The following is a 57671-nucleotide window of genomic DNA, read 5'->3' on the forward strand; positions in this document are numbered from 1 at the left end:
AACCTCGACCTCCCCGATCCCCATCCTCCGCAACGAGGAGCTGCTCCTGCTCCGCGCCGAGGCGTACACTCTCGGGACGAACCAGGATTTGAATGCGGCCGTCGCCGATCTCGACGTGATCCGAATGGCGGCCGGCTTGGATCCGTACGGCGGGCCCGTCACGGAGACTGCCGTGTTCGACGAGTTGCTGTACAACCGCCGGTACTCGCTCTTTATCGAGGGGCACCGGTGGATCGACGTGCGGCGATTCGACCTCCTGGACACGCTCCCCCGCGACATGGTGAACCCCGACAACCCGACCCCCAGCACCATCTTTGCGCAGGTGCCCATCCCGCTCGACGAGACCCCAGAGAATTGACGAGCAGAAGGGAGGAGGTCATTGGATGACACAGAGGCTCCCTCTCCATAAACTTACCGGATGACAGCGCTGATTACGGACCCTAGATATGATTGTCTTCCCGATCGGGACTGGTCGGGAGATTTGAGACTTGCGTTGAGAGCCCCGTGGGCACACGACGGGGCTCTTTGCGTTAGGGGGACGGATTCGAATTCGTGCCGACTCTCAATCCGATCCTGTTGCGTTCTATGTCTGAGTCTTCCCCCATCCGCATCCAGTTCGTGTGCCTCGGCAACATCTGCCGGAGCCCCCTCGCCAAAGCCGTATTCCGCGACAAGGTGGAAAAGCACGGCCTCTCGGAGCACTTTGAAATTGTGTCGTCTGGCACAAGCAACTACCACATTGGCGATCCGGCCGATCGTCGGATGCGGAAAACCGCGAAGCGCAACGGGCACTCGCTCGACGATCATAGCGCCTCGCAGTTTCAGGCCGAGGACCTGGAGCAGTTCGATCACATCTTTGTGATGGACAAGAGCAACCTGAACGACGTGCTCCACCTCGACGAAAACGATGAGTACGGCGCGAAGGTGCGTCTCTTCCGTGAGTTCGACCCCGAGCCCGGCGATTATCAGGTGCCGGACCCGTACCACGGCGGACGAGAAGGCTTCGAAAACGTCTACGACATCGTGAACCGCACGTCGGATGCCATTCTGCACCGATTGGTGGAAGAGCACGGACTCGCAGACCATCTGGACGAGGTAGAGAACAAGGGCGCGGGTGAGCGGGAGTAGGACCAAACACATCCCCCAACACTCGTTCCTCCTCCACGCCTACCCCCCATTCGTCCACGCTCAAACAGATGATTCCTGATTCGCTGCGCGAGACCTTGGAAACCCATCTTGACGTGACGATTGATAGTGTCGCGGCAGTGGGAGGCGGCTGCATTGCCAATGCCTGCCGGGTCGAAACTGACGGTGCGCCCTTTTTTCTAAAATACGGCGACGAAGAGGTAGCGCGCACCTTCCCGGGTGAGGCGGCGGGCCTGGAGGCACTCGCGGCCGCCGACAGTCCACTGACCGTCCCGTCCATCCGTGAAACTGCCCCGCCCACGGACGACCGCCCCGGCTTTCTCGTGATGGAGTGGATCAATTCCGGACGCAGAGGCCGTCGGTTCTGGGAGCGGTTTGGGGAAGGACTGGCCGCACTACACCGTCACGCTGCCGAGGCGTACGGCTTCGACGATGACAACTTCATCGGCCAGTCGCCGCAACCGAACGAGTGGATGGACGAGTGGCCAGCCTTTTTCCGATCGCAGCGGCTGGAGCCGCAGGTGCAAATGGCCCGGGAGCGCGGCCGGTGGCAGTCCTCGTGGAATCGTCCGCTGGAGACCCTGTATCGGCGCCTGCCCGAGCTTCTGCCGGAAACCCCCGACGCCTCGGTCCTCCACGGCGATTTGTGGAAGGGCAACTTCATGGTGACGGCGGTGGGCGAGCCTGCGATTATCGATCCGGCCACGTACTATGGCCACCGAGAAGCGGACCTCGCCATGACGGAGCTCTTTGGGGGCTTCCAAGATCGCTTCTACGACGCCTACCGCTCGGCCTGGGCTCTGGACCCCGGCTACGAGACGCGTCGCGACATCTACAACCTGTACCACCTGCTCAACCATCTCAACCTCTTCGGCGCAGGCTACGCGAACTCTGTGCAGCGGACGCTCAACGCAGTGGTCTAGCGCCTTCGTGCTATTGGCCCTCCTTCCGTTTCCCTTTCTTCTCCATGGTCAATTAGCGGGAGCAGCAATAGCTCAATCTCGCCCAGGAGCTTTCGACCGGAAAATCGTCTCGAAATTGCCCTTGGATATGAGCGAGCCGGTCGTTACCCTATTATCAATCTTGATGGGAGCTTCGACAGATATTCCTGCGTGAGCAACGAGCCGCGCTTCGCCGACAGGCCGACGCTCCACGGTCCTTTCCACGATCGGGATCCTCCAAACTGACCGCCCCCGTTCGATGCGCTCCCTGCTTGCTCCCCTCCTCTTACTGGCCCTTCTGCTTCCGCTTTCGTCGCCTCGTGCCCAGGTAGTGTCGACGGCCAACGGACGGGTGGAAGGCACTCCCGTATCCGACGGGGTGCACGCCTTCAAAGGCATTCCCTATGCCAAGCCCCCGATCGGGGAGCGTCGCTGGCGCCCCCCCCAACCGGTCGAATCGTGGAGCGGGGTGCGCTCGGCCACCCGCTTCGGCCCCCGCTGCATGCAGACCCGTCCCTACGGCGATATGATTTTCCGAAGCGCGGGCATGAGTGAAGACTGCCTTTACCTGAACGTATGGACCCCGGCCGATGCCCCCACAGGATCGTTGCCGGTGCTGGTCTACTTTTACGGCGGCGGGTTCATCGCGGGCGACGGCTCGGAGCCTCGCTATGATGGAGCGAGCATGGCCCGGGAAGACATTGTCGTGGTGACGCTCAACTACCGTCTCGGCGTGTTCGGCTTCATGGCCCATCCAGCCCTTACTGCCGAGTCGCCAGAACAGGCCTCCGGCAACTACGGGCTGCTGGACCAGGCACAGGCCCTCCGCTGGGTGCAAAACAACATTGCGGCCTTCGGGGGCGACCCCGATCGGGTAACGATTGGAGGAGAATCGGCCGGATCAATGTCGGTGAGCGGCCACCTCGCATCGCCCCTGTCAACGGGACGATTTGCACGAGCCATCGGGGAAAGCGGGGCCCTGCTGGGCGCTCTTTCCCCCTCCTCACTCGCCGACGCGGAGGAAAAAGGCAGCCGATTTGCCGATCAGGTGGGGGCCGATTCCCTTGCCGAGTTGCGTGCCCTGTCGTCGTCACGACTATTAGAACATGCGGCCAAACCCACTGCGCCCCGGTTTGGCGTTACAGTGGACGGCCACTTTCTCTCAATGCCCCCCTCAGAAGTGTACGCCGAAAAAGAACAGGCACGCGTCCCCCTCCTCGTCGGATGGAATTCGAAGGAAAGCGACTACCGTGCCATCATTGGCAACGACCCGCCCACTCCCACAGTCTACAAATCGGCGGTCCGAGATTTGTACGGGGACCGGGCCGACCGGGCACTTGAGCTCTATGCGGCCAACACCTGGACCGAAGTCCTCCAGGCTGGGACCGACCTTGCCAGTGACCGGTTCATGGGGTACCCTACCTGGAAGTGGAGCGATCGTCATCGCCGGACCGGTCCCCCGGTGTACCGCTACTTCTACACCCACCCTCGCCCGCCAATGAAACCGGGCAAGGGAAATAACGTCCCGGGCCTCGCCGGCACAAATGAAAACGCCGGACGCATCACGCCGCCGCGCGGCGCCGTTCATGCTGCGGAAATTGAGTATGCCCTCGGCACCCTCGACACGAACGACATCTACGCCTGGACGCCGACGGACCGAACAGTGTCCAGGTACATGAAGAGCTACTTTGCCAACTTTATCAAGACCGGCGACCCAAATGGCGAGGCCCTTCCCGCCTGGCCGATGGCCGGTTCCGATGAGCAGGCAATGGTCATGCGGCTGAACGCAACGCCGGAGGCCGTGCCGGCTCGTCACCCCGACCGCTATCAGTTTCTGGATGCGGTCGCGTCGGAGTAATTGCCACCAGAGCCGCCGTACGCCGACGCCAAAAAAAGAAGCGGTTCGACTTTCTTTCGATTACTTGAAAGCGCTTGCACAAACCTCTAACCCTTATGTCTGATAACACACTCTCTCGACGTTCTTTTCTCAGCAAAACGGCCGCGGCCGGTGCAGCGGCGTTCACCGCCCCCCTGGTGGTTCCCCGTCACGTGTTGGGCGGCCCCGACCACCAGGCCCCCAGCGACACCCTGAACATTGCCGGCATTGGTGTCGGTGGGGTGGGCGAAAGCAACATTGACAACGTGGCGGAGACCGAGAACATTGTGGCCTTTGCCGACGCCGACCACGGCTATGCGTCCGAGGTCTTCGACAAGTATCCCGACGCCGCCACCTATTACGACTACCGGCGGATGTTCGATGAGATGGGGAATGAAATCGACGGCGTCATCATCGCCACGCCGGACCACACGCACGCCAAGATTACGGCCGACGCCATGAAGCGCGGCCTTCACGTCTACACCCAGAAGCCCCTGACGTGGTCGGTGGGCGAGGCGCGCTACCTGCGGCAGCTGGCCCAGGAAACTGACGTGGTCACACAAATGGGAAACCAGGGCCACTCCAGCGACGATGCGCGCCTGATCAACGAGTACGTGCGGAGCGGAGCGATCGGGGAGGTCGAGAAGGTGCACGTCTGGACCAACCGACCGATTTGGCCGCAGGGCATTGAGATGCCTGAGGAAGTGCAGCGTGTCCCCGACCAGTTGAACTGGGACCTCTTTCTCGGTCCGGCCCATGAGGAGCCGTACCACGAGGACTTCCATCCCTTCAGTTGGCGGGGCTGGGTAGACTGGGGAACCGGGGCCCTCGGCGACATGGGCGCCCACCTGGTGGACCACCCTTTCTGGGCGCTGGAGCTAGGTGCCCCGACCTCCGTCCAGACGCGTTCCACGGCCTTCAACGGCGAGAGCTGGCCCCAATCGACGATGACGCACTACAACTTCCCCGCTCGGGGCGACAACCCGCCGGTGAAGATGATCTGGTACGACGGGGGCCTCATGCCGGAGCGTCCCGACGTCATCCCCGAAGACGTATCGCTCAACCCGGCCGGCGGTGCGCTCCTCGTCGGCAGTGAGGGCTACCTCATGCACGAAACCTACGGCAGCAATCCTCAGATCTTTCCGGAGGAAAAAGCAGAGGAGCTGGACACACCGCCCCAAATGTTCGATCGCATTCAGGGAGAAAACCACGAGCTGAACTGGGCCCGCGCAATCAAGGGGCAGGAAGAGGCCACCTCCCACTTTGAGTATGCGACCCAGCTGACGGAAACGATGCTTCTGGGCGTCGTGTCTCTCCGTGCCGACAATAAAAAGATCCAGTGGGACGGAGATGCGGGACGGGTTACCAACGACGAAGCGGCCAATCAGTACCTGGCCCGGCAAAATCCGAGAGAGCCGTGGGCAATCCCCGAAGTGCAGAACGCCGTCGGGGCAACGGCACAGCAGTAACGCTGTCCGCATGCTCAGGACGGTCACCACGGAGGGGAACGCTTCCCTCTCCTCGGCACTGTCCACTCACGCAAGCACCGGTACAACGGGCCCCTCGACCGAGGCCAAACGGCATCGGACGGGGGGCCCGTTATACTGGACGGGAGGGACAATCTCGACAAAGCGTCGTCTCCAGGGCGTCCCGCGCCTCGCCCAGCCTCTCAATAGAGATCGGCCGGATCGGTCCAGCCCGCCCTCTCCAGCACCTCAACCGAGGGCGTCCACCGTTTCTTGAGCCGATACCCAGCCCCTACGAAACCGAATCCATCCGTCACGTTCGACATGGTGCCGGGTTCGACCAGCACCTCAGGATCGAATGCTCCCCCAGGAGGATTCCAGGCGTCGTTCACAACCTCGAGACGGAGAGTCATATTCCGCATGACGATTCCAACCGTCGGATTCCAGAGGTCGGCATTCACGAGCCGCTCTCGGAGCGTTCGGTAGTCTTCAGTCAAATCAATGGGCACCACCCACTCCCCGTCGGTCCGCTCTGGAATGCCACTGTACGACACGCGCAGGCGTGCTGTGGGGGATGCAGACCCCGCCACGTTGTCCTGCCGGTCATACTGTACGTAGTACTCCACCTCTACGTTGATGAGGCGCGGCACAGCCTGGGTAACGTGCACGGGCACAATCACGGGCAACGTCTCCGCCTGCGGCTCATGAAGGGCAAGCGCCGAATTTTCGGGCACCGGCACTTCCACCTGAGCGGTGCGCTCGCCCTCCCCCGCGACCTCCACCCGATAGGTGTGTTCGTACTCGATGGGCGTCCGGCTCCAGTACACGTGCGCATACCGCCCGTCGTCTTCCTGAATCAGCGAATCGTGCCAGGTCGCGCGCCGGCCGCGGGTCAGGTCGGTCGACGTCACCGTCACGGCCAGCGAGTCCGGAGCTGTGGGCTCCAATCGGTCTTCAATGGGATAGACGCGTACCCACTGTGTATCCGCTCGCGGCTGGAGCACGCCATAGAGAGAAAAGGCTTTGTCGGTGCCCACGATCGGATCCACCGTGGCTTCACAGCCGATGAGCAGGGCCATCCCGGCACACAAAAGTCCAAAGTAAACGGAGCGCATGAGGAACCTCCTCTATTTGTACCGGAGCGCAATCCCTAGGGAGGGCGTAAACGGAAGCTGATCGACCCGCTTGAGCGTGAAGGTGTCCAGGTAGAAAATATTGCGTCGGTGATACGCGTTCACCACAGAGGCCTGAACGGCGAGCTCCACGTCGGTTCCCAGTGCAATGCTCTGCTCGGCAGACACATCGAGACGGTGGTACGAAGGCAACACCCCTCCGAACGGCTCCCCGTAAATGATGCGACGAGTCCCGGGCACGTCCTTCACGTCCCGGACCTGGGTGACTGGCGCAAATCCATCGAAGCCCACAATCCGGCTGTACGGCCGTCCACTGGCAAACTGCCATCGCGCACTCGCCTCGAATCCTCCTACCTCAACATTCAGGAGTACGCTCAACTGATGGCGACGGTCGTGCGGGGGGCGAAAGCGGAGGTCCTCGGTTCCGTACCAAAGTTCGATCTCGTCCTGGCGCGCATCATACGTTGTATTGGCGTAGCCGTATCCCAAGTATCCATAAAGGGGCCCCCACTCTCCCTCAAGGCGCACGTCGGCCCCAAACGAACGGCCCTCGGCCGGCTGCAAGCGCGTGGTAAAGCGGGGGAAAGCCGTCCATTCCGCAATGAAGAGATCCGAGAGCCGCTTATAGTATCCTTCGAGCGAAAGCTCCAGTCCCCGAATCAGCCCCACGTGATACCCGATCACTCCGTGAACAGCCCGGGGCGTACGTCCCCTTCGCACATCGTCTCGCGGCAGCCCGCTGTGTTTGGGAATATTGGTCCACGCAGTGAACACACTCGCGGCGTCTCGTCGATCGCTCAGTCCTACCGCCTCCTGGTAGTACACCCCAGTCGCGGCACTCACCCGGTGCCGCCCCTTCTCCCAGCGCCCGCGCAGGCGCGGCGCCAGAAACGGGTTAAACCGACTCTTCAGAAACTGCAGTCGAAGCCCCGGCTCAACTCGAAATGCGCCGAGCATGATCGTCGGCTCTACGTACATCACGATGTGGTCGAGCGTCGTGCGCTCATCCCGAAAGGCATCCTGATACAACCCGTCGAGCTCGTGGGAGAACCGAGAAAAACTGCCCTCAAACCCAGCCTGAATCGACAGCTGCTCCCCCGGAAATCGAGCGTCGAAGGCCATGCGCGTGGTCCGAACCCGTGAACTGCGGATCGGTGCCCCAGACGGCCCCAACTCCGTTCGAAGGCCCGAGACCGACAGGTGCGCGTCCGTCACGACGGGGAGGGTGGACGGAACGGCGAGATATCGTGCTCCAATCCCCCAGTTATGCCATCGCACTTCCCCGAACGGTTGGGCCTGAATCGTCTCCTCCGGAAGCCTGCCGACGGCGGACGCAGACCGTATCGTTCCTCGATCATAGGTCCGAACGGCACTCAGCGACAGGCGACTATTATCGGCGAGATCGGCGTGCACCTTCCCGAACGCATCGCCAAACTGAAAGGGAAGCTCGTCCCCAATCAAGGGACCTGCCCACTGTTCCACCCGAGACTGCCGTACAGACACGAGCCCCGAGATCTGATCGGTTCCAAGTGGCCCCTCCAGACGGGCCTCTCCAATAAAAGGTGATACGCTGACCCGGCTCGCAAAGTGACGCTTGTTGCCCGTTCGGGTCGACACGTCAATCACCGACGAGAGGCGTCGTCCATATTTCGCGCCGAAGCCCCCTGCAAACAGGTCTGCATGATCGATGATATCCGACGGGAAGGCAGAGTAAAACCCGAGTAGATGGAAGGGCTGGTAAATCACCATGCCGTCCAGAAGCACCATGTTCTGCGACGGTTCCCCCCCGCGGATAAAGAGCTGCCCCCCTCGGTCGGCCAGCGTGACAACCCCCGGAAGCACCGTTAGGTACGACGACAGATCTCCACTGACGTCCGGCGTCGGGATCCGCTCCACCTCGACCGGATCAATCCGCTCATGTCCGGCCTCCACATCCGTCATATCACCCCGCTCCTCTTCAACGACGATCTCTTCCAGAGGAGATTCCCCGGCTCGAATCGACACGTTCACCGTCTGCTGCCGTCCGGACGCGAGCCTCAACGTATCGACATATGAGACGTACCCGACGAACGAAACCTGCAGTTCATAGCGCCCCGGGCGGATGCCCTTCAAGAGGTAGACCCCGTCCTCGTCGGTAGCCCCGCCGTACGACACCGTCGAGTCTGCAACGCGCTGGAGAAGAACGTTGGCCCCCGTAAGGGGCTGCCCATCACTGGAGTCCGTGACGAATCCGCTGATAGCCGCTCGGCCCTGGGCCTGCGCCATTCCATTCCCCCAAAACAGAAGAAGCGGAAGCAGGAGCCCCCACAAAAGACGAGCCGTTCGGGACCGGAAGACGACTGCGACGAACGCCATGGGACATTGGGTATCAGTTCCCGCAAGTGAGTGTGTACGCCCCAAAGGCAACAGACGAGGTGAAGGAATTCGTAGGATCGTGGAGAATCCCGTCTATTCGCCTTGCAACCGCACCGTTTCTCCCGTTCGTGCCGAGCGACGAGCAGCCTCCAAAATTTTGGTCACGATCATGTTGTTCTCGAGGGATGAAAGCCCCTTTGGCTCCACCTCTCCCCGAACCACGTTGCGCAGGTACGGCACCGCTGCTTCGTAAAACGACGGCTGCGCCTCAAGCGTCACGTCCCGCTCCTCGGCCTCTCCGATCCGCACACGCATCTGGGTCGGAGTATCGGCGTGAATGTAGCCGTTCCGTCCATAAATCGACATGTCCTTGCGACTGTAGGGCCAATTCCACGAGGCCTGGATCACCCCCTGGCCCCCGGGATAGGTCAACAGGATGGTCGCAATGTCGTCCACCTTCTGGTACACGGGATCCGACTTCACCTGCTGCGTGACAGCCGTTACCGTTTGGGGACGTCGTCCCTCCATGAGCCATGTGAGCAAGTTCGCTCCATAGCAGCCAAAGTCCATGAGGGCCCCGCCCCCATTCAGGGTCGGATCGGTCAGCCAGTTCAGAAAGGTCGGCCCCACCCCGATCTCTTTGGGCCCGCGGTGCCCATCGCGCACGACGATCTTTCGCAGGGTCCCAAGCTCGCCGTTCTCTCGGGCAAGAGCGTGGGCACGATGGGTGCTCGGATACCAGGTCGTTTCGTAGTTCACCAGTACGTGGACGTCATTCGCCTGCGCCGCCTGTTGGATCGCACGAGCGTGCTCCATTCCCACGGCCAGCGGCTTTTCGACCATCACGTGCACCCCTCGGCGGGCCGCTTCCTCTACGACGCGGCGGTGATCGAAGGTATTGGTAAACACCACCACGGCATCCGGACGTGCCTCCGCAAGCATCGTCGTGAGGCTGCCATACAGGCGTTCCGCACCAAGATCATACTGTTCAGCAACCTGCCGCCGCAACGCCGTATCCGATTCGGCAAGCCCAACCACCTGCACTCCCTCATAGGGTCTCGCCTGCAAAAACCCGTGGACGTGACCGTGCACCATGCCCACGACCCCCAAACGCAGGGTCTCCTTCGGAGCGTCCGTCCCCGGCTCCGAAAGCGGCTGGGCCGGAAGTGCGTAGCTTCCTCCTCCAAGCCCCACAAGCACAAGGAGTACGATCCGTATGAGTACTCGCATACCACTATCCCGTCGATGACTGTCATGCCGACGCCTCCCCCCTCTCTCCTTTTCAATTGCTTGCCCTTCATCAAACGGCGGCTCGGCCCTCGCCCTCAACGATACGAAGCGTCTGGTTGGCCTGGACCGCTGAGATTCGGTCCACCTCGCCGCTCGGCCAATGCACCGTCACCTGCTCGACCTGCGATTGTCCGCCGAGCCCAAAGGTCAACGCCAACTCGATCGATGAGAGATAGCTCGACCCCGTCCGAAGCACCCGTTCCTGCTGTTCCTCCCCGTACTCGATCCGCACCCGGGCTCCGATCCCATCCCGGTTGCTTTCCGTCCCCTGCAGTTGTACCCGGAGGTAATTCGGCCCATTTTCCTGATCCCGCACTCGGTTCTGCCAGAGGTGCGCCTCGCCCTCATTCTCCGTCACGAGAATGTCCAGGTCCCCATCCTTGTCGTAGTCGCCGTAGGCCGCCCCTCGGGCGACAAGAGAATCGGCAAGGGGCCCCTGCTCGACCGTCATCTCGTCAAACCGTCCCTTGCCGTTGTTCAAGAAGAGATGGGGACGCTGCTTGTAGTGCACCGCCCGGTCGATGCTTTCGATGTCCGGCTGGACGTGCCCGTTTGCGACAAAAAGATCCAGGGTGCCATTCAACTCCGCGTCAAACAAAAACAACCCAAACCCGAGCGTAAACTTGCCCGGACGACCGACCCCTGACCGCGCCGACCGGTCTCTAAAGAGCCCGTCGCGCTGATGACGGAAGACGCTGATCTTCTCCCGCGAGAAGTTGCCAACGAAGATGGTGGAACGCCCCGTACTGTCCACAATGCCGGCATCGGTTCCCATTCCGGCCCGTACCTGTCCCGACTGGCTGTAGGCTGTGCCGCTCACGCGCCCCCGCTCCGTAAATGTCCCATCTCCATTGTTCTCATAGAGCAGATTGCGCTCCATGTCGTTCGCCACGTACAGGTCCATCCACCCGTCCCGGTTGTAATCCAGCATCGTGACCCCCAGGGTTTTGCCCGGGGAGGACTGGAATCCGGCGCGCTCCGTCCACTCCGTGAATGTGCCGTCGCCGTCATTGTGGTAGAAGCGTCCGATGGCCCCCTCGTATTCTTCGGGGGTACAGTAGGCCTTTGTCTTTCCATCGACCGAACAGAACAGATCGTTTTCCCGGCTCCACTTCACATAATTCCCCACGTACAGATCGAGGTGACCGTCGTTGTCGGCATCAAAGAACGCGGCGGAGCTGCTCCACTCAGGAGGAGCCGTTAACCCTGCCTCTTTTCCAACCTCAGTGAACGTCCCGTCCCCTTCATTTCGGAAAAGCAGATTCCGATTCAGCGTCGTCAAGAGGAAGTCGCTATGGCCGTCGTTGTTATAGTCGGCGACAGTAACGCCGAAGCCGTATGCCTCGACCGCCCCCAGCCCTGCCTCCTCGCTCACGAGGGTAAACGATCCGTTCCCGTCGTTGCGATAAAGCCAGAGCGCATGTTCAAGGTCGACCTCACTCTTCGGCCAGACGCCCCCGCCGGCAAGGAGAATATCGAGCCGGCCATCCCCGTTGTAATCGATGAAGCCCCCCCCACTTCCCATCGTTTCCGGAAACCATTTTTCCCCAAATGCTCCGGTGCGGTGCTGGAAATCGTCGAGGTTGGCCTGCTCAGTTACGTCCGTAAACGAGACTGGGGCGTCCTCTTCCGCAGAGGGCGAAGACGAGGAGTGAGTACACCCCGTCATTACGATTCCCCCGAGAAGAAGCCCAAGACACAAAACGATGCCTCGCCTCCCTTCCGTCGTCGTTTGATCGAGCAACAACTGCACCACGGGCTACCTCATCTGGAATCAAAGTACTGCGCCTCTGCCACGCTCCCCCTCCAGGAGAGGGTCCCCAAAAGGAACCGCCCCTCATCCACCAATGCTCCGTCCGCACTGCCCCTCAAATAGCCACTGCGCTCTATGAGTCCCCGGCCTCAAGAGAGGACAAGTACTTCCGTGCCCTCGGATGATTCGGACGCTGCTGGAGGACGCGTTTCCACATCTTTCGGGCCTTTTCCGTTTCTCCGTTGCGGGCGTACACGACGCCAAGATTGAACCATCCATCCGTGAAGTCGGGATGGCGACGCAGGAGGGCCTGGTAGTGCGTCACAGCCGTCTTGTAGTTCCCGCGTGCAGCCGCTAGCTGGGCCAACTGGTCTCGAAGGGTCGGACTTGAGGGCCGGAGGTACAACGCGATGCTGTACGTCTCTTGCGCCTTCCCCAGCCGGCCGATGTCCCGGTACGCATCGGCCAACGTCTTCCACCGCTGTGGATTGCCGGGCTGGTCCTTCGCCACCGACTCTAGACGCTCAATCTCGCGCTGTCGCTTGTCGAGCGTATCGGCCTGGACCAAATACTGCTTCCCCTTCTCTTTCTGCCCGGTTCGCACGAGCGCCTGCCCGAGATTATAGTGGGCTTCCTGGTGCCACGGACGCTCCTCAATCACGGACCGGAGATGCGTAATTGCGTCCTCGTACCGCCCCAACTGGTAGAGGTGAGAGGCGACGACGTATTGATAATTCACGTTCTCGGGTTCAAGCTCCAGCGCCCGACGTGAATGCGTGAGCGCCGTCTCCACCTTTCCTTCTTCCTCAAACAGGCGCCCAAGCCGGGCGTGCGCCGCCGCCGTGGTGGAGTCTAACGACAAGGCCTGCTCGTATGCCCACTGCGCACTATCCGGCTTTCCGACCGCACTGTAGGCCTTCCCCACCTCCACGAGCGTAGAGGCCGACGAAAACTGTTCTTGCTCGTTCTGGAAGTACCGAAGAGCCTTCTCGAAATTCTGGCGGCGGTAGGCATTATTCCCAAGATTAAACCACGCGCCCTGATACTGCGGATTCAGCGACAAAACCTTCCGGTATTCCTTTGCCGCCTCGTCGAAGCGCTTGAGTTCAGAGAGAACGCGGCCCCGCTGAAAGTGCCCGTCGGCCAGTCGCGGCGCCCGGTGCACCACGCTGTCGGCAAGCGTAAGCGCATTGCGGAGGGCTCCTTGCTTCAAGGCCCGTTGCGACTGCACGAGCATAGAGACCGTCGTATCGTCGACGGCCTCCCGGGACATGGCATTCCCCGCCCCCCCCGACTCCGCTTCTCCTCCGGATCCACACCCCAACACGATCAGGGTACAAACCACGAGCGGAAGCACCATTCGCCAGGCCGCTCCGGGATGCCGTGTGTCCATCAATCGAGTCAACTCGCGCAGAAAGAAACCGTGATACAGCTACGTGCAAAGGCGTGCAAGCCGTCTGAGGACATTAAAACCCGACGTTGAGACCAATGCGGTTCACGCCGTTGAACACGTCGAAGGACGTGTACGAGTAGTCGGCCCCCAGGTCGAAGCCGGCAAAGGTCGTCTGCAGGCCGGCCCCTGCGTTGAAGCCTTCTTCGAGGCTGGACTTCGGTAGCGTATAGCCGCCTCGAATGGAGAAGGTTTCCATGAAGGTGTACTCTCCTCCAAAGTGCATCCGCTCGCTGAAGTCGCGGGGCGTAACGCCTTTGAGCATGATGTTGAGCGAGTGGTTATCGTTCGGATCAGACAGAAAGTCCGTCATCTCGAACATGTCCGCGGAAATGCCCACGGAGAGCTCCATTGGCAGCTCGAAGCTCTGACGCTCATACTGCACCTCGGGCGAGAAATTTCGCACGTTCATAGCGACCTGGATGCCTCGATAATCGGTATCATACTGAATCCCGAAGTCGTAGGCCCCGGTCCCGAGGTCGTTCTGCTTCGTGGTCCCGTCCGTCGACATGACGCTTGGGCCCAGGTTCTGCTTGGCGTATTTCACCTTCGCCCCCACCGAGATGCGATCCGTCACCGGATACGCATATCCAACCCCGAACGCCCAGGAGCTGGGGCTGAACGTGCCGGTCGACACATATCCCTGGTCGTTCCCGGCCCGGCGGGTGCCTTCAAGGTCGCCGTAGCTCACCTGCATGAAGGTGAACCCAATGACCCCGTACGTGCCCTCGAACGGACGGAGAGACACGCTCGCACTGTTATAGTCAATGTCTGCGATCCACTGCATGGTCGAGAACGCAGCGTGTCCATAATTCTCCATCTGGGCCATTCCCGCCGGATTGTAGAACATGGACGTCGACTGCAGCTGGAGGGTGGTTCCCGTCCCCCCCATGCCCGCCACCTTCGGACTCAGCGACTGGCTCAGGAACTTCATGCCGGTCTGCGCACGCTTGGTGTTGTCCTGAGCCGTGGCAGGAGCAGAAAGCCCAACCAATAGGGCACATGAAAGAACGATGGTCGTAACGATGCGCGATTTCATAATGTTCACCTCGGTTAATCGAGTGATCTCTACAATGTGGGCACTCGGTAGGCGCCCGCAGACGTTCGTTGGGCAAACCGTTTGCTCCTACCGAACAATGACGAATTTCTTCTTGGAAACCTGTCCGGTATCCAGATCCCGCACGACGGCGATGTACAACCCACTCGCCACCAGCTGGCGGTCTGCAGTGGTGTGATCCCAGTACTCGTCTCCACTGCCGTCATTGTGGCGGATGGTCTCAACCAGCTCTCCCATCTCCGTGTAGATCCGGATGACACAGTTGCCCGGAATCTCCAGGAATCCGAGCCGGTCCTGCTGGTCCCACCGCACTTCCTGGTCGGCCGCCACGTTGTAGGGATTCGGCACAATCTTGAAGTCTGCCACCGACTCGCCCGGTCCGCGCTTGAGTGAAGCCGGATCCCAGGTCTGCGTCTGGTAGCGGTTGCTCTTGAGCGGCTTGCCGGTCGGGGTCATCGCCGTCCCGTTATTATTCTCGCTTCCAACCGCCTGGATGTAGTAGTAATACTGGGCGCCTCGGACCACGTCCGAGTCACTGTACTCCCGCGTGCCACCGCCCACATCCGCGATCTTCTCGTACTGATATTCATTCTCGTACTGTCCCTCGACGCGTCCTCGGGCGCGGTAGATTTCAAATCCTCCGGGCGGGTTGGTCTCGCGCTCCCAACTCAGGCTAATCTGGTCGACCCCAGACTCCACACTGAACGTACTCGGCGGCTTCGGTGCCTGCGGAATCCCATAGTTCGTGATCGCGCCGTTGGCATCGCTCGACGCCTGGAAGTTTGCGATTGCGCGCTCAAAGGTCTGGAAAAGCGAGTCGCGACCGGTCATGACCCACGGGTTCTTGCCCATGCTTTCGTCCGGATCAATCGTCCCGTCGCCGTCCGCGTCGTATTCGATGTCCTCAAATGCGTCCGTCGTGCTCCGATCGCTCGGATTGCTCGCCGTTTGCTTGAAGCCCTGTCCGATCTTGACGCGCGCTTCCGGCGACAGGCCCGATACAGCCTCGGCGATCACGATGCGAACACTCTCTCCGGGCTCAAGGTCGTACGGCCCGTAGCTGAAGGCAGAGGTATACCCACCGGCCTTGCCGAGCTTCGGGTCCCCTTCACCCATCACAGTGGTAAAGTCTCCGTCCTGATCGGCCACGTCGGCGTGGTGGGGGAACATGTGCGATCCGGTGCCCGACGTGTAGTCGTCGGTGGCGCGTTCGGCCTGAGAGATAAAGCGATACTCCCGGTTCATCTGCTCATTGAACGCGCTGTTGCCGGACGTGAGGGGATGGTCCGCGTCGATGTAGCCCGTCATCGAGGGCTGTCGCGGCTTGTCCGGAGAGGAGGGGGCGTACAGCTTCACGGTCCCCATAAACTCGGTCGTGGTCAGCTCTCCTCCGTCGTCTCCCTGCTCTAGGAAGGCCGGGCTGTCATTCCAGGCCGGTCCACCGAGCGGGTCCATTTCGGCCCCCGGGGAGTTTCCGTTCCAAGTGTACTGCGCCGCAAAGTCCACGTCGTAGTCGTCCTGTCCGTCTCCCACGACATCATTCAAGACGTTGGCGCCCCACTCCTGTCCCGGAATGGCACTTCGGTTTCCGTGGGTGTAGCGCTTCTGGAAGTGAAGGTACACGTCCTCGGCCGTCTGATCTTCGAGGGCTCCGTTCTCCTGGGCGCTTGTGTGCCCGGTGTTCGTCAGGACGTATTCTTGAATGTGGTACTTATCGTGTGCGGAGTTCGTCCACCCGTACACGCGCTTCGTAAGGGTCACCCCCAGAAGCGTGTGCGCCTTGAGTTCGATCATCTGGTCAGACGGGAGATCCGGCCGGACCTCATCGTAGGTCTTGTCCTCATTGAGGGTCTCATTTCCATCCACCGTAACGGTGGGCGGCTCGTACTTCACGATCTTCCTCAAGCTCACGGGGAAGAACTCACCGAACCCGGTCGTTCGTGGCCCGACGTGAACGACCCGGCGGTCGTACTGCGTGCCGTCCGCGCCCTGCACGTTCTTTGCGCCGATCCAGAGCGCACCTGCTCGCAGGCGTCCGGCCTGAAACTCTGGATACAACCGGAGGTGATTTCCTCCTGCGCTGTAATATTCCTGCTGTCCACCGGTTGCCGTGTACACCATCTGGAGTTCCCCAACGGCCATCGGCCGCTGGTCAAACTGGGCATACCCCTTTTCCGTCTCCGTCAGCCCCATGAAGAGGAGCAAACAGCCTGCGGCGATGAAGGCATGTACTTGGAGCCAATCAGTATCAAAAGAGCTCATCACGAAACGATAGTTATGAACGAGTCTTGACATCTATATTCTGTTCCCCTTGTCCCCTCCTCCCCCCGAATCTGCCCTAGAAGGACATCCGGACGCCGATGTTCACGCTCCTCGGGAAGAGGTAATGCAGGGACTTCGCATTGGGCGGATTGATGTGGTCTCCCTCAATGTCGCCGGGCTGGTCATCCCCGTACTGCGGATCTCCGTCTCCATCCGTGGGGGCATAGTTCTGCTCCCATCCGTCGACGGCCTCCTGGGGCAAGCGCAGGGAGTTCATGTACTGCTGAAAGTCCCGCGGCCCGAAGAAGGACGCCTGATTGAGGTTCTTCAGGTTGAAGACGTTGTTCACGTCCGCAAAGATCTGTGCGCTCACACCTGATGTCTGAATGGTCTTGCTCAGCCGCATGTCGACCATCTTGTAGGCTTCCCACTGCATGTTGTCCTCCACTTCCGGCACCGTGAGCTCGTTGGTGTAGGTGAAGTAGCTCCCGGCCTTCCACCGGCCGAGGAAGTTCAGCCGCAGGTCGCCGAACACGTTGCCCCCAAGCAGGTCCGGACCGAAGTCCGACGGAGTCAAGAACGTGAGGCTGACACGGGCGTAGGGCTGCGGCTGCGGCTTCGACTGGTAGTAGTCGGTTGTGAACCGCTCGTACTGCCGCTGATCGACGCGACTTTCGAACTGCTGCCCGAACCCAAAGTCACCTTCGGACTCCACCTGGTAGGTGTAGTTAATGAAGCCGCGAACCCAATCGCCCCGGCTTTTCCGCAGGCTGATCTCGACTCCGCGAACGTCCCGGTAGTTTTCGGCTCTCGGGTACTCGTACTCGATGAGCCCATTGCGGCTCGTGTAGTTGACCCAGCGGGGCTGGCTCTGAAGGTCCTTGTAGTATCCCGCAATCCGGAGCAGGAACTGCTCGACGAACCCTTGCTCGTAGCCCAGCTCGTAGGCGGTCGTCTTCGGCCGGGGCATGCCCGGATTCGCAATCTGTACGACGTTATCCGTCTGGTTCCCGCGGCGGACCATGTCGAGGAAGTCCGGACGCGTCTGCTGGTAAAAGTGGCCGTAGTTGAAGTACAGCTTACTGACGTCGGTCATGGGGAACGACACCCCGAGCCGCGGACTCAGGTTGACCTGCGGGTCGGCGGGCTCGGTCTCCATCATCTCGTCGAAGCGCGGCTTATTCCCGCCCAGAAAGGCAGACGGATACCGGTTCACGGTCCCATCTTGGGACTCCGGAAAGACGTAACGCTCCGTGTTCGAGTCGAAGTAGTCGAGGCGCAGCCCCACGTTGGCGATCATGCCCTTGTACTCCAGCTTATCCTGGATGAAGGCCGCGCCGTAGAGGGGCGAGCTGTCGTAGTGGGCGTAATGGTCCGGCGGGTTGACGAGAAAGTCCTTGTAATTAAAGTCGACGTCGTGATTCTCGACTTTAAACTCAACGCCGGCCTTTGCCGTGTGGTACTGGCCGATGGCCCTCGTAAGGGCGATCTTTCCTCTCCACTCTCGCGTGTCAGTCGTATCCCGAAACTCAGAGTGGTGGCCGCCCATCCGCAGACCCGTAATCGAGTTTTCGGACGCAAACTGAAATCCGATTGGTCCCTCGTCTACACTGACCCCTCCAAACTGTGCGACTTTGGTCGTGTCGCGTGCCCGAGGAGGATTCGTGCGGTAGCTGGTTTTCCGCCACTGCAGCTGGGCCTCATAGAATGTATTCTCGCCGAGCGTGTGGTTCACCTTCAAGCCTCCCATGTAGCGCCGAATCGTGCTTTCCGACCAGGCGCCCGTCCCGAAGATGTCTTCGCCATTCCAGGCTCCGATGTCCGTGTAGTTGACCCCGGCCCCGTAGTTTGAAATCCACTCTCGATTTCCATCCCGACGGATGCGTGTGGGGCCTGTTCGCGGGCTCTCGTCGTTGTTTCCTTTCTGAATGGCCGTCATTCCCGTCAACGTCACCTTGAAGTTGTTCGTGACGTTCGAGGTGAGGTTGAAGCGGCCGGTCTGCTCATCATACCCACTTCGCGACAGCGGAATAATGTACTCCTCCTGCTCGCGGCGGTAGGAAACGGCAAATCGGAGATCCCCGAGATAATCACTGACAAGCGGCACTGGACCGCCGATCGTCCCGTCGATCTGATAGTCCGGCTTGTCGATGCTAATGTCCCGACGATGGCGATACTCAAACAGATCCTGTGCCTGCTGCGGCGTGAGCTGAGGATTGTTGGCCGCGATCTCATTGAATCCTTCGAAGTCAGGATACGAGTTTTGGAGCTCCTCCGGCCACTCGCCCGTGCCCTCCATCGCTACCTCTGGGTCCATGTACGGGCGCATCCAGTAGGAATTCGGGTCGGTGGGCGAAATGCCGAAGCTCTTGCTGCTTGCCGGACTATAGCGGGCAAGCACGTCCACCATGTACTCGTCGCGCGGCCCCTCAATCGTGGTCACATTCACCATCCCGGAGCGGATATTGCCGTACTCGGCGTTGAATCCGCCGGACTGGACCTGAACCTGCTGAATCGCGGTGTAGGGAACGCCGGTGTACGGCGTGTTATCCCGTCCACTCTGCTGGCTGAAGCCGTTGACCCGAAAGTCCGCCTGACTGGCCTCACTCCCTCGGATGTTCAGCCCCTGAATTCCGGCCTGGAGCCCAACGACACTAGCAACGTCGGCCGCCGGAAGGTTTTCAATATCCTCGGCACTGATGTCCGCCCGACTCGCCGATAGGTCCGACTGCACAACCTCTTGCTGGGCCTGTACAGTCACACCATCAAGCTGCGCCACATCTTCTCGTAGCTCAATCGTAATTTCGGACGTCAGGTCCTGATTCACCTGCACCCCCTCGACCGTAGCCGTCTCGTACCCGACGAATGTCGCTCGAAGGGTGTAGGTGCCTGGGGGAATGTTAATCAGCCGAAACTGCCCGTTCGCGTTCGTGCTAGTTCCCGTCCCGGCCATCTCCGGAATGACGACGTTCACCCCAGGAAGGGACTTCCCCGTCTCTGCGTCGACGACCTGCCCGGCAATCTGCCCCGTTTGCGCCCAGGCCAGAGAGGCAGACATAAGTAAAACGAGAAATGTAGATGCGAGAAACCGTATCGCTTTCCTCATAGCAGGTGGATTTTGATCTAATCGAAAAGGGATCTCTTAACGAAAAAGTGGGCGTTCTTCCAGAACCGCTTCTCCACTCCGTGGGGCGTTCAACGAAGACACCAGTACATCCACATCGGTGGGGCACCTCTGAAACCGCTTCTGGAATCGGTTCCAGACACGTCCAGCTCACTTTCTTTTTCTCTTCACGACCCCAGTGTAATCACGAAGAACCAGTAACCCAAAAGTGAAACCGGTTTTATTGTATGAAAACCCCCCTACATTTACCATAAACCGAACACGAACTTACGCCTGTCTTATATTTTTCTATGATGAAACTTGGGCCGGCTGACGGGACCGTATCATGCGTACGCGCCGTTAAAAAACAGCGCACAGGCTGAACGGTACTCTCTGCCCCGGCCTTCCCCAACCGACTCTGCTCTCCTATGCCCGAATACACGCTCGAGAAACTCGACGATTATCGATGGCAGCTCCCCAAGCGCGGACGAATGAACGTCCCCGCCCGCCTCTACGCCAGCGAGCCGATGCTGGAAGACATCCTCGACGACGATGCCCCCCAGCAGGCCATCAACGTGGCCCACATGCCCGGCATCGTGACGGCCTCGCTCGCGATGCCCGACATTCATTGGGGCTACGGCTTTCCCATTGGCGGTGTGGCTGCGTTCGATCCGGACGACGGGGTGATCTCGCCTGGAGGAGTGGGCTACGACATCAACTGCCTCTCGGGCGACAGCGAAGTCCTTCACGCCCACGGCTACACGCGCACGATCGCGGAGATGGAGACGACGTGGCAGGACGACATTCTCCACTGTCACGACCTTGAGGCATCGTCGAGCGACGAGACGTCCGTAGCCGCATTTTTGAAGCATCAACCCGATCAGCCGGTGTATCGCCTTCGCACCACCGGCGACGACGAGGTGTTGGCCACTGGCGACCATCCGTTCTGGACGCCCGACGGCATGACCGACCTCGACGATTTGGACCCGGGCGATCAGATCGCTCGCCGTCCGTTCGAAGGGGTGCCCTACGACGAGCCGTCCGATCGCATTCTCGTCGACGAGGCTGACGTCCGCAAGGTGCTAAAAGCTCAGGGAAAGGAAGACGCCGGAAATGCTGTCGGACAAGTGCTCCATTATCTGCAAGAACGGGACCTCCTTCCGCTTCGAGCCTCCGACTCAGCGGTTCCGCACCTCATCAAAATCGCCGGCGTTCTGTTCGGGGACGGCACGCTCTACTTCAGCGGCGACCACGAAAAAGGAACCGCGTGGTTTTACGCTGCCCCTGACGATCTGGAGGCGATTCGCTCCGACGTGGAAGCGGCCGGGTTCACACCCTCTCGCATCTACCGGCGGGAACGGAGCCACAGCGTCGATACGCCCTCCGACCACTACGAATTCGAGCGACCCGAGACTTCCTTCAAGGTCGTCAGTACGTCTTTCGCGGCCCTCATGGCGGCATTGGGCGTGCCCGTCGGCGACAAAGCAGCCCAGGACTACGGAATTCCCGCATGGCTGCCCGATGCTCCGCTCTGGCATCAACGGCTGTTCCTGGCGCCGCTCTTCGGCGCTGAGCTGTCTGCTCCCTCGACGATGACGCACTACGGACGCAACTTTTACGCTCCGGCGCTTTCTCTCAGCAAAAGCGACGGGTTTGCAGAGAGCGGCCGGCAGTTCCTTGAGGACCTGGCGTCAATCATTGAGGACTTCGGGGTAGAGACGAAGGAGATCACCGAAGTTGCTCCGGAGAATAGTGCCGACGGTCGTGTGCGGCTTCGTCTGTTGCTCTCGTCGCGAACGGAATCTATGCTCGCACTGTGGAGCCGGATTGGGTACGACTACAATCAAAAACGGTCGTCGCTCGCGATGGCAGCCGTCGAATACCTCAAGCAAAAACAACAGGTCCTTTCCCTGCGAGAGACCGCTGCGGAGCAGGCCCGAATGCGCCATGAGACTGGTACATTCCCTTCTACCATCTACGACGACTTGACGGGTGAACACGTCAACCGCCGGTTTCTGGAGCGGGCGCTTTATGGAGAGCGGAAAACCGGCGTCCGCATTGGATCCTCGTTTCCCACCTTCGACACGTTTTGCGAGGACACGCTCGACGGACTGGAGCAAAGCGGAATGGTTTGGTCGACGGTGGACGCAATCGAGCCTGTGAACCTGGAAGCGGAAACAGGAGACCCTCACGTGTACGACTTCACTGTCGCGCATGAGGACCACAACTTTGTCGCGGACGGATTCGTCGTTTCGAATTGCGGCGTGCGGCTGATGTCGTCCAAGCTCACGAAGGAGGACATCGACAAGCAGGATGCGGAGCGCCTCGTGGATACCCTCTTCCACCGCGTGCCCACAGGCGTGGGCTCCTCCGGTGCTCTGCGCGTCGACCACTCCACCCTGCCGCGCGTCCTGCAACGGGGCGCAACGTGGGCCGTGAACCAGGGCTACGGCTCCGAGGCCGACCTCGACGTGATCGAGGAGGGCGGACAGGTCGACGGCGCCGATCCGGATGCGGTGTCGAGCCGGGCGAAAGAGCGTGGACTTCCCCAACTCGGCACGCTCGGCTCCGGCAATCACTTTCTGGAAGTCGGGTACGTGTCGGAGGTGTACAACGAACGAGCGGCCCGCATCATGGGGCTCGACGAAGGCGCCGTCACCGTCATTATCCACTCCGGGAGCCGAGGCTTCGGATACCAGGTGTGCGACGACGCCCTGCAGGACGTGGACCGGGCCATGAACAAGTACAACATCGAGCTGCCGGACCGGCAGTTGGCCTGTGCCCCCATCGACTCGCCCGAGGGGCAGAAATATCTCCGCGGGATGCGCTGCGCGATTAACTACGCATTTGCCAATCGGCAGGTGATGGCCCACAACACGCGAGTGGCGTTCGAGGAGGCGCTCGACCTCTCCCCCCGTGAGCACGGCCTGCACACCGTGTATGAGGTCGCCCACAACATCGCAAAATTCGAGACGCACCGCGTAAACGGACGCAAGCAGGAGGTGTGTGTGCACCGAAAAGGGGCAACGCGGGCCCTCCCGGCGGGCCACCCGCTCGTGCCGGGCCGCTACCAGCAAGTGGGCCAGCCCGTACTCATCCCCGGCGACATGGGACGCTACTCGTACGTCCTCGTGGGCACCGACAAAGCCATGGACGAAACGTTCGGCAGCACGTGCCACGGCGCCGGCCGCAAGATGAGCCGCCGGCAGGCCCGCAAAACAGCGGGGAATCGCAACATTACCGCCGAGCTCGCCAACGAGGGCATCGTCGTCCGTGGCGAAAGCGGCCGCACGGTGCGAGAAGAGATTCCAGAGGCGTATAAAGATGTCGCCGATGTCGTCGAGGCCGTGGAAGGAGCCGGCCTTTCTCAAAAGGTGGCCCGACTTCGACCGCTCGGTGTCATCAAAGGCTGACCCCGTACACCGGGCGAACTGCCTGAAGCCCAGACCCGTAGCGGCTTCGCCGTACCTCCCAGCAGAGGACGATTGCCCTGTTTTTCAAAAATTCATTTACATTAATCTAACCCCACATATTCGACGTTCTCCCCTCCTCTCCCCATCTCCTTTTACCCGACCCTAAGAATTACCTCTTCCCACTCCCTATTGGAATAGAATTTGTTGTCGGGGTTTACTCCATCATTCTGGTACAAAACGAAACAAAGGGGAGTATTCTGTTTACACAATATTGCCTTCAGACGAAGGTCCCGTGCGCAGCTCTTTTCACAAACTCGCGGGAGCGGGCGATCTCGTTCGTCTCCCGTCCACTCGTTATGGAAGATGTTCGTCGTGTCATCCTCTACCTCAGTGGCGTCATCGGCGTTTGGGTCCTTGTCAGTTTTGGCGGCACCATGTTCGACACCGCCAATGCCTCCCTCTGGGTGAATAGCCTGATGTGGTCCCTGCTCTCCTCTCTCATTGTGTTGCCGGCGCTCCTGCTGGTGACCCATGCCGCTACGAAACAACGCTCTCAATCTGCTTCTCCGTCGAAGGAGTCCCCCTCCCAGGAGGAACCAGAACCCTTCGTGAAGCACTCGTCGGACGAGATCCGTACGCTGTGGCCCGAACCCGAACAGAAGAGTGAATGGCCCCCGAATGACGTCGTCCGGGAGCAAAAGCAGGCCCGGGAAAAAGTACATACGAACTGAGCCTCTTCTTTTCTGCCCCCATTTCTGTTCTGGCTTCGGCCTTCTATGCCCGTTCGGACCTCGCACGGATCCGAACGGGCATGTGTGTTTATGGCCGTTCTGGCCCTCCTGGCGCTGAAAAGGACGAGCCGCCCTCCTCCTGCAACTGGGCGCGAACGACGGGAAGTGCGTCGGGGTGCTCCTCTCGGAGGTAGGCCACCAGCTGTTCTCGAATCTCACATCGGAGTTCCCACAGCTGAGGAGCACTGGCGGCACTGGCAATCGCCCGCAGTTCAATTCCTCGCTCGCTCGTGTTCGTCACGTGCAGGGCACAGGTGTCTCCGTCCCAGTATTCCGACGCCTCGACGACCCGCTGCAACTCGTCTCGCACTGCCGGTACCGGGGTCCGATAGTCGACGTAGAGAAACACCGAGCCGATGAGATCCGCAGACGTGCGGGTCCAGTTCTGAAACGGCTTCTCGACGAAATGGGTGATGGGTAGAACGATGCGCCGTTTGTCCCACACCCGCACGACGACGTAGGTGAGCGTAATCTCCTCAACCCAGCCAAATTCTTCCTCCACAATCACAACGTCGTCGACGCGGATGGGCTGGGTGAGGGCGATCTGAATGCCCGCGATGAGGTTGCCGAGCGTGCTCTGCGCGGCAATGCCGAGCACAATACCGACGATGCCGGCCGACGCCAAGATTCCGGTGCCCAATTCCCGAAACGGCTCGTACTGTAGGAGCACCAGTCCCACGCCCAACACGATAATCACGGTGGTGGCGATGCGACGCAGAATCCGAACCTGCGTCACGATCTTCCGAGCCTTTAGGTTGTCCGGCACGTCGATGGAATAATACTCTGCCACGGCCTCCTCCCCCGCCCGCAGCGCCGCCACAACCAGCCACGTGGTCGCGACAATGAGCAAGACGTAGAGCCCCCCATCCAGAACAGTCCCCATCTCCGCAGAGAGATGGGGACGGACGACCGGACGAATGCCATACGCGAACAGGATGGGTACCAGGATCCGCAGGGGCTCCGGGAGCCGGCGGAGCAGGGCCCCGCGCAGCGGCAAGGAGTCGGAGGAGCGCCGCAGAATGCGACGGGCGCCCCAGGTGAATAGGGCATGCACCAGGAGGCCGAGCACGGTGGCTCCGATTAGGAGACCGAATGCCCACAACCCATTGCCCCCATTCGGAGCGTCCCCGAAGAACAGCGTCTCCATCGCCAAAAGGATCTGGACATAGACAGCGCGACGGGGTTCCGTCAGTCGTCAATGCGGGCGCCGTAGACCGTGATCCGGAGCGGCTCGTGGGTGTCGGCTCGCTGCTGTACGTAGAGGACGTGCTCAGTATTGTCGTAATACCACCCGCCGTCCCGCACGACCTCCTCACGAGACCCCTTTTGTGATAGGGATTGTCCGCTCGCACCGACGCGGGTCGGCGCAGCGGCGATCCGATGCACGTCGGCCTGAAGGGTGCGTGCGTCGGGCTGCCCGTCGTAGTGCCCATTTGCAGCCCCAATCGTCAGGCGGAGCGCCGGAGCCCCTGCCCCTCGCCGCCACGACTGTCGGAGGGACGTGAGCGCGTAGCGTCCCTGCCGGTAGCCTCGCGTCCGCCCGTCGTCCTGATAGAGTGAGAACGATGCGCTCCTCCCCGAGTCGGGATATATGGCGAGGCCGAGCGTGTCGGCCGGCTGGGCGCCAGTATGCGGAGCGACCGGTCGCGTGGGCAGAATAGACCCCGCCTTGACAAAGAGCGGAATCTCGTTGAGCGGGGCGTCGACGGTGATCGTTTGCCCGCCGTCGTATGCTTGATCACTCCACCAGTCGATCCACCTTCCCTCCGGAAGTCGGACCGTCTTCGAGCGCTTGCCCTCTTCCAGTACCGGCGCCACCAGAAGATTCGGCCCCAGCAGGTACGCGTCCGTGTAGTCATGCAGCTGCTCGTCGTCCGGGTCTGCAAAGAAGAGGGGACGAGCAATTGGGAGTCCGGTGCGGTGATTCGTCCAGGCCAAGGAGTAGAGATACGGCATCAACCGGTAGCGGAGATGCACGCTGGAGCGGACGATGCGCTCCACCTGACGGCCAAACCGCCAGGGCTCGGTCGGCAGATTGTCGACGCCGTGGACGCGCATGATGGGCGACAGAGCGCCGTGCTGCAGCCAGCGAGCATAGAGCTCCGGCTGCTTGGGTCCCCCCGTAAAGCCGCCGAGGTCCGAGCCGTAGTAGCCGAAGCCACTCAGCCCCATATTGAGGAGGAGCGACGGCTGGGCTTGCAGTCCGGTAAAGCTGCGCGCCACGTCGCCACTCCACAGCACAGTCCCAAAGCGCTGAATGCCGGCGTACCCCGACCGTGTGAGATTCACCATGCGCTGATTCGGCCGCCAGTCGTCCCATCGCTGATACAGGGTACGCGCCCAGAGAAAGTTGTAGAGGTTGTGGATCTCGGGCGTGGTCCCCAAGTGGTGCCGCATGTCTGCCGGATGCTTCTCCGGCTCGCCCAGGTCCGTCCAGAGGCCCGCCATCGTCTCGCCCATGAACGGCGGATACTGGCCCGCCCACCAGTCCTGCGCGGCCGGATCCGTAATGTCGAGCAGGGCCACGTCGCACCCATCCGGGCACGACCACCAGTCCTCCATCACGTACGGCTCGCCCGCCGGGGTCTGTCCCACGAAGCTGCTATCGAGAGCCGGCTCAAAGAGGCGCGACGGGCGCACGATGTAGGGCTCCGAGATGGCGATCGTCTGCACGCCCCGGGCCTTCAGGTCGCGCATCATCCGGAACGGCTCCGGAAAGGCCTCTCGGTTCCACCGCAGATCCCCCATGTGCTCGAACCAGTAGAGGTCGAGGATAAGCGCATCCACCGGAAACTCCTTTTGCCGAAGCGTATCGACGACGCTCCGGGCCGCATCCTCCGTCCGATAGCCGTATTTCGACTGCATGTAGCCGAGTGCCCACTTGGGCGGAAGCGGCTGCCGTCCCGTGAGGGTCGTGTACTGCTGGACCTGCTCCTTGATGGTCGGCGCCACGAGCACGAAGTAGCGGAGATGCCCCCCTCCCGCCTGGTACCGAAGCTGCGTCGAGTCGGCTTGCCCCACGTCGATTTGCGCCCGATAGGGGTTGTCGATAAAAAGGCCGTACCCGCCCGTCGTGGGCATGAACGGCACGTTCACCTTCATCGTCATCGGCGCCTCGTTATAGCCGTAGCGTTGCGTGTTCACGAGATCGAAGGCGTGGCCCGTTACGCCAAACACGGGGCGTTCGCCGGTCCCGTAGGCTCGCGTCTCCGCGTCCATTTCCATTCGGAGCGTGCGGCTCGTGTCCGTCCACGCGACGTTCATAGCGGCCTCCGAGAAGACGGTCTCCCCTGTTTCGTTGGCTACGCGGACGCGTAGGGGACGCTTCTCCACAATCACCGTGACCTTGCCCCCGCGGACGTAGAGGCCCTCCGCACTTTCGTGAACCGCGAACCGGAGATCGGTCCTTGGCTCCGCCACCACCGCCCGCGAGGTGTCGGGGGCGGATTCGCCTCGCCGCCAGTGCACCTTCACGATGGAAGGACGAACGAGCGTCAAGTGGAGATCGGCATTCTGGCCCTCCACAACGACCGTCGAGGCGTCCACCTGATGTTCAACGTAGTCGCCTGGACCGTCTGAAGCCCGCTGCGCGAAGCTGTCGCTGAGTGGCACGGCGAAGAGCAGGACGCCCAAAAACAGATGTCTAAAAAACACCATGCGTGTATTCATCATCGAATGCAGGACGTGGATCGAGTGAACGAATAACGTCGGTCGGCGAGCAGCGGGCAACGCGGCGTTTTTGCCGGACATTGAGAGGCTGATCGGTTTTTTTGCACCGCTGCGACGGATCGATAGATCCCCTAACCAGGAGTTGCTATTCTCGTGCTGTGCACTGACGTCGATGTGAGAGAACATTGGCAATCCATTGAGATGTCGGGCATTTACCGCCGCACCAGTCGGGTCGGACGACGATCGGAGGGCCGGAGCCGCCCACGGCGCGTCGTCCGCAGCTCTTCCACAGTCACGAACGAGCGAGGAGCCCGAGCTTCAATGAGATCGATCACGTGGGGAGCTTCTTTTCGCTCCACGACCGTGTTGAGAATGTCGACCGGTCCGTCCTGCCCTCGGCCGTCCACCTCCGTGACGGCGTACCCTTTTGCGCGAAGGGCCTGAGCCGTAGCCCCATTCGCATCGTCGGGCACGATGGCCCGCACGACGACAGTACCGAGCGCCAGCCCGTTTTCTGCAAGGATGCCTACGTACGTTCCAGCCGCAAACCCAGCCGCATATCCCAGAATGTGGTACGGCGATCCAAGGTGTTGAAGGGTGCTCCCCACCGCCACAACCCAAATGAGCACCTCTACAAATCCGACCAGCGCAGCAATTCCCCGTTGTCCCCGCACCGCTACGATCATCCGCACGGTGCCAAGGGAGACATCTATCAGACGAAGTGCAAATATGAGGAGTGGACCATAGGGAAGAGCGAAAAACGCATCCATGAGAGAAGAAAATGCTGTGGTGTGAGAGACGATGGAGACCGTTATTCATCAAGGGACACTCCCCGATCGGTGTAAAAAATTCACCGACCGGCCCTCGAACCGGCGTTCAATTTCGGCGTCTAACGGGGACCTCAGACTTTTCTAACGGACGCTCGTAACAACGTCCCACCAATCCTCCACTACGCTTTCCCTTTCCCGTTCCCTCCTCCCTGGAGGCCCTCATGCGTGTTTTCCTTGGGTTCCTTATCGCTCTTTCTCTAGTGCTCGTGCTGTCGCCGAACGCCTCGGCCCAGTACTTTGGACGAAATAAGGTCCAGTACGACCGTTTCAAATTCGACATCCTACCGACCCAGCACTTCGATCTCTACTTCTATCAAGAGACCGAGACGGCAGCGCAGGACGCGGCTCGAATGGCCGATCGCTGGTACGAGCGACACAGCACCGTCTTTGCCCATGACCTTACCGCCCGACGTCCGCTCATTTTCTACGCCAACTCCGCCGACTTCCAGCAAACCAACGTCATCAGTGGCTCGATTGGACAGGGCACGGGCGGTGTCACTGAGGGCCTGAAACAGCGGGTAGTGATGCCGTTCACGGGCATGTATAGTGAAACCGACCACGTCCTCGGGCACGAACTCGTGCATTCCTATCAGTACGACCTTGCCCTCTCAACGCCCAGCGGGATTCAGCTCCAGCGCCTTCCGCTGTGGCTCATCGAAGGCATGGCCGAATACCTATCGATCGGCTCCCACGACCCCCACACGGCCATGTGGGTGCGCGATGCGCTGGTGCGGGACGACCTGCCGACCATCGACGACTTGTCCACCGGACGCTACTTCCCGTACCGCTTTGGACACGCCTATATGGCGTACATTGGCGGCACCTACGGGGACGGCGCCGTGCCGGAGCTCTACAAGCTGGCGGGACGCGTGGGCCTGGAAGAAGGGATCCCTCTGGTCACCGGCATGACGCCCGACTCGCTCTCGCAGGACTGGATTCGCACCATCCGGGAGGCGTACGGCCCGCTCGTGGACAACCGCACGTCGCTACAGGACGCCGGGCGCCACGTTCTTTCAGCAGAGAAGGGCACCGGGGACGTCAACATTTCCCCGGCCCTGAGCCCCGACGGACGCTACGTGGCCTTCTTGTCTACGAAGGATCTCTTCTCGATCAACTTGTACGTGGCCGACGCCCGTTCCGGCGACATTGTACAGCGGCTTCGGTCCTCGACCCGAGATGCACACTTCGACGCCATTCGCTTCATCAACTCGGCGGGCACGTGGTCGCCCGACGGTCGCCGCTTTGCGTTCATCGCCTTCTCGAAAGGTGACAACGAACTTGCCATCTGGAACGTGGAAACGGGCAAAATTGAACGGCGGGTGGCCGTGGAAAACGTCCCTTCTCTCGCCCAGCCGGCCTGGTCGCCGGACGGGGAGTCGATCGCGTTCTCTGGCATGGACGGAGGCATCAGCGACCTGTACCTGATCCACCTCGAATCGGGACGTGTACGCCAGCTTACGAATGATCGCTACGGCGATCTCCAGCCGGCCTGGTCGCCAGACGGAACGACCCTCGCCTTCGTGTCGGATCGCAACCCAAACGGTACCGATTTTTCGACGCTTCAGTTTGGACATCCTCGGCTTGCCCTCATTGACGTGGAAACGGGGGCGATTGAGGCACTGCGGCCCTTCGCCCGCGGCCTCCAACACAACCCACAGTTCGCTCCCGATGGCCGCGGACTTTTCTTCATTAGCGACCACGATGGATTCAAAGACGTCCACCACCTCGACCTCGAGACGAAGGAAACAACGGCCATTACCCGCCTGCAAACCGGCGCCAGCAGCTTCACGCCTCTCTCCCCGGCGATGACAGTAGCCGCCCAAAGCGGCAGCATGATGTTCTCTGTGTTCTCAGACAATAGCTATACGGTCGTCGCCCTCGATGCGTCAGAGCTTTCGACTCGAATCCAGCGGCTCGCATCGCCGGTCCCGCCAGACTCGATCCTCTCCGAACGGTCTGCACTGCCGGCCATGCCGGACCCCGTTGAAACCGACTCTCTTGCCCCCGACACGACCGTCCAGGCGGAAGCGGGCCTCCTTCCTCCCTGGACCGGCGGCGGCCTTGTCGACGACGCCCTGGACCGTCCCACGGCAGGACTTCCCACAGAGCCGTACGGGGACATTCAACCGTACAGCCCTCGCCTTGAGCTAGACGCCGTTGCCCCTCCGTCGGTGGGCGTAGCAGTAGGAGGAGGATTCGGCACGCAATTGGGCGGAAGCGTCGGCTTCTACTTCAGCGACATGTTGGGCGAACATAACCTCTCCCTTTCCGTCCTCGCCAACGGTTCCTTCCAGGACATCGGCGGGCAAGTCACCTACATCAATCGAGCCCAACGTCTCAACTACGGCCTCCAGCTCGCCCACATCCCCATCCTCTCCCGAGGGGGATTCGTGTCTGTGCTCAGCAACGGAGCCCTTCAGGTGACTGAGGTCGAGCAACGCATTTTCATTGATCAGTTCAGTGTGTTGGGGGCCTATCCGCTCCAGAGCACCCGTCGCTTTGAGGTGCAAACCGGACTTTCGCGCTACGGCTTTTCGGAAGACTTCCGCATTTTCCAAGAGTCCGGGTTCGGCGGCTTCGTTGAAGTCAGCGAAGGCTCGATCCCGACCCGAGACCCGGTGTATCTCTCTCAGTCGTCGGCGGCGTACGTCGTCGATTTCTCAAACTTCGGCTTCACCTCTCCCATCCAGGGAGGACGGTACCGCCTGCAGGTGGGCTCCACCCTGGGCAGTGCCAATTATGCCACCGTGCTCGGTGACGTGCGGCGCTACTTCCGCTCCGGCCTCTTCACGTTTGCCGGACGCGCCGTACACATCGGCAATTACGGCGCCAGTGACAATGACCTGTTTTCGGAAGAGTATCTTGGGTACTCATACTCGCAGGCCTACGTGCGTGGCTACAGCTTCAACTCGTTTGATCCCGACGAGTGCTTTCTGACCTCTGCTCAAAGTACCTGCCCGGTGCTGGATCGGCTCATTGGCACGCGCGTCGCCACCGCAAGCGCCGAGGTCCGATTCCCCTTCCTGGGAACGGAGAGCTACGGCCTTTTTTCTTTTCCGTACCTCCCCACTGAGATTGCCGTGTTCGCCGATGCCGGTGTGGCGTGGACCGCCGAGGACGCACCAGCCCTCGTGTGGGACCGCGACACGGACCGCCGGGTACCGGTCGTTAGCACGGGCGTGAGCGCGCGCATGAATCTTTTTGGCGCCTTTATCCTGGAGGTGTTCTACGCAACTCCGTTCCAACGCCCCGAGAAGGGCGGATTCGTGGGCCTGAACCTCCTGCCGGGCTGGTGAGGCGGTCTTCCCCTCAAAGGTCTCAAGTGAATCTCTAATGGGGGACCGTTCTGATTCCGGATATTGCGTATTTCGTATGGCGTAGGACTGTACTCGGACGTTCAGATACGCAATACGGACTACGCAATAGGAAAGAAGACGCCTCCTTGTGACCATTCAATTCGATGGGCGAACCGCCTCTTCTACCGGCGTATCGCCGCCGTAAAGCTCAATCGTGCGGCCAATGGTGGCGTCGTTGTCCAGACAGGCCCGGACGGTAGCGGCCACGTCGGCCCGGGGAATGTCCGGACCGCCGTCCTGCGGCGTAAACGCAGTGGTCACTCGACCCGTGCCCTCCTCATCGGTAAGGGTAGTGGGTCGCAGAATTGTCGCCGCAAGAGCCGATCGTTCGAGGTAGTCGTCTGCACACCGCTTGGCTACGAGATAGGGCCGGAGCGGCTCGTAGCCGGCGTCTGGATTGGCCGCCCCCCGAGCACTCACCATGACGAAACGGTCAATGCCCTGCTCTTCACAGGCGTCTACGGCCCGCCGCGCCCCCCAGAGGTCGACCATAAGCGTCTTGTCCCAGCCGGTCCCCCCACCCGATCCCGCCGTAAAGACGACGGCCTCTGCTCCCTCTAGGGCAGGGGCAAAGGTTCCTTCGAGATCGCCAAGACGGGGGAGGCCTCCACGCTCTTGAATCTGTTCGAATTGCTCTTCGGAACGGACGACCCCAATAACCTCATGGCCTGCCTCATCCAGGAGGGGAAGAAGCCGACGCCCAATTCCGCCATTGGCACCGATGACTGCAACCTGCATAACGTCTTCTCTTCAAGATTCATTCGAAGGACGATAATGCCGGCTCTGGTTTTCGGTGGAACGACCTCCCACACACCCTGAGCCTTCTATCTTCCTAAACTGTCCTACCGAAGGAAAGCAGGTCGCGAAAAAAGATCAATGGCCTGTTGTCGACAACGCTCGGCCCGACTGAAAAGAATACCCGGGAGTTAGACCCGCCAGAAAGAAGTGCCCCCACATCTGAACGGGTCCCTCCCCTGGGAAGTGATTCGAAAAATGGGAGTCCAATACCAACGCAGTACTCCCGAGAAAAGGGACACGCTCAGAAAATGTCCAGCCCCCTCCCATCCCTAAAAAGACAATTTGTGTCCCAAAGCCGACATTGTCGCTTTAGATACACGATTCGTCGTAATAGGACAGCCGAAATGGACGCATAAATGCTTATTTTTAGGCTAAATAGTGAGTACTCAGAGTCCTTGACCTTACCGCGTTTCCACCCGCATCCCATCCGACAACTCATTGCCGGGATGCGTCACCACGGGCGTGCCCTCACGCAGGCCCCCAGTAATCTCCACCTGAAGCCCACTCCGGTGTCCGACCTCGACCGCACGACGCTCTGCGCGACCGTCTTGTATCACGAACACGGCCCATCCGCCATCGTGACGAAACAGGGCACTCTGTGGCACCTGCAACACATCGGCACCGGCCCAGAGCACGAAGCGCGCCACAACGCGGTAGCCCGTCCCGAGCCGCTGCCATTGCGGAGACGACTCGGTCGGATCGACGATCACCTCGACCCGCTGCTCCTCAACCCCCAGAGCTGAGACTTCGGTCTCGCCCTGTGGTGGCACTACACGGACGCGCCCCTCCACCGTCGTGTCTCCACCCCAGCGCACCAGCTCAACTGGCGTCCCTTCCGTGATACGCACGGCATCGGACGACAGCACGTCCACCGACACCTCCAGCGAATCAGGATTCCCTACGGTAAAGAGGGGCGTCCCCGCCTGCACGACGGTAGCACTCTCCTGATGAACCCGGAGGATGTGCCCCTCAACTGGAGCGCGAATCGCTCTCCGCGACGGCAGCGACTCTGGATCGGACGTCTCTGTGACAACTCGACTTCGAGCCGCGCGGAGCTCGCCGCGGGCCTGGGCCACGGTCTGCTGTGCGGCCTGATGATTGGCGTGCGCCTGCTGAGCCTCTACCCGCGCCTGATCGAGCTGCTGTTGAGAAGCGGTCCCTTGTTCGTGCAGCCGCTGGAGGCGCCGATACTCCTCCTCAGCGTACGTGAGCGCGGCCTTGGTCCCCGTTGCGTTCGCCTCTGCCCGTCGCAGGGCCGCTCGGGCCGACTCGACCTGTGCCTGAGCGGCCTCATAACTGCTGGCATCGAGCACGTTCGACGGGAGCGTGGCCAAATGCGCCAGCACGTCGCCCTTCCCAATCGTGTCGCCTGCAGCCCCCGGCACGCGCTTCAGGTACCCCGTGGTGGGCGCCGACACGAGGTACGGCTCGCGGAGCTGCGTCTGCCCCTCCTCTTCCACCGTCACGCGCAGGGAGTCTCGCACCGCACGCTCCACCGTAACCGCCGTCGCCGACGGCCAAAAGCCGTACACAAGCAGCCCAAGCAGAACCACAGTGCCAATACCGATCGCGACCGTCCGATTCCAAATCATGACTCCAACACGTCAAGTGAAACTTCGTAGCTTGTTCGCCTCTCGCCCTTCGCCTCTCGCCTCTCATCCCACGGCTATTCTCGCGTCTTCAGCACATCGATCAGATTGAGATTCCCCAGTCGCCGCCACACGACCAGTCCCGAAATGCCTCCGGCAACCAGTACCACCAGAGCAGAAAGGGCATAGGTACGCCGCGTCAACACCAGTGGGATGCGGAAAAGCTCCGTCTGCGCTCCTACCGCGGTGCCGTAACAGAGCCCGTATCCCAATACAAACCCGACCGGAATTGCTATGAGCGTAAGCAGGGCCAGCTCGCCCAGCAGCACGTATCCGATCTCGCCCTGTGAGAAGCCGAGAATGCGCAGGCTTGCCAGCTCGCGTGCTCGCTCAGAAAGCGCAATGCGGGCGGCATTGTAAATGACCCCGAACGCAATGGCCCCGGCAAAGAGCGCCATCACAAACGTGAAGGTGAGCACCGTTTCGCCCATGGTGTCGAGCAGCGACTGGATAGCGCGCCGCTGCAGCTGAACACTCGCCACGCGAGGACGTCCTGTGAGGGCCGAGATCGTTTCCTCCTCGTATCGGGGATCGAGGGCGAGGTACGCCCCGGAGAGGGCCGATCCTTCTCGCACCAGTCGGTTCAACGCATCGATCTGCATGTACGCCCCCACGCCCACAAACTGCTTCGTGCGGCCGGCCACTCGAATCTGTCGCGTCGAACGCGCGCCCTCCAGCACTTCCACCGTCAGCGTGTCTCCCCGTGTTACCTCCAGCACATCGGCAATGTAATTGGAAAGCACGACGCCCTCTGCCGCCAGATCGATCGGCTCTAAATCGTCGGTCAGCGGGCGACGGATCTCCGGGGTGGACGCAAGGCCCTCGATGCCGGTGCGATACTGTCGATGTTCGTGCTGGAACCGCACGGGCACACTCCGGAAAGGCTCCGCCTCTACCACTCCGCGGAGGCTGGTCAATTCATACAATGCCTCGTCGGACGTGGGGCTGGTGAAGGTGACCGTCAGATCCTGCCGCTGCGCGCGGTTGAACTGCACGTCGATCATGAAGTCGACCGCATCGGCAAAGAAGGTGCTCGTCATGAGAATGGCGATGGACGCCGCGATGCCGAGAACCGACAACAGTGCTTTGATGGGTCGTCGCTCCAGGTGGCGCAGGATCATCCGCGTCGGCTGGTCAAAGAGGTCCTTTAACCCCAGACGCTCCACGATCGTCTCCCGATAGGTGGCCGGCGGCTCGGGCTGCATGGCCTGTGCAGGGCGAAGCGAGACCGCCTGCCACACAGCGTACAGCGTACCGCCGAGTGCCGCAGCGGCCGTGACGCCCACAGAAATCGCAACTGTATCAATGCCGAGCGCATAGTGGAGCTCGGGAAATTTGTAGAACTCCAGGTACATCTGCGAGAGCAACTGCCCCATCCACGTTCCCAGTGCCACTCCCCCCACCGCTCCAATCGCTACGATCACGAGCACCATTCCTACGTAGTGCCCTCCCACGTCCCAGTCGCTATACCCGAACGCCTTGAGGGTGGCGATCACTTCCCGCTGGGTGCGAATGAGGCGACCAATTACCACGTTCAACAGAAAGGCCGCCACGGCGAGAAACGTGACCGGCATCACCGTGACGAGCTGCTCCAGCTGCTTAAGCTCTTCGGTCAGGTACCGATGCGACACCTGATCTTCGCGAAGGTACGCGTCGCGTCCGCCGTACGGGGCCAGCACCTGATCGATGCGGTCGAGCACATCCTGCGGGACAGCGCCGGCCGTAAACGAGAACGACACACTGTTGAACGCGCCCTCCATGTCGTAGGCTGCCCCCAGAGTCGAACGGGACATCCAGAGGACGCCGAACCGCTCGGGGGTGGGAAAGAAGCCCCCGGGCTGAATCTGATAGATGTACTCGGGCGAGAGGACGACGCCGACGATTGTGAGGGCGCGGTGGCGACCATTGATGATGGCTGTGACCTCATCGCCGGCCCCCAGGTCGTGCGCCTCCGCAAAGGCCTCACTCACGACCGTCTCCGTGCCCCGCCGTGGCAGCCGTCCCTGCCGCACGACGAGTTGGTTTAGCGTGGGCTGGCCCCGCTCGGGAAGAGACAGCAACTGGCCGGTAATCGGTTCATCGAAGGCCTCCACGTTAAGCCGAGCGTCGGCCACGACGCGCGTCTGTACCGTCGCCACCCCCTCCAGCCGCTGCAGACGACGCTCCACGCCGTTCGGCGCCCGCGTGAGCGCCGCAAACGCCTCCCCAAACCGCGCCTCCTCGTAGAATGACTGCTGCGACCGCGTGAGCGCATCCATCGTACCCAGCGCTGCGATGAACATGGCTACCCCGCTCACGATCACGACCGCGATAGCCAGGGCCTGTCCGCGCATCCCCCACAGGTCCCGCAGCAATTTCTTCCCGATTGCAGACACCGTTCGAATGTGGAATGTGGAGTTTGGAATGTGGAATTCCCCCTCGGCCGTCGATCTTCGCCTCTCGCCCTTCTCCCCTCGCCCAACGTAAAACGCGGAACGCCCTACCATGCAAGTTCCTTCGCCGACACCTGCTCCGCAATCTCCTCGACCTCACTCACCCGCCCGTCACTCAGATAAATCACCCGCTGTGCCATCTTCGACACCACCTGGTTGTGCGTTATGATCGCAGTGGTCGTCCCCAGTTCGTTGTTGATTTGCTGCAGCACGTCCAGCACGACGACGCCCGTCTCTGAATCGAGGGCCCCGGTCGGCTCGTCGCAGAGCAGCACCGACGGACGCTTGGCAACCGCCCGCGCAATGGCCACCCGCTGCTGCTGCCCACCGGACAACTCCGCCGGAAAGTGATCGGCCCGATCGGCGAGTCCCACGAGATCGAGCGCCGCGACCGGGTCCATCGGATCACGGGCAATCTCCGTAACAATGGCGACGTTTTCTTCGGCCGTGAGACTCGGGATTAGGTTGTAAAACTGAAAGATAAACCCGACGTGGAAGCGGCGATAGAGCGTGAGCTGCGTCTCTTCGGCCCGCGTCAGGTCCCAGCCGCGGTAGCGGACCGTCCCCTCCGTGGCGATATCCAGTCCCCCAATGATGTTGAGAAGAGTCGACTTCCCACTGCCGGAAGGGCCGAGCATGACGACCATCTCTCCGGCGTGCAGCTCCAGATCAATGCCGCGGAGGGCGTGTACCTGGGTCTCGCCCATCTCGTACACCTTCGTCACGCCCTCTGTCTCGAACACCACATCGCCTATTCCCACGGATCGAAGATCGACATCGAGGGCATCGGCCGATGTCGCACGTCCATCGAGTACGTCCTGAAGAGGATTTCGCATGGCAGTCAAAGATTGAACCTCAGCCGTTGGGAGACGCCGCCTGGTGTCATGCCCCGATCGACGGCGGCCCGCTCATCAGTCATCGAAAATAGCACCTCATTAGGGCGAGGCCGACGTGGTGCCTCGTCCGAGGGCTCGATCCAGGGCCGCCCGGGCGAGTGCATACTCGGCCTGAGCGGCAGCGAGACGGGCCCGCGCTCGACGACGGGCCTGCTCCGCATCGAGAAGGTCTGACACCACAGCCATTCCCTCTTCGTAGCGCGACTGCGCAGAACGATACGCCTCCTGAGCGCTCTGCACGCTCGTCTCCGCCGCTCGTACCGCTTCGCGTGCCTGGCGCACGTTCTGCACCTGTGTTCGCACCTCCACAGTGACAGCCTGCCGCCGATCCTGCAACTCGTACCGCGCCGCCAGCCGTTGTGCCCGGGCCCGATCGGCGGCCGCGTCCGTCTGCCCCCCCACCGACAGCCGCCACGAGAGCGAAACGCCCGCCTCCCACGAGCCCTCAAACTGATCTTCCGGCGGAAAAAGCTGTTCGTTGGGCCGAGCGTAGAGATAGGACCCAAACAACGAGATCTGGGGATACCACCCGGACTGCGCCACGTCCACCTCGGCGTCGCGCGCCGTCACGGTCTGGCGAAGTGCCTCCAGATCCCCTCTGTGCTCACGGGCCCGCGCCACAAGCCTCGACGCGTCTGGCAGTGCTGGCGCGTCGATCGTCACCGTATCCGCCAGCGCTACCGGAGCATCAAGAGGGCGACGCAGCTTGTCGTTGAGCTGGCGACGAGCGGTCTGCACGTCATTCTGCGCCTGAATCTGCTCCAGACGCACCTGATCGCGTCGGGCCTTTACGCGTAGCACGTCGGTCTCCGTGGCCATTCCCTCGGCCTGACGATTCTGCACGTCTGTCAGGCGGCGCTCAATCTGACGGAGAGCATCGGACGCCGCCGCCTCCCGAGCCTGAGCCTCGTACAGCCGCCAGTAGGCCGCCCGCGTCTCGTAGGCAACTGTCGTTCGGGTGGCGTCCACTTGGGCCCGAGCCGCTCGCGTCTGGGCCTGCGCTGCCTCCAGCTGGTTGGGGATGCGGAAGCCGGTAAAGAGGGGCTGCTCCACCCGGGCCTGCGCCGCGTACCGGTTCAGGATGGCCGGAGCAAACGTGACGCGTTCTCCCCCACTCCCCGGCAGCGTGGGAAGATCAACCGTGTAGTCGACGTTTTCACTGAGGCGTCGATAGCGGGCCTGGCCTTCTATCACCGGAAACCACTCGCTCCGGGCCTCCCGAACCGACGCCGCGGCCGCTGTGCGCTGCTGCCGAGCCGCCTGAACCCGAGGATGTTCGGTCAGTGCGCGTTGCACCGCAGCATCGGCCGTCAACGTATCGACCCGACCCGTGGGCTGTGCCCCTGCCCTGAACACGCCCCCCACCATCCAAAAGGCAAGCCCCAGTGCAGCAATTCGGCAAAGTGGAAAACGACCAGACATGAACACCTCTTTCGATGTCGAAATGTAACATCGATGATACGACTGGACGCGAGAAGCATCAACCGTCTAATGTCCCGTCGGCCGCCACGCCCCGATAGAGCACGTCGAGCACGTCGTCGGCGGAGTTAGCAAAATCGACGCTGTCGGGATCGAGGAGCCACTGAAGAAGCAGCCCGTCGATGGCCCCAATGAGCACGGACGGCGCGATCTTGGGGAGGTCGTCGGGAACGTCCCCCCGAGCCTGTGCCTCCTCGAGTAACTCTCGAAGAAGGGCCCGGTACTCGGCATAGGCTTCGGCAAAATTAATTTCGAACCGGTCCGGATCTCGCATCCCGGCCACCCAGATGTCGAGTAGCACTTGCGCCCGGTCCTCCTTCCCTCCCACGATGTCCACAAAATCGTGCAACAGCGCCCGGATCTTGCCCAACGGCGAACGGTCACTCTCCAGAACCTGCGCCTGTCGGACCTCCATCTCTTCAAAAAGCCCCTGATGTACGGCTCCGAGCAGTTCCTCCTTCCGATCAAAGTAGGTGTAAATCGTCCCTTTGCTAACCCCTGCCTCTTCAGCTATATCCTCCACAACGGTCTCCTGATACCCCTTTCGGGCAAAGACGCGCATGGCGGCGTCTCGGATTTGAGAACGACGTTCGGGGGAGGAATTCATTTTGCATTTTGACTGACTAGTCAGTCGCCTCACTCCCGCAACTTTTTTTCTCCCTAACAAGTTTGCCGGCAAAAGTGATTATTCGATGAACTGAACGTACCGCGCTCCATGAATTTTCGAAACGGAGGGAGACGCCTCCGGTACAGACGCCCCGGTCGCCCCGCAACGGAGAGTCTTTTTCCGTGAACCGCCTCGCTCTCCCCCCCACCGCTGCCCCTTCTCCATGCCCGGCCTTACGGTCTTCGGCCACATCGCTATTCTCGTAGGGAGCCTGTTCCTCGGGCTTCACTACGCCCTGATCCAGTGCACCCAGCCGTTTTTCGGTGATCTCGCGATTGGTCTCCTAGGGGGGTGCACGGTGGCCGGCTACGCGCTCATCAAAGCCCCGCGCAACGTCCTCACCCGCTTCCTCGTCCGCACGGCGTTCATCTGGACGGGTCTTGCCTTCCTCGCAGGTCTTGCCTTCATCGGTCAGGCCCTGCTGGAACTCGTCGGATTTCTCATCGGCGACGGCACCGTATGGCTCTCGGCAGGTCTGCTCGGCGCGGTGGGATACTACCACGCCAAACACCCAAAGGCTTGTTATCGCCGCGTCGAAGGTGACTACGACCATTCGCTGCGCCTGCTTCAACTAACCGACCTCCACGTCGGCGACATCTGGTCGAAGGCCGATCTCGCGCGCATCGTGCGCAAGGCCAGACACTACCGTCCCGATTGCGTCGTCATCACGGGCGACCTGCTCGACGGCATGGAACCGGTGGACGCCAGCCTCGTGGCCCCCCTCCGGACGTTCGACGTGCCGGTATACTTCGTTTCGGGCAACCACGACAGCTACACGGAGCGTGAGGAGTTGCTCGACGCTCTTCAACACATTGGCGTGACGCCGCTGGAGGGCGCATTGAAAAAAACGGACACCGCGAGCTTCCTCGGCATTGGGTACCGCACGACGACTGAGGAGAGCACGTCGCTCGTGGAGACGTTTCAGAATGCCCGCCGCCCACGTGTCGTGTTAAAACACAAGCCGGACCAGATCGACACTTTGCTCGACGCCGATCCCGACGCAATCCTCTGCGGTCACGTCCACAACGGACAGATCTGGCCCCTGGGGTACCTCGGCCACATCGAGTTTCCTGAGGTAACGGGCTCACACTGGTACAATCGCACGCTACTACACATCAGCCAGGGCTCAGCCACGTGGGGCCCCCCGTTTCGGCTCGGCACCCGAAGCGAGTTCACCGTCATCGACTTCATTCCAGGATGAGATTGCACACTCCTTCGGCGACAGAACATACCAGAGGAGGTGCGAGAGCAGTCCCCAGCTGTTTCGGTCGCAGGACCGACAGGGCTGAGCCTGTTGAAAGAACTGATTCCAATGGGCGCGAAGGCGTTCAATCTTGACGCAGAGTGAATAGTCGGCGTCGTAGAGGGTGAGATCAAGCGAGGGGGAGCCGTTCACTTCCATCACGTGAAAGTCGCCGTCTTTCAGTGCCTCCAACGACTGTGCCTTCACGTCAAAGCGGCCAAACCGCAGATCAATCTGATCGGCGGCCTCTTGACACGCCTCTCGGAGCGCCGGCGTCACCTCGTCGGTGATGTCCCGAAAGGAGCTGCCGGCCTGTACATCCGCCGCCGTTTGCAGGGGAACCCGACAGCCGTCATCCGGCACCCACGCCCCATCGTCAATCAGATCGGCCTGGTCCGTTCCGTACTCGTCGCGCACAAGCGCGTTAAGGGTACGCGTCCCGTCGCCCCACACGGCGCGAAGCGTGATTTCCGTGAGGCCGTAGATTTTGACACGGGACCCGACGCGAAGGACGTTGATGCCGTATTCCTTCGGCGCGTCCACGTAGGGTTGCAAAATCATCGGTTCCTCCGCCGATATCTTCTGCAGCTCCCTCCGATTGGGGACCTTCCGTACTCCTCGGCTGTGCGCTCCAAAAAGCGGTTTCAACACGAGCGGAAACGCATGCGCATCCGCAAACTCAGAAATCGACGCGGGATCGGTGGTCGCATCGATCATGAGGCTGGGAAGGTACGGCGGCGCGTCCCCGTACCGCGTGTGCTTCGGAGCAATTGGGAGTCCCCCGAGCTCAAGGCAGGGATTGGCGTCCAGAAATGGACGAAGCGGCAACTCGCAGCCGACGAACCGGCGTGCAAACCACGGAAGGAGATAGAGGTGACTGAGAATGAGGTGCACCTTCTGCATGGGGAATCGGGCACCTTTGACTGTCTCCCTGAAGGATTGTATAAGATCCGCCATGAAGAAGGACGTTATCGGGAACGTAAAGATTTAACTCTCAAAACACACCCTTTCCTTCTGCAAAAACAATGTATTGATTTGAAAAACAAGCCCTCCCTTAACACAAATTTCTCACGACCAGGTTTTCTACGGATTCTTCGGGGAGCGAGACATCACCTCTCGTGTTTGCAGGTCCATCCGGTCCCCCGGGTAAAGAAGGAAAAACTTCTCGTCCCTCGGCGCTTCTTCCGTCCAACGCTGCGCGTCGTAGACAGCAATTTTGCTTTTCCCCATCACGCGCAGGGTATCTCCATGCACGATTGCAGCCGTCCCCTCATCAATGCCGAGCCCCAGAAGATGCGGTCGCGCTTCGACTACGGAAATGAGGTCGTATTCTCGACCGCGTGCAAACACGTGCTGATCAATGGCGGCGTTCGGCAAATACCCGAAGCCATCTGTATACTTCCCTACGACGATCGTCTTCGTCTTCGGGTCGCCACGAATGAGGAATGAGCCTTGAATGCTTGCCCCAGCGGAACTGCCCCCAATGACGCCGCCTCGCTCCAATACGTCCCGGAATGCCGCTTCTGTCTGCGTTCCAGCGTAGGCCTCCACGAGTCGCCACTGTCGTCCCCCTGTAAACCACACTGCATCGGCGTCGCGCAGGGGAGCGACGAATGCCTCCGTGTCGGCCGTCTCTCGATCACGGGTGTGGAGATACGTGCGATTGGCCGTTGGGACACGCGCTCGTCGGAAAAGGCGACGACACCAGCCGCTCCATTTGCCGTGTGGGTGGGCGGTAGGCACACACACAACATCTGCATCATCCCCGCCGGCCAACTCGACGAAATGGCGTTGGATGGCTTTGGTCGAGCCACCGCCCACAATTACCAGAGTGCCCCTGGAAACCGTGTGGCGTACCGCGCCCGTCTTGGTCGACTTGGGATCCTGTGCAAATGCCCCAGGACCCACACCCATTAGAATACACAACATAAGAACTGCTCCCCATCCCCCGTTGAGCAATCGCATCCCTCCTCCCTGCGCGCAGCGACGATTCGTTTTTTGCTCCGGAGATACAACCGAAGACATACACTCAGTCACAGTTATTCAGAGAGGATCCCCGCAAGGGGGAATGCGCGCCCCGATCATACGCGACGCTTTTCCTTACGCTCCGCTGTTCGAAGGTATCCGACAGGCCGCCGGACTGGTCCTCTACGGATCTCGTTCCAAAGAGCACCTGTACGGCCTCCAGAAGGGGTCCTTCTGAACGAGACATTCTGTGCATGCCCCTATCGTCGCCTCGGATCTACTTTTTGCCGTCCCCCTCCTGTTCCTATGCTTCGCCGTATTGCATGCCTTGGATTTCTTCTCCTCCTGCTCGCTCCCTCTGTCCGGGGACAGTCCACAGCCCCCAGCGCCACGACCGCACTGGTGGGCCCTACGGTCCTCAACCCCGCCGACTCGACGGTGATCGAGGACGCAACGATTGTGATGAACGGCCCCACCATCACCGCCCTTGGTCCCTCAGATGAGATAAACGTTCCGTCGGAGGCGACCGTCCGCGCCCTTCCCGACAAATATGTGATCCCGGGCCTCATTGATGGGCACGTGCACTTCTTTCAGAGCGGCGGCCTTTACACCCGTCCCGACATTCTTGACCTGCGGAGCAAGCGCCCGTACTCCACCGAGTTGCGCCGGATCAAGCAGCGCCTGCCGGATACGTTCCGTCGCTATCTGCGGAGCGGCGTTACCGGGGTCGTGGACGTCGGCGGTCCAATGTGGAACCTCCAGGTCCGCGCCCGGGCCGACACAACGGCCATGGCCCCCTCAGTCGTAACGGCGGGCCCGCTCATCTCCAGCGTCTCACGCCCCCGCCTAGACACAGGAGATCCTCCAATCCTGAAGATCACCTCGCCTCAGGCGGCCCGAGCCGAGGTCCAGGAGCAAGTAGAAGCCGGCGTTGACCTCATCAAAATCTGGTACATCACGACGGGTGGATCCCCCGCAGACTATCGTCCTGTCGTAGAGGCGACGGTCGATGAAGCACATGCCGCAAACAAACGGGTAGCGGTGCACGCAACCGAACTCGAAACTGCGCGCGCCGCCATCGAAGCTGGAGCCGACATCCTGGTCCATAGCGTGTTCAACAAGCCGGTGGACGACACTTTTGTCCAACTGCTCCAAGAAAACGACGTCCTCTACATCCCAACCCTCATGGTACAGGAGCGCTATCGGGAAACGTTTGCCCAGCAATTGGACTTGACCCTTCCAGAGCATCGCATCGGGCAGAAGGACGTGATCCGCTCGCTGACCGAGTTGCGCACGTTGCCCGACTCGCTCGTCCCTCGCGGCCTTCGCCAACGCATTGCCTCCGCTCCGTCCCTCCCGGCGGATACCACGGCCCTACGAAACCTGAAGCGCCTGCATGACGCGGGGGTCGCCATTGCCGCAGGAACCGACGCCGGAAACATCGGCACCCCGCACGGCCCGGCCCTCTTCCGGGAGTTTGCCCTGATGCAGGCGGCCGGCCTCACCCCGCGCGAAATCCTGACGACGGCCACCGCCGGTGGGGCCCGCCTCATGGATCGCTCCGACGATCTAGGACAGCTGGAGGCCGGACGGCAGGCCGACCTTGTGGTCCTCAACAAAAACCCTCTGAACGACATCACCCATACCCGGTCCATCCATCGGGTGGTAAAGAGGGGACGCATCTTTGCTCCGGACTCGCTCGTGCCCCGCACGCCCGAGGAGGTCGTCCTCCAGGCCCACAACGCCTACAACACGCACGACGCCACGGCCTTCCTTGATGCCTTCGCCCCAAACTTGAAGGTCTACGAACATCCGAACACCCTGGTGACGACGGGACTCGACACCATTGCGGCCCAGTATCGTCCGCTTCTTGAAAACGCCACAACACTCCACTCTCAATTTCACTACCATACGACGGTTGGCAATACCGTGATGGCACACGAGTCCATTTACGGCCTCCCGGATCGGGACCGCCCCTTGTCTCAGGTCTTTCTCTACCAGGTAACGAATGGGGCCATCGACCGGGCCTGGATTCTTCAAAAGTGAGTATGTGGATTGAGGGCATGGATGTTTGGCCGGTATGAGCGTGGGCGGGGGATTGAACTCAACGGCAAAAATAGAGCATCCAGATGGCAAAAGGCCCGTACACGCACATACGCCTCGTGCCCCTCTTGAACGGTCGAGGGCTCGCTCCTACTGCACCTCACCTTCGCTTCCAACAATCCTCACTGCTGTTTCCGTGAACGTCTACGCTGTCATCATCCTCGTGGCCCTGCTGGCCGAATACGCCCTGAATATTGTCTCGGACCTTCTCAATCTCCGTCACCTGAAGCCGGAGTTGCCGAAGGAGTTCACCGACACCTTCGACGAGGAGGAGTACGAGCGTGCCCAAACGTATACCCGGACCCGGACTCGCTTCGGACTTCTCTCTTCAACATTCGGGCTCGTCGTCCTTCTTGGCTTTTGGTTTGCGGGCGGCTTCGAGTGGCTCGACACCCTCGTTCGAGGATGGAACTTCGGGCCCATCGTGACAGGCCTTTTGTACATTGGTCTTCTGATTTTCGGTCGGAGCGCCCTCTCTCTTCCGTTCTCGATCTACTCGACGTTCGTGATCGAGGAACGCTTTGGCTTTAACGAAACAACGCCAAAAACCTTCGTGGTGGACCTCCTCAAAAGCCTCGCCCTCGGGGTAGCGATCGGAGGCCCGCTGCTGGCCGCCATCCTGTGGTTCTTCCAGTCTACCGGCCCATATGGTTGGGTCTATGCCTGGATCGTGGTGACAGCTGTGATGCTGCTCCTCCAGTTCCTGGCGCCTCGGTACCTGATGCCCCTCTTCAACGACTTTGAGCCTCTAGAGGAGGGAGAGCTCCGCAACTCTATCTTCTCCTACGCCGATTCGGTTGACTTCCCCGTGAACGAGGTCTATGTCATGGACGGCTCGCGGCGCTCGAACAAGGCCAATGCCTTCTTCACCGGCTTCGGATCGAACCGGCGCATCGTGCTCTTCGACACGCTCGTCGAACAGTTGGAAGTGGACGAGCTACTCACGGTCGTTGCGCACGAGATGGGGCACTACAAGCTGCATCATATTCCGCAGCGGATCGCTATCAGCGTGATTCAGACCGGGGTCCTCTTCCTCCTGTTGTCCGTCTTTCTACAGGTCGAGGGGCTTTTCCAGGCCTTCTACGTCGACCAGCCGGCCGTGTACACTGGTCTCCTCTTCTTTGGTCTGCTGTACTCCCCCGTCGATCTGCTGCTCTCCCTCCCGCTGAACGCCTGGTCGCGCCACCACGAGTTCCAGGCCGATCGCTTTGCGGTCACCACCACCGACCGGGGCGAAACGCTCATCAGCGGCCTCAAACGTCTTGCCCAAACCAACCTCTCCAACCTCACGCCCCATCCGCTCACCGTCATGCTCGACTACTCGCACCCGCCCCTCTTGGAGCGAATTGCCTCCATCCGAAAGAAAGCAACCTCCGGATGAGGATCGGTTCTCACCAATTCTGCTCTTTATCCTCTGTGGGCCGTCACTTAGACTAGAGTGTAGCGTCGCTCCCGAAATTCGTCCCTCCGATATGATCGGTCTTCCCCTCCTGCTCCGTTTCCCTCTCCTTCAGCGCAGTGCTGCGTTTGCTGCCGATGCTCCTCTTGGTACCGGTCTCGAATGGATGACGGTGGGCGCCCTTCTGCTGCCCGCCCTTTTGATTGTGCTGCTCGTCTATCTGGGCGAATCGAACACGGTGTAGCGTTCGCCTTAGCCTTCCTTCTGCCTGCTCGCTCGTGCGCACACGATTGTATTCTATGTCCGACGACCTTCGCCTTTTTGCTCCCTCCGAAAGTGCCGAATTCGGACGGGCTGTTGCATCTGCCCTTGGCACCGAACTCGACGCTCATTACGAAAAGACGTTCTCTGACGGCGAACACGAAATTCGGTCGGAGGTGAACGTCCGCGGGCGAGACGTCTTCGTCGTCCAGTCGCTCTACGCGGAGCCTGGCCTCAGCGTCAACGACAAGCTGTGCCGCCTGCTCTTCTTTCTCGGCTCCCTCCGCGACGCCGCAGCGGAGCGGGTCACGGCCGTGGTGCCATTCCTCTGTTACCAGCGCAAGGACCGGAAAAGCAAACCCCGCGGCTCTGTCACCACCCGTTACCTCGGCAGCCTCTTCAACGCTGTGGGCGTGGATCGGGTACTGGCAATGGACGTGCACAACCTCGCCGTCTTCCAGAACTCCTTCCACACCGTGGCGGAGCATCTAGAGGCGCGCCCTCTTTTCGTACAAGAAATTGCCCATCAACTCGAGGACCAGGACGTGGTCGTCGTGTCCCCGGACGAGGGAGGCGTTAAACGCGCCGGCAAGTTTGCCCGGGGCCTCGGAGCCATGCTTGGACGGGAAGTGCCCACCGCCTTCGTCGAGAAGATGCGAATCGATGAAGCCGAGAAAGTGACCGGCGGGCGGCTCGTTGGCCCGGTAAATGGGCGGGTGGCCGTCATCGTCGACGACCTCATCAGCACGGCCGGCACCATTACGCAGGCCGCTGCCGCCTGCGCCGACGGAGGCGCGCGTGCGGTCGTCGCGTCTGCCACCCACGGGCTCTTTTCCGGCGAAGCTCCCGCCCGTCTGGCCTCAGCGCCCCTCGACAGCCTGTTCGTAACCAACACCGTGGCGCCATTTCGACTGAAAGGCACAGCGGCCGCACAAAAGCTGAACGTGTGCGACGCCGCCCCTCGATTCGCCGACGCCATTCGTGCCATCCACACCGAGGCCTCCGTAAGCGCCCTGAACGAAGTGAGGAAGTAGTCTTGGACTGCGCCCTGAACGAAGTGAGGAAGTACTTTCAGAGTGCGCCCTGAACGACGAACTCGATGTCTATGCCCCGCCAAGACAGAAGTAAACAGCATCGGGGCCTTCGTGCCGAACCGCAGTCTTGCTGCCCGGCTCATTCTCCTTCCCCCGACGAAAGAGGCACCACAATTGTAGCACATGTCCCCTTGCCGGGGGCAGAGTCAATTGTCAGCTGTCCCCCCACGAGATCCAAGCGCTCCCGGACACTGAACAGTCCGTAATGAGCCTCGGGATCCTCGTTCTCCGTCAAGCAGGATGGATCAAACCCAACCCCCTCATCCTGAACCTCAATCGTGAGCTGGTCCTCCTGTTGGGCTCGGAGAAACGCTCGATCCACCTCCGCGTGCTTGACGACGTTGAACACCAGCTCCCGGGCAGAGCGAAAAAGCAGAGGGCGGAGATCCTCTTCGGTCACCCTCACGTCTTCCGACACGTCCATCTCCAGCCGAAAATTGTGCGTCTTCTCCACATGGGTGGAAAGCCAGTCGAGGGCTGCCGACAGGCCTTCCTCTTGCAGAACCGGCGGACTCAACTCAACCGTAAGCGATCGGGTGGTTTCGGTCGCATCGTCCAGTAGGTCCAAAATGCGTTTTACAGCCGTGGGAGGTGTTTCCTCCATATCCTCGGCCAACGAATCGGCCCAGATCCGTGCCCCATGAATCAACTGCTGAAGATGATCGTGGAGAACCTGGGAGATGCGGGTGCGCTCACGCTGCTCGGCCGTCGTAAGGGCAAGAGCGAGTTCCCGCACCTGCTCGGTACGAGCGGCCACTCGCTCTTCCAGCGTCTCGTTTGCGGTCTGGAGGGCTTCCTGACTCTCGCGCAGGTGCTCATTTGTCGTTTTCAGATTCTGCATTAGATCGCGCACCTCGTACTGTCGTCGACGGGCCCTGAGGGCCGACCGGACCACTGTGGTGAACGTCACCTCGTGGACCGGGCGCTCGAGAATGGTGATGTTGCTGGATGTCGCGGGCCCGAAGAGATCGAGCCGGTTGAGACGCTCAATGGCCGCCGGCTCCCCACTGGTGAGGATGACGATGGGGAGGTTCGACCACGGCTCGCGCTGGGCCATGGCCGTTGACAAGAGTCGAACTGCTTCTTCCGTGATGGCGTCCTCATCGGCAATGATGGCGCCGGCCCCGTCCTGCAACTCGTCGGTGAGCGGCGACAGCCTCGTGAACGTCTCTACGGGCACCTCAGCTGCCTCTAGGACAGCCGCAAGGGATGCGGCCCGATCATCGGTCGAGGAAAGAAGGAAAATGCGTTCGTGAGTGGACGCTTCGGCTGACACGTGGGAAACCATGATGATAAAAGCCCAGACCGGACGAAAAACACGTTTCCCCCTCTGGTCGAGACACGAACCAAATTGGAGGAATTGAGAAGTAGGGGGAGCACAGAGACCTCCTATGATCGTCTCTCCTCCCTTCTCCCCCTGGGCTCTTTCAGCGCATTGTATTGTCAGCGTTTGGCCCCAATCCTTCCATTTCCCACCCGTTGACCTCCTTTCCCCTTCTCTCGTCTCGTCGGGCTCCAGTTGCTACACGGCGCGAAGACGAACGAGGATGTGATTTTCCTGCTGTCCGAGATGATTCCGAGCGGAGGCCCGGTACCATCGCCATCGGTTGTTTCCCGTGCGTAGACGGAGGAGCCACTGTGCTCGCTGCTTGCCCCGACACACGATGTGGGCAAGATCGCGCATGACGCGCCGCATGTTGCGCTTGTGAACGTGAGAGAAGAAGCACTCATCAATCCGGTCGTCGGGCGCGTATTCGAGCGCCGCTCGGGCCGCCCGCGTGAGAGATTGAATGTTTCCGTCTCGATCGAGGGTCAGAACGGGAATATGCGGCAGAACACCATCTTGGAAGCGCTTCCGACTCTCGTCAAACAAAGAAGACTGCGTGGAGGCAGCGGGCAGGGTGGGTGCGGACTGCATGGGCACGAAACCGGATTGGTGAAAGAGACGGAAAAAAGCCCTGAACGAACGCGATACCGAGCGGCACTTTTACTGCGAGTCGTTCAGAGGAGCCGTACGTTTAGAGACGTGAAGACGATCCCGAACGGGCTCGTTAGGGTTCGTAGTATAAGCACCGCGTCCGGATCGGTCAACCCTCTCTTTGGTCCTTCGCCTAACCTACCTTTGGCTCAGGTATAAGATCGGTTTTCGATCATTGTGTCGAACGCAAAGCGGACTCCTCCGAGAGTTGTTGAGAGACGGAGTCCCTCCCACTGGTTTCCCTCTTAGAACAAAGGGCCTCGGAATCCGCCAGACGAAAATCAGGAGCCCGGTTTTCCGCCTAGCCCTCTCCGGCCGGCGGACACCCTCACAATTCTACAAGAGGACAGGCGCCACACCAAGGCAAAGTGTGCCTGTTGCAAGGCCCCGGCCGTATTCGGTCCGATCGCACGCTGTTTTCAAACCGTCGGCCCGACGCCGAAAGAAGGGGAATTCCCAAACGGGCTCTTGTCGTTGGATCCGCGTGTGAACATGTGTTTCCCGTACCCATTTTCTCCATTGGACTTCTGTCCATGGCGCCTCGCCTTCTTGCCCCCTGTGCCTTAGGCCCAGTCCTCAACACACGGAGAACACCGGAACCAGGCGTCACAGACATCGGCGAACACCTCGGGCCTCGTTGTCCAGAGCCCCCCCTCCCCTCTCTCTTCCCTTCACTCACGTCTTCGCCCCCCACGTATGCTATCCGCCGACACCCTCGCGCAGCAGCTCAACGGACTCGTTCACCTTGCGACCCAACGAGCCCCCAATGGTATCGACCTCACGGTCGACTCGATCTACCGCACCACGGGCCCCGGACAGCTCGACTTTGGCGGCGATGAGTTTGATGCGGCTCCTCGTGAACCCCTAACCCCAGTACTCGACGCTCCCGAAGACGACTATGCCTGGTGGACGCTCGAAGAGGGGGCGTACATCGTTCGGTACAACGAATCCCTGACGTTGCACGACGAGCAAAAGGCACGGATCTCTCCTCTGGAGCGGACGCTGCACGCAGGCGCCCATCACGGCACGTTCGTTCTCGACGACGGACGGAACCCACTCGAAACGCTTCTGATCGTCAGCCGCATGGGCTGCCGCCTGAAGGAAAACTGCCGTCTGTCCCGGCTGACCGTTCGGGAATAACTCGCCCTCTGATCCCAGTTGTGCGAAAACAATTGTCCCGCCCCAATCGAGGCCATTCCCGAATGCCATCGGGGCCTTCTTGCTTTGTCAACGGTCCCGAAAGAGCTCACCGGCATTTCGTTACGCCGTCCCCTCCCTCGGGATCAGTTCCGGATGGGCCCGGCAGTACGTAACCACACAATCCGTCAAGGCGTCGAAGAGATCGTCCTTCAGATAGGGCGCCTCATGGTCGGCCAGACGCTGCACGGCTGCACGGGCCTCCCTTCTCTGCTGTCGCGACAAGCAATCGGCCGTACAGAGATGGCGTTCCAGAAAAGCCCGCTGCTTCTCGTGGATCTCGCTCCAATTGGCATTGCCGTTGCGGTGCGCCTCATCTCGAAGATTCCCCACGGCCCGTCGCAACTCCCCCTGGACTGTATCGGCCCGTCCACTATCGGGCACTAGGTGGGTCCAGAGCCACTCATACACGTCCGCCTCCAGATCGACCCGTGCATACCCGGCCGCGCGCCCAGTCGTTGCCGACTCGGTCTCTGCCTCCTGGGCCTGTACGGCGGACGGGACCGGCTCCTCCGTCCACTGGCAGAATGCCTTCGCATCCCACCGGAGTCCGTTCTCGCGGGCCGTCTCCGTCATCGGAGCTCCGTGATCGAGCAAGACCTGTGCGACCGGCCGTGGATCCTCGAACGTGTTCGTAAATGCCACTGCAAGCGGGGTCAGACCGCTCTCGTTCACAACCTGCACGCGTGCCCCCGCCTCCAGCAGCCGCGACGCCGCCTCGGCCCGATTCCTCTCTGCTGCCCTGTGGAGGGCCGTATGGCCCCCTCCCGTCTCGGGCACGTAGTTGACGTCCGCCCCGGCCCCCAGCAGCCAGTCAATCATCTCGAGAACCCCCAGCGACGCCGCAACGGACAAGGGCGTATCCCCGAGGTCGTTGTGGGCATGAACCCCCACCCTCGACACGATCTCGCGCGCCTCGGCGAGTGACCTGTCCTGCCCGTCGTAGCCCAGTGCACAATGATAGTCCCAGGGAAGCTCGTCCGGCATTTCTATCGTAGACCTGTGTCTATCATAGCAAAAACGCCCCTCTCGAATGACGGACTCAAGCCACGGGTTTCCGGACACTCTCGTGCTCCATTGCCCCCACCTAAGTCCGATCAAAATTTCGACGGACGCCGACGATTGACCGCTGAAATCCGGAACATCCCCCCGGTCCTACGGTGGCATATTCGTCCATTCGTCCTCTTCCTCCGAGCCCCTCCTTTGCTGATGGCCCTTGCCCGCGAAGACGTGGTGGATGCCCTTCGTAAGATCGTGCATCCGGACCGCGAGAAGGACATCATTCGACTCGACATGGTGAAGGACCTGTCGATTGACGGGAATCGTGTGTCCTTCACGATCGTAATCAAAGAACCTCGTTCCTCCTTCGCCCAGCAGGTGGAGGAAGCCTGTGAACGCGTGCTACACGAAGAGGTGAGCCGCGACCTCGACGTAGACGTGGAGCTCGACAACGAGATGATCCCTCTCGGCGACGACCTCACGGTCGGCGATCAGAGCGGAGAGAAGCAACAGACGAGCGGCGAGGACGGCGTCCAGAACACGATTGCCGTGGCGAGTGGGAAGGGGGGAGTGGGCAAGAGCACTGTGGCCGTCAACCTGGCCATGGCGCTCTCGGATCAGGGCTACAGTGTCGCCCTCGTCGATACAGACATCTACGGCCCCTCGGTCCCGAAGATGATGGGCATGGAAGGCGAAAAGCCCCGTGTGAATGACGAGCGGAAGATCGAGCCCCTGGAAAAGCACGGCATCAAGCTTCTGTCCATGGGCTTCATGGTCGATCCCGACAAAGCGGTCGTGTGGCGCGGCCCGATGGTCACGAAGGCCGTACGACAATTCCTCGGCGACGTGCACTGGGGCGACATCGAGTACATGATTCTCGACCTTCCCCCCGGCACCGGAGACGTCCAACTCACCGTCGTCCAGACGATTCCCCTTACCGGGGCCGTCATCGTCTCCACTCCGCAAGACATGGCGCTGGCTGATGCCCGCAAGGGAAAAGCGATGTTCGACAATGTAAACGTGCCGGTCGTCGGCATGGTGGAAAACATGGCCTACTTCACTCCGCCCGACCAGCCCGACCGCAAGTATTATCTCTTCGGGCGAGAAGGAGCCAAGGAGCTTTCCCGAGAGCTCGACGTTCCGTTCCTCGGCCAAGTCCCCATCGAACAGAAGGTACGAGAAACGGGAGACGAGGGCACGCCCATCGTGCGGGCCCATCCAGAAAGCTACTCGGCCCAAGCCTTCGACGCCATCGCCGACGAACTCGTGGAGCAGGTCGCCATCCGGAACGCCGAGTCCGACCCGACGCAAAAGGTGGAAATCCTCTACGAGTGAGGAAACTGATCTTCTGCCGGACGCGTCCGTTATTATACAACGCTGGTTTTTCCGCTATTCCCTCAACGGTCTCGACGCCCCATGTCCGACGACGTGCCTTCCCCCGACAACGCCGACTCCTCGGAACCGAACGTCGATCCCGAAATGCGCGATCAGATTGAGGAAGCACTCGACACCATCCGTCCGTACTTGATGGCGGACGGCGGATCGGTCCGGTTGCTGAACGTTACGTCCGACAACGTGGTGGAGTTGGAGCTGCTGGGGGCCTGTGGCTCGTGCCCAATGAGCACCATGACCCTCCGGGCCGGCATCGAACAGGCCCTGAAGCGCTCTGTCCCGAACGTCAAGCGCGTGGAAGCCGTAAACGCGACGGCCGCAGCGTAGAGACGCGACTCTACCCTTGCTCCTTGTCCCTTCGAGACTGCTTTAATTTCACACGATGGCAGTTCAGGCAGAGCGCAACGACTGCAGATCGTCACGACCCAACGGGGAGCGCCTTCTGAGCAACGGACGACCCTCCAATCCCTGCGAAATATCTCGTCGATTCTCAACCTGCCCAAAAATCAAAACAGTCTCTTAGATCTGTACGTCGACCCCAAGACGGAGCGTGAAGTAGCGAACCGTGTTTCCAAGCCCCCCGCTCAGATCATAAAAAACGAACCGGGGCTCAAAGAATAGGGCGTAGGTGTCATCGAGCCGGAACAGCGATCCGAGCGCAAGATGACTTGCCGTTCTCACTTCCTTCGTCTCCTCGCCCGTGGCGACTAGTTCTCCGTCCGCCACCATCCGCCGATTGGTGCTCCGCAGCTGATACCGCCCGACCCCAACTGTGAGGTAGGGATGAGCGTCGCTACTACTGCGGTAGGTATACCGGAGCCCCAGCATTCCGCTTCGGAACGTCAGATCGCCGCCTCCGGTGTTGAAAAGACGGGCGTTTTCCTTGTTTAGCGTAAACCCATCATACCCAACCCCGACCGTAACTGCGAGGCCCCGATACACCCGAATGCCAGCTTCAAGCCCAAGACTCGTTCCGGAGTTGAGAAGTTCACTTTGAAGTTCCGGAGCCCGAAAAAAAGATGCCCCGACGTTCCCCCGAACGGATACGGTGGGCTGGGCTACAGTTGCTGTACTCCCCACCAGGAGGAAAACGAAGGCAAGAATGCAAAGTCGACTTGCGGAAGACCAAGGAGCGGACGATTTCATGGGCAAGGCAGTGTCGATTAGGAAAAACCGAACAGCAGCATTCAGAACATCGGGCAGGGTCGCTCCGAGAACCAAGCGGCATCGCTCTTCACCTGCGTGTCGGATTTTGGTAGGAAAAATCGTGCCGCGCTTCCCGTTCCAAACTCGCTGATGTTGTCTCCGAAACGCTCGGTATGTGAAGTCCTAGTGCATGGATCGGTTCCGTTTCTTTCGGGGTCGATGCCTCCACACGACATCTTCTGTCTTCTCCTTCCCGACCGACGCTCTCTTTTCCTATGACCGACACGGCTGTTGTCACTGTTTTCCTTCGCCATCGTGGCGAGGTGTTGCTTCTGCGTCGAAGCAACGATGTCGGCTCCTATCCCGGAAAATGGGGAACGGTCGCAGGACACCTAGAATCTGACGACCCGCTGGACGCCGCCCGTTCCGAGATTGAGGAAGAAGTGGGACTGACTGAAGACGACGTGTCGCTCGTTCAGGAAGGCCCCTCCTTTTCGGTGCACGATGAGGATCGAGGGACAGAGTGGATCGTGCACCCGTTCTTGTTCGACTCTTCGACTCAAGAGGTGTCTCTGAACTGGGAAACGCAAAATGCAGAATGGGTCTCGCCCACGACCCTCCTCCGACGCGACACGGTTCCGGACCTCTGGCGCTCATATCGGAGCGTCTCCCCCTCGATCGTAGAATTGACCGACGACACGGAGCATGGATCGGCCTATCTCTCCCTTCGAGCGCTGGAAGTTCTGCGCGACCGGGCCGCTCTTCTGGCCACGACCGACCCTCCCGACATCGACGACGCATGGGCCCGATTGGCCGAGACGGCCCAGCGCCTGCTCAAGTCCCGTCCGTCCATGGCGGCCCTCACGAACCGTATCCATCGGGTGATGCACGAGAGTCAACCGGAGGGCACGCCGGGTCAGGTAGAACAAAAGGCGCACGCGGCCATTGGCCAGGCAATTGACGCCGACGCCAAGACCGCTCGCCGTGCCGCCGATCAATTCGCGGACCAACGTGTGCTCACACTTTCCCGCTCGGGAACGGTGCTGGAGGCCCTCCGCACGGCCAATCCGGCTCCTTCCATCATTGTGACTGAGTCCCACCCGGGACGCGAAGGGGTCGGCGTGGCCGAGACGCTAGTCCGAGCGGAGATGGACGTGACACTCATTCCGGATGCCGCCGTCGCAACGACACTCGCATCGGGAGAGATCGATGCGGTACTCGTGGGCGCCGATACCATCCATCCCTCTGGCACCGTCGTCAATAAGGTGGGAACGCGGGGCGCTGCCCTTGCCGCCGCTCGGGAAGATATCCCCTTCTACGTCGCGTGTGCCATCGACAAGATTTCTGTCGAAGAAGCAACGATCTCCGAGAGCGCCGATCCTCGCTCCGTCTACGAGAAAGGCACAGATGTTCGCGTCGCGGCTCCTCGCTTCGACGAGACCCCGCCGGACCTCGTGACAGGGGGCATTATCACAAACCGGGGTTCGTACGCCCCCGATCAAGTTGCGGCGTTGGCTGAGGAGCTGGAAATGCTCCGGGACTGGTAGACGGACCGCGCGAGGACGCTCGGCACGTCCTCACTGTCGAAGGCCAACTCCATCTCAATCGACGGTTCCACGCTGGTGAGTTCCTCCTGATCCGCCAGCGCCTTTTTCTCCTCCGGCGGCGCCTCCTCCAGCTTCTCCAAGAACTGCTTCCGCAGGGCTTCCTCTCGTTTCTCGACGTCCTCCTCCAGGCTCTTCTCCACCAATGTCGTCCCGCTTTCCGGCGTGACTGTCCCGCTAGGCTGAGTCTGATAATTATCGGTTCAGGTATTCCTCGACGAACGCCCAGAGCACCATGGCTTTGTAGTGACTCGCTTTCTTCTCATACCGGACTACCAGGCGGCGGCGCTCTTTCAAGTGGCCGACACAGCGCTCGACCGTATTTCGGTCGCGATACTTCTGTTCGTCGCAGGTCGGTGGGCGTCCAGGGCCGTCTCGCATATTTTCACGTGCCGGGATTGCTGATTCGATACCCTTATCAGCGCACCACTGCCGGATCCAGTCAGCATCGATCCAGTCAGCATCGTAGGCCCGATCTCCAGCGACTGCCTCGGGGCGCTTCCGAGGTCGCGGGGCCGAGGGACCGATACTTCGTTCATCAGGTCGGTGAAGAAGGCTGACTCGTGGCGCTGACCGGCTGACAGGATTGCTCCCAGCGGGAGGCCTTGCCGGTCGGTAAGTAGATGGATCTTGGTGGAGAACCCGCCTCGGCCGTAGCCGAGCGCCGGGCCTAGACCCTCGTCTCGCCCGATTCGAGCCCCTTTTTATCGTCGTTCGGTCCGCCCGCAGCGGCCCGAGCGGCCTGAACAATCGTGCTGTCCACGTTGAACTGAGACCAGTCGATACGACCCTCTGCGTCGAGCTCGCCCTGAAGGTGACGAATGATCGATTCGAGCGTGCCGTCTTCGGCCCAGCGTCGGAACCGATCGTAAACAGTCTTCCAGTTACCATAGCGCTCGGGTACGTCTCGCCAGGGAGCTCCAGAGCGTAGGATCCAGAAGATGCCGTTGATAACCTGCCGGTGGTCGTTGTACGGACAGCCTCGGCCTTCAACCTCCGGCAGGAGGTGTTCGATGCGTTCATACTGCTCGTCGGTGAGCTCATAGCGGCGTCGAGGCATACCAGAGCGGCTTAGTTAGTCCAGTGGACTGTGCAAGCCGTTCATACAGCCTTTTTATCAGACAGTGCCTAGCATTGGCCGGACTCGACATCGCCTCTCCTCCGGCGGAAGTCGCCTGCATGAAAGGCGTGTCGTTGATCGTCACGAAGAAAGAGGCCCCGCCGGTTGAGAGCTCCACGTAGTAGTAAATTTTCTCCTCGGTGGTGTCCGCACCAGCGGCCGGGACAGATGTGTTTGGTCCCATAGCAGCCTGTGGATCAACGAGGCCGAGCCCCAAGATCAAAAGGACGCCGACAAAACCGAACAGTGTCCACGGACTACTTCTCATTCCAATCACAGTTGACATTGTCTTTGTGCCGCCACGGGTTTGAACGGCCCCCTCAACGAACAATGCAGAGCTCCCCGTCGACCCGACCGA

45 protein-coding genes (2 of these 45 running past the window's edge) are annotated in these 57671 nt (G+C 60.9%); 17 read left to right on the top strand and 28 right to left on the bottom strand.

The genetic code is table 11. From position 1 onward, the window contains the following. From BSZ35_RS06805 to BSZ35_RS06825, 5 genes are all read left to right on the top strand, one after another. Positions 1-358, top strand: the end of a protein-coding gene (locus BSZ35_RS06805; RefSeq protein ID WP_181149214.1) for a RagB/SusD family nutrient uptake outer membrane protein. 1037 nt of this gene lie to the left of the window's left edge; only the last 358 of its 1395 coding nucleotides appear in the window; the start codon falls outside the window, past its left edge; its stop codon occupies positions 356-358. Between the two features lie 227 nt (positions 359-585). Continuing rightward, positions 586-1128 (top strand): low molecular weight protein-tyrosine-phosphatase, encoded by a 543-nt coding sequence (locus BSZ35_RS06810; RefSeq protein WP_105011731.1) that lies wholly within the window; start codon positions 586-588, stop codon positions 1126-1128. A 68-nt stretch (positions 1129-1196) separates the two neighbouring features. After that, positions 1197-2069 carry a fructosamine kinase family protein gene (locus BSZ35_RS06815; protein WP_105011732.1) on the top strand — a complete coding sequence of 291 codons (873 nt, stop codon included), beginning with the start codon at positions 1197-1199 and terminating at the stop codon, positions 2067-2069. Positions 2070-2346: 277 nt separating this feature from the next. After that, positions 2347-3945: a carboxylesterase/lipase family protein gene (locus tag BSZ35_RS06820; protein ID WP_105011733.1), complete on the top strand. Its 1599-nt coding sequence runs from the start codon at positions 2347-2349 to the stop codon at positions 3943-3945. 95 nt (positions 3946-4040) lie between these two features. Next, positions 4041-5432 carry a Gfo/Idh/MocA family oxidoreductase gene (locus tag BSZ35_RS06825; RefSeq protein WP_105011734.1) on the top strand — a complete coding sequence of 464 codons (1392 nt, stop codon included), beginning with the start codon at positions 4041-4043 and terminating at the stop codon, positions 5430-5432. 200 nt (positions 5433-5632) lie between these two features. Here the strand turns inward: BSZ35_RS06825 and BSZ35_RS06830 are convergent, their stop codons facing one another. The 8 genes from BSZ35_RS06830 to BSZ35_RS06865 all read right to left on the bottom strand — a co-directional run bounded on the left by BSZ35_RS06830 (position 5633) and on the right by BSZ35_RS06865 (position 19787). Next, on the bottom strand, positions 5633-6544 hold the full coding sequence (locus BSZ35_RS06830) for a hypothetical protein (protein ID WP_146110018.1): 912 nt from the start codon (positions 6542-6544) through the stop codon (positions 5633-5635). A 12-nt stretch (positions 6545-6556) separates the two neighbouring features. Continuing rightward, complete coding sequence (locus BSZ35_RS06835) at positions 6557-8917, bottom strand: TonB-dependent receptor (protein WP_105011736.1); 2361 nt, start codon at positions 8915-8917, stop codon at positions 6557-6559. A gap of 93 nt (positions 8918-9010) precedes the next feature. Next, entirely contained in the window at positions 9011-10147 is a 1137-nt protein-coding gene (locus BSZ35_RS06840) for a Gfo/Idh/MocA family oxidoreductase (protein WP_105011737.1), read from the bottom strand. A gap of 70 nt (positions 10148-10217) precedes the next feature. Beyond that, positions 10218-11876 carry a CRTAC1 family protein gene (locus tag BSZ35_RS06845; protein WP_105011738.1) on the bottom strand — a complete coding sequence of 553 codons (1659 nt, stop codon included), beginning with the start codon at positions 11874-11876 and terminating at the stop codon, positions 10218-10220. A gap of 217 nt (positions 11877-12093) precedes the next feature. Beyond that, on the bottom strand, positions 12094-13353 hold the full coding sequence (locus tag BSZ35_RS06850) for a tetratricopeptide repeat protein (protein WP_105011739.1): 1260 nt from the start codon (positions 13351-13353) through the stop codon (positions 12094-12096). A gap of 73 nt (positions 13354-13426) precedes the next feature. After that, positions 13427-14449, bottom strand: a complete 1023-nt coding sequence (locus BSZ35_RS06855; RefSeq protein WP_105011740.1) for a PorV/PorQ family protein — start codon at positions 14447-14449, stop codon at positions 13427-13429. Between the two features lie 87 nt (positions 14450-14536). Next, positions 14537-16729, bottom strand: a complete 2193-nt coding sequence (locus BSZ35_RS06860; protein ID WP_105011741.1) for a hypothetical protein — start codon at positions 16727-16729, stop codon at positions 14537-14539. 76 nt (positions 16730-16805) lie between these two features. Next, positions 16806-19787 carry a TonB-dependent receptor gene (locus BSZ35_RS06865; RefSeq protein ID WP_181149216.1) on the bottom strand — a complete coding sequence of 994 codons (2982 nt, stop codon included), beginning with the start codon at positions 19785-19787 and terminating at the stop codon, positions 16806-16808. 473 nt (positions 19788-20260) lie between these two features. Between BSZ35_RS06865 and BSZ35_RS06870 the strand changes: the two genes are divergently transcribed. Together BSZ35_RS06870 and BSZ35_RS06875 are read left to right on the top strand one after the other, a co-directional pair. Next, positions 20261-23245, top strand: a complete 2985-nt coding sequence (locus tag BSZ35_RS06870) for an intein-containing RctB family protein (RefSeq protein WP_105011743.1) — start codon at positions 20261-20263, stop codon at positions 23243-23245. A 356-nt stretch (positions 23246-23601) separates the two neighbouring features. Then, the gene (locus BSZ35_RS06875; protein WP_105011744.1) at positions 23602-23976 is read left to right on the top strand and encodes a hypothetical protein; all 375 of its coding nucleotides are present in this window, start codon (positions 23602-23604) and stop codon (positions 23974-23976) included. A gap of 88 nt (positions 23977-24064) precedes the next feature. Here BSZ35_RS06875 and BSZ35_RS06880 read toward each other — a convergent pair whose 3' ends face one another. From BSZ35_RS06880 to BSZ35_RS06890, 3 genes are all read right to left on the bottom strand, one after another. Next, positions 24065-25183, bottom strand: coding sequence for a mechanosensitive ion channel domain-containing protein (locus BSZ35_RS06880; RefSeq protein ID WP_105011745.1), 1119 nt, complete (start codon positions 25181-25183; stop codon positions 24065-24067). A 41-nt stretch (positions 25184-25224) separates the two neighbouring features. Next, positions 25225-27693, bottom strand: a complete 2469-nt coding sequence (locus BSZ35_RS06885; RefSeq protein ID WP_181149217.1) for a TIM-barrel domain-containing protein — start codon at positions 27691-27693, stop codon at positions 25225-25227. Positions 27694-27917: 224 nt separating this feature from the next. After that, a complete protein-coding gene (locus BSZ35_RS06890; RefSeq protein ID WP_105011747.1) occupies positions 27918-28475 on the bottom strand; it encodes a DUF5698 domain-containing protein in 558 nt (185 codons plus the stop codon). Between the two features lie 221 nt (positions 28476-28696). Between BSZ35_RS06890 and BSZ35_RS06895 the strand changes: the two genes are divergently transcribed. Beyond that, positions 28697-31831 (top strand): basic secretory protein-like protein, encoded by a 3135-nt coding sequence (locus BSZ35_RS06895; RefSeq protein ID WP_105011748.1) that lies wholly within the window; start codon positions 28697-28699, stop codon positions 31829-31831. Between the two features lie 156 nt (positions 31832-31987). Here the strand turns inward: BSZ35_RS06895 and BSZ35_RS06900 are convergent, their stop codons facing one another. From BSZ35_RS06900 to BSZ35_RS06925, 6 genes are all read right to left on the bottom strand, one after another. Further along, on the bottom strand, positions 31988-32629 hold the full coding sequence (locus tag BSZ35_RS06900) for an SDR family oxidoreductase (protein ID WP_105011749.1): 642 nt from the start codon (positions 32627-32629) through the stop codon (positions 31988-31990). Between the two features lie 461 nt (positions 32630-33090). Next, positions 33091-34281 (bottom strand): efflux RND transporter periplasmic adaptor subunit, encoded by a 1191-nt coding sequence (locus BSZ35_RS06905; RefSeq protein WP_105011750.1) that lies wholly within the window; start codon positions 34279-34281, stop codon positions 33091-33093. Positions 34282-34355: 74 nt separating this feature from the next. Beyond that, entirely contained in the window at positions 34356-36713 is a 2358-nt protein-coding gene (locus BSZ35_RS06910; protein ID WP_105013764.1) for an ABC transporter permease, read from the bottom strand. Between the two features lie 104 nt (positions 36714-36817). After that, complete coding sequence (locus tag BSZ35_RS06915; RefSeq protein WP_272483058.1) at positions 36818-37477, bottom strand: ABC transporter ATP-binding protein; 660 nt, start codon at positions 37475-37477, stop codon at positions 36818-36820. A gap of 228 nt (positions 37478-37705) precedes the next feature. Continuing rightward, positions 37706-39088 carry a TolC family protein gene (locus BSZ35_RS06920; RefSeq protein WP_105011752.1) on the bottom strand — a complete coding sequence of 461 codons (1383 nt, stop codon included), beginning with the start codon at positions 39086-39088 and terminating at the stop codon, positions 37706-37708. A gap of 58 nt (positions 39089-39146) precedes the next feature. Further along, on the bottom strand, positions 39147-39752 hold the full coding sequence (locus BSZ35_RS06925) for a TetR/AcrR family transcriptional regulator (protein WP_105011753.1): 606 nt from the start codon (positions 39750-39752) through the stop codon (positions 39147-39149). 223 nt (positions 39753-39975) lie between these two features. Here BSZ35_RS06925 and BSZ35_RS06930 point away from each other — a divergent pair, with 223 nt between their 5' ends. Beyond that, positions 39976-41013, top strand: coding sequence for a metallophosphoesterase (locus BSZ35_RS06930; protein WP_105011754.1), 1038 nt, complete (start codon positions 39976-39978; stop codon positions 41011-41013). On the opposite strand, the gene BSZ35_RS06935 is transcribed toward BSZ35_RS06930, so the two are convergent. Together BSZ35_RS06935 and BSZ35_RS06940 are read right to left on the bottom strand one after the other, a co-directional pair. Beyond that, entirely contained in the window at positions 40939-41958 is a 1020-nt protein-coding gene (locus tag BSZ35_RS06935; protein WP_105011755.1) for a hypothetical protein, read from the bottom strand. The genes BSZ35_RS06930 and BSZ35_RS06935 overlap by 75 nt on opposite strands. 180 nt (positions 41959-42138) lie before the next feature. After that, positions 42139-43080 (bottom strand): cyanophycinase, encoded by a 942-nt coding sequence (locus tag BSZ35_RS06940; RefSeq protein WP_105011756.1) that lies wholly within the window; start codon positions 43078-43080, stop codon positions 42139-42141. Between the two features lie 246 nt (positions 43081-43326). Between BSZ35_RS06940 and BSZ35_RS06945 the strand changes: the two genes are divergently transcribed. The 4 genes from BSZ35_RS06945 to BSZ35_RS06955 all read left to right on the top strand — a co-directional run bounded on the left by BSZ35_RS06945 (position 43327) and on the right by BSZ35_RS06955 (position 47817). Then, positions 43327-45066 (top strand): amidohydrolase family protein, encoded by a 1740-nt coding sequence (locus tag BSZ35_RS06945; RefSeq protein ID WP_105011757.1) that lies wholly within the window; start codon positions 43327-43329, stop codon positions 45064-45066. 193 nt (positions 45067-45259) lie between these two features. Next, positions 45260-46504, top strand: a complete 1245-nt coding sequence (locus tag BSZ35_RS06950) for a M48 family metallopeptidase (protein WP_105011758.1) — start codon at positions 45260-45262, stop codon at positions 46502-46504. A gap of 91 nt (positions 46505-46595) precedes the next feature. After that, the gene (locus BSZ35_RS19480) at positions 46596-46766 is read left to right on the top strand and encodes a hypothetical protein (protein WP_181149219.1); all 171 of its coding nucleotides are present in this window, start codon (positions 46596-46598) and stop codon (positions 46764-46766) included. A 55-nt stretch (positions 46767-46821) separates the two neighbouring features. Then, positions 46822-47817: a ribose-phosphate pyrophosphokinase gene (locus BSZ35_RS06955; protein WP_105011759.1), complete on the top strand. Its 996-nt coding sequence runs from the start codon at positions 46822-46824 to the stop codon at positions 47815-47817. 139 nt (positions 47818-47956) lie between these two features. On the opposite strand, the gene BSZ35_RS06960 is transcribed toward BSZ35_RS06955, so the two are convergent. Both BSZ35_RS06960 and BSZ35_RS06965 read right to left on the bottom strand, forming a co-directional pair. After that, positions 47957-49165, bottom strand: a complete 1209-nt coding sequence (locus BSZ35_RS06960) for an ATP-binding protein (RefSeq protein WP_105011760.1) — start codon at positions 49163-49165, stop codon at positions 47957-47959. A 234-nt stretch (positions 49166-49399) separates the two neighbouring features. After that, on the bottom strand, positions 49400-49795 hold the full coding sequence (locus BSZ35_RS06965; RefSeq protein WP_105011761.1) for a PAS domain-containing protein: 396 nt from the start codon (positions 49793-49795) through the stop codon (positions 49400-49402). A 756-nt stretch (positions 49796-50551) separates the two neighbouring features. Here BSZ35_RS06965 and BSZ35_RS06970 point away from each other — a divergent pair. Next, a complete protein-coding gene (locus BSZ35_RS06970) occupies positions 50552-50995 on the top strand; it encodes a deoxycytidine triphosphate deaminase (RefSeq protein WP_105011762.1) in 444 nt (147 codons plus the stop codon). A 120-nt stretch (positions 50996-51115) separates the two neighbouring features. On the opposite strand, the gene BSZ35_RS06975 is transcribed toward BSZ35_RS06970, so the two are convergent. Next, positions 51116-52039, bottom strand: a complete 924-nt coding sequence (locus BSZ35_RS06975) for an ankyrin repeat domain-containing protein (protein ID WP_105011763.1) — start codon at positions 52037-52039, stop codon at positions 51116-51118. A gap of 222 nt (positions 52040-52261) precedes the next feature. Between BSZ35_RS06975 and BSZ35_RS06980 the strand changes: the two genes are divergently transcribed. Together BSZ35_RS06980 and BSZ35_RS06985 are read left to right on the top strand one after the other, a co-directional pair. Further along, on the top strand, positions 52262-53386 hold the full coding sequence (locus tag BSZ35_RS06980; RefSeq protein ID WP_105011764.1) for an Mrp/NBP35 family ATP-binding protein: 1125 nt from the start codon (positions 52262-52264) through the stop codon (positions 53384-53386). Positions 53387-53467: 81 nt separating this feature from the next. After that, positions 53468-53770: a NifU family protein gene (locus tag BSZ35_RS06985; RefSeq protein WP_105011765.1), complete on the top strand. Its 303-nt coding sequence runs from the start codon at positions 53468-53470 to the stop codon at positions 53768-53770. 192 nt (positions 53771-53962) lie between these two features. On the opposite strand, the gene BSZ35_RS06990 is transcribed toward BSZ35_RS06985, so the two are convergent. After that, a complete protein-coding gene (locus tag BSZ35_RS06990) occupies positions 53963-54589 on the bottom strand; it encodes an outer membrane beta-barrel protein (RefSeq protein ID WP_105011766.1) in 627 nt (208 codons plus the stop codon). Positions 54590-54864: 275 nt separating this feature from the next. On the opposite strand from BSZ35_RS06990, the gene BSZ35_RS06995 reads away from it, so the two are divergent. Continuing rightward, positions 54865-56136 (top strand): NUDIX domain-containing protein, encoded by a 1272-nt coding sequence (locus tag BSZ35_RS06995; RefSeq protein WP_105011767.1) that lies wholly within the window; start codon positions 54865-54867, stop codon positions 56134-56136. On the opposite strand, the gene BSZ35_RS07000 is transcribed toward BSZ35_RS06995, so the two are convergent. The 5 genes in view from BSZ35_RS07000 to BSZ35_RS07020 are tightly spaced (at most 52 nt apart) and all read right to left on the bottom strand, a layout consistent with a single transcriptional unit that may run on beyond the window. Further along, positions 56088-56336 carry a hypothetical protein gene (locus BSZ35_RS07000; RefSeq protein WP_146110019.1) on the bottom strand — a complete coding sequence of 83 codons (249 nt, stop codon included), beginning with the start codon at positions 56334-56336 and terminating at the stop codon, positions 56088-56090. The two genes, BSZ35_RS06995 and BSZ35_RS07000, sit on opposite strands and share 49 nt — an antisense overlap. A gap of 52 nt (positions 56337-56388) precedes the next feature. Next, on the bottom strand, positions 56389-56943 hold the full coding sequence (locus BSZ35_RS07005; protein WP_146110020.1) for a transposase: 555 nt from the start codon (positions 56941-56943) through the stop codon (positions 56389-56391). Beyond that, complete coding sequence (locus BSZ35_RS07010) at positions 56864-57253, bottom strand: IS5 family transposase (protein ID WP_105011769.1); 390 nt, start codon at positions 57251-57253, stop codon at positions 56864-56866. Before BSZ35_RS07010 ends, BSZ35_RS07005 begins: the two co-directional genes overlap by 80 nt. Then, positions 57234-57599 carry a hypothetical protein gene (locus tag BSZ35_RS07015; protein WP_105011770.1) on the bottom strand — a complete coding sequence of 122 codons (366 nt, stop codon included), beginning with the start codon at positions 57597-57599 and terminating at the stop codon, positions 57234-57236. The genes BSZ35_RS07010 and BSZ35_RS07015 overlap by 20 nt, the downstream gene beginning before the upstream one ends. A gap of 34 nt (positions 57600-57633) precedes the next feature. Continuing rightward, a protein-coding gene (locus BSZ35_RS07020; RefSeq protein WP_146110021.1) for a hypothetical protein crosses the window boundary here: on the bottom strand, positions 57634-57671 show its final stretch. It continues 904 nt past the right edge of the window; only the last 38 of its 942 coding nucleotides appear in the window; its start codon lies beyond the right edge, outside the window — the gene reads right to left on this strand; its stop codon occupies positions 57634-57636.

This window comes from Salinibacter sp. 10B, from assembly GCF_002954405.1.
Taxonomy (GTDB): domain Bacteria; phylum Bacteroidota; class Rhodothermia; order Rhodothermales; family Salinibacteraceae; genus Salinibacter.

What these genes read in the sequence shown, in the direction of transcription:
- BSZ35_RS06810 (WP_105011731.1), top strand. Translation starts at nt 586, where the DNA reads ATGTCTGAGTCTTCCCCCATCCGCATCCAGTTCGTGTGCCTCGGCAAC.
- BSZ35_RS06815 (WP_105011732.1), top strand. Translation starts at nt 1,197, where the DNA reads ATGATTCCTGATTCGCTGCGCGAGACCTTGGAAACCCATCTTGACGTG.
- BSZ35_RS06820 (WP_105011733.1), top strand. Translation starts at nt 2,347, where the DNA reads ATGCGCTCCCTGCTTGCTCCCCTCCTCTTACTGGCCCTTCTGCTTCCG.
- BSZ35_RS06825 (WP_105011734.1), top strand. Translation starts at nt 4,041, where the DNA reads ATGTCTGATAACACACTCTCTCGACGTTCTTTTCTCAGCAAAACGGCC.
- BSZ35_RS06830 (WP_146110018.1), bottom strand. Translation starts at nt 6,544, where the DNA reads ATGCGCTCCGTTTACTTTGGACTTTTGTGTGCCGGGATGGCCCTGCTC.
- BSZ35_RS06835 (WP_105011736.1), bottom strand. Translation starts at nt 8,917, where the DNA reads ATGGCGTTCGTCGCAGTCGTCTTCCGGTCCCGAACGGCTCGTCTTTTG.
- BSZ35_RS06840 (WP_105011737.1), bottom strand. Translation starts at nt 10,147, where the DNA reads ATGCGAGTACTCATACGGATCGTACTCCTTGTGCTTGTGGGGCTTGGA.
- BSZ35_RS06845 (WP_105011738.1), bottom strand. Translation starts at nt 11,876, where the DNA reads ATGACGGGGTGTACTCACTCCTCGTCTTCGCCCTCTGCGGAAGAGGAC.
- BSZ35_RS06850 (WP_105011739.1), bottom strand. Translation starts at nt 13,353, where the DNA reads ATGGACACACGGCATCCCGGAGCGGCCTGGCGAATGGTGCTTCCGCTC.
- BSZ35_RS06855 (WP_105011740.1), bottom strand. Translation starts at nt 14,449, where the DNA reads ATGAAATCGCGCATCGTTACGACCATCGTTCTTTCATGTGCCCTATTG.
- BSZ35_RS06860 (WP_105011741.1), bottom strand. Translation starts at nt 16,729, where the DNA reads ATGAGCTCTTTTGATACTGATTGGCTCCAAGTACATGCCTTCATCGCC.
- BSZ35_RS06865 (WP_181149216.1), bottom strand. Translation starts at nt 19,787, where the DNA reads ATGTCTGCCTCTCTGGCCTGGGCGCAAACGGGGCAGATTGCCGGGCAG.
- BSZ35_RS06870 (WP_105011743.1), top strand. Translation starts at nt 20,261, where the DNA reads ATGCCCGAATACACGCTCGAGAAACTCGACGATTATCGATGGCAGCTC.
- BSZ35_RS06875 (WP_105011744.1), top strand. Translation starts at nt 23,602, where the DNA reads ATGGAAGATGTTCGTCGTGTCATCCTCTACCTCAGTGGCGTCATCGGC.
- BSZ35_RS06880 (WP_105011745.1), bottom strand. Translation starts at nt 25,183, where the DNA reads ATGGAGACGCTGTTCTTCGGGGACGCTCCGAATGGGGGCAATGGGTTG.
- BSZ35_RS06885 (WP_181149217.1), bottom strand. Translation starts at nt 27,693, where the DNA reads ATGGTGTTTTTTAGACATCTGTTTTTGGGCGTCCTGCTCTTCGCCGTG.
- BSZ35_RS06890 (WP_105011747.1), bottom strand. Translation starts at nt 28,475, where the DNA reads ATGGATGCGTTTTTCGCTCTTCCCTATGGTCCACTCCTCATATTTGCA.
- BSZ35_RS06895 (WP_105011748.1), top strand. Translation starts at nt 28,697, where the DNA reads ATGCGTGTTTTCCTTGGGTTCCTTATCGCTCTTTCTCTAGTGCTCGTG.
- BSZ35_RS06900 (WP_105011749.1), bottom strand. Translation starts at nt 32,629, where the DNA reads ATGCAGGTTGCAGTCATCGGTGCCAATGGCGGAATTGGGCGTCGGCTT.
- BSZ35_RS06905 (WP_105011750.1), bottom strand. Translation starts at nt 34,281, where the DNA reads ATGATTTGGAATCGGACGGTCGCGATCGGTATTGGCACTGTGGTTCTG.
- BSZ35_RS06915 (WP_272483058.1), bottom strand. Translation starts at nt 37,477, where the DNA reads ATGGGCGAGACCCAGGTACACGCCCTCCGCGGCATTGATCTGGAGCTG.
- BSZ35_RS06920 (WP_105011752.1), bottom strand. Translation starts at nt 39,088, where the DNA reads ATGTCTGGTCGTTTTCCACTTTGCCGAATTGCTGCACTGGGGCTTGCC.
- BSZ35_RS06925 (WP_105011753.1), bottom strand. Translation starts at nt 39,752, where the DNA reads ATGAATTCCTCCCCCGAACGTCGTTCTCAAATCCGAGACGCCGCCATG.
- BSZ35_RS06930 (WP_105011754.1), top strand. Translation starts at nt 39,976, where the DNA reads ATGCCCGGCCTTACGGTCTTCGGCCACATCGCTATTCTCGTAGGGAGC.
- BSZ35_RS06935 (WP_105011755.1), bottom strand. Translation starts at nt 41,958, where the DNA reads ATGCAGAAGGTGCACCTCATTCTCAGTCACCTCTATCTCCTTCCGTGG.
- BSZ35_RS06940 (WP_105011756.1), bottom strand. Translation starts at nt 43,080, where the DNA reads ATGTCTTCGGTTGTATCTCCGGAGCAAAAAACGAATCGTCGCTGCGCG.
- BSZ35_RS06945 (WP_105011757.1), top strand. Translation starts at nt 43,327, where the DNA reads ATGCTTCGCCGTATTGCATGCCTTGGATTTCTTCTCCTCCTGCTCGCT.
- BSZ35_RS19480 (WP_181149219.1), top strand. Translation starts at nt 46,596, where the DNA reads ATGATCGGTCTTCCCCTCCTGCTCCGTTTCCCTCTCCTTCAGCGCAGT.
- BSZ35_RS06955 (WP_105011759.1), top strand. Translation starts at nt 46,822, where the DNA reads ATGTCCGACGACCTTCGCCTTTTTGCTCCCTCCGAAAGTGCCGAATTC.
- BSZ35_RS06960 (WP_105011760.1), bottom strand. Translation starts at nt 49,165, where the DNA reads ATGGTTTCCCACGTGTCAGCCGAAGCGTCCACTCACGAACGCATTTTC.
- BSZ35_RS06965 (WP_105011761.1), bottom strand. Translation starts at nt 49,795, where the DNA reads ATGCAGTCCGCACCCACCCTGCCCGCTGCCTCCACGCAGTCTTCTTTG.
- BSZ35_RS06970 (WP_105011762.1), top strand. Translation starts at nt 50,552, where the DNA reads ATGCTATCCGCCGACACCCTCGCGCAGCAGCTCAACGGACTCGTTCAC.
- BSZ35_RS06975 (WP_105011763.1), bottom strand. Translation starts at nt 52,039, where the DNA reads ATGCCGGACGAGCTTCCCTGGGACTATCATTGTGCACTGGGCTACGAC.
- BSZ35_RS06980 (WP_105011764.1), top strand. Translation starts at nt 52,262, where the DNA reads ATGGCCCTTGCCCGCGAAGACGTGGTGGATGCCCTTCGTAAGATCGTG.
- BSZ35_RS06985 (WP_105011765.1), top strand. Translation starts at nt 53,468, where the DNA reads ATGTCCGACGACGTGCCTTCCCCCGACAACGCCGACTCCTCGGAACCG.
- BSZ35_RS06990 (WP_105011766.1), bottom strand. Translation starts at nt 54,589, where the DNA reads ATGAAATCGTCCGCTCCTTGGTCTTCCGCAAGTCGACTTTGCATTCTT.
- BSZ35_RS06995 (WP_105011767.1), top strand. Translation starts at nt 54,865, where the DNA reads ATGACCGACACGGCTGTTGTCACTGTTTTCCTTCGCCATCGTGGCGAG.
- BSZ35_RS07010 (WP_105011769.1), bottom strand. Translation starts at nt 57,253, where the DNA reads ATGCCTCGACGCCGCTATGAGCTCACCGACGAGCAGTATGAACGCATC.
- BSZ35_RS07015 (WP_105011770.1), bottom strand. Translation starts at nt 57,599, where the DNA reads ATGTCAACTGTGATTGGAATGAGAAGTAGTCCGTGGACACTGTTCGGT.